The sequence below is a fragment of the Kitasatospora sp. NPDC059673 genome, from assembly GCF_042734215.1.
Lineage (GTDB): Bacteria > Actinomycetota > Actinomycetes > Streptomycetales > Streptomycetaceae > Kitasatospora.
The window spans coordinates 132995-189482 of sequence record NZ_JBHWEN010000008.1; the positions used below are offsets into that span (position 1 = coordinate 132995).

General features: G+C 72.1%; 53 protein-coding genes and 1 tRNA gene (2 of these 54 cut by a window edge). 15 read left to right on the forward strand and 39 right to left on the reverse strand.

Going from position 1 to position 56488, the window contains the following annotated elements; genetic code table 11:
* Positions 1-52, forward strand: the 3' end of a protein-coding gene (locus tag ACFV18_RS12415) for an ABC transporter permease (RefSeq protein ID WP_380482184.1). The gene continues 716 nt to the left of window position 1, outside the view; only the last 52 of its 768 coding nucleotides appear in the window; its start codon lies beyond the left edge, outside the window; it ends in the stop codon at positions 50-52.
* 27 nt (positions 53-79) lie between these two features.
* On the opposite strand, the gene ACFV18_RS12420 is transcribed toward ACFV18_RS12415, so the two are convergent.
* Positions 80-394 (reverse strand): ATP/GTP-binding protein, encoded by a 315-nt coding sequence (locus ACFV18_RS12420; RefSeq protein WP_380482186.1) that lies wholly within the window; start codon positions 392-394, stop codon positions 80-82.
* Between the two features lie 391 nt (positions 395-785).
* On the opposite strand from ACFV18_RS12420, the gene ACFV18_RS12425 reads away from it, so the two are divergent.
* Positions 786-1910, forward strand: coding sequence for an LLM class flavin-dependent oxidoreductase (locus ACFV18_RS12425; RefSeq protein WP_380482344.1), 1125 nt, complete (start codon positions 786-788; stop codon positions 1908-1910).
* A 130-nt stretch (positions 1911-2040) separates the two neighbouring features.
* Here ACFV18_RS12425 and ACFV18_RS12430 read toward each other — a convergent pair whose 3' ends face one another.
* Positions 2041-2433: an SCO5389 family protein gene (locus ACFV18_RS12430; RefSeq protein WP_380482187.1), complete on the reverse strand. Its 393-nt coding sequence runs from the start codon at positions 2431-2433 to the stop codon at positions 2041-2043.
* Between the two features lie 537 nt (positions 2434-2970).
* Between ACFV18_RS12430 and nucS the strand changes: the two genes are divergently transcribed.
* The 3 genes from nucS to ACFV18_RS12445 all read left to right on the forward strand — a co-directional run bounded on the left by nucS (position 2971) and on the right by ACFV18_RS12445 (position 5548).
* Positions 2971-3630, forward strand: coding sequence for an endonuclease NucS (gene nucS, locus ACFV18_RS12435; protein WP_380482189.1), 660 nt, complete (start codon positions 2971-2973; stop codon positions 3628-3630).
* 66 nt (positions 3631-3696) lie between these two features.
* A complete protein-coding gene (locus ACFV18_RS12440) occupies positions 3697-4344 on the forward strand; it encodes a hypothetical protein (RefSeq protein WP_380482190.1) in 648 nt (215 codons plus the stop codon).
* Between the two features lie 13 nt (positions 4345-4357).
* Positions 4358-5548, forward strand: coding sequence for a nucleotidyl transferase AbiEii/AbiGii toxin family protein (locus ACFV18_RS12445; protein WP_380482192.1), 1191 nt, complete (start codon positions 4358-4360; stop codon positions 5546-5548).
* Here the strand turns inward: ACFV18_RS12445 and ACFV18_RS12450 are convergent.
* The 4 genes from ACFV18_RS12450 to ACFV18_RS12465 form a co-directional block, all read right to left on the reverse strand.
* A complete protein-coding gene (locus ACFV18_RS12450) occupies positions 5545-7773 on the reverse strand; it encodes an ATP-binding protein (protein ID WP_380482194.1) in 2229 nt (742 codons plus the stop codon). The two genes, ACFV18_RS12445 and ACFV18_RS12450, sit on opposite strands and share 4 nt — an antisense overlap.
* 141 nt (positions 7774-7914) lie before the next feature.
* The gene (locus ACFV18_RS12455; RefSeq protein ID WP_380482196.1) at positions 7915-8238 is read right to left on the reverse strand and encodes an STAS domain-containing protein; all 324 of its coding nucleotides are present in this window, start codon (positions 8236-8238) and stop codon (positions 7915-7917) included.
* Positions 8239-8775: 537 nt separating this feature from the next.
* Complete coding sequence (locus ACFV18_RS12460) at positions 8776-9429, reverse strand: response regulator (protein ID WP_380482198.1); 654 nt, start codon at positions 9427-9429, stop codon at positions 8776-8778.
* Positions 9426-10616, reverse strand: a complete 1191-nt coding sequence (locus ACFV18_RS12465; protein ID WP_380482200.1) for a sensor histidine kinase — start codon at positions 10614-10616, stop codon at positions 9426-9428. Before ACFV18_RS12465 ends, ACFV18_RS12460 begins: the two co-directional genes overlap by 4 nt.
* 123 nt (positions 10617-10739) lie before the next feature.
* On the opposite strand from ACFV18_RS12465, the gene ACFV18_RS12470 reads away from it, so the two are divergent.
* On the forward strand, positions 10740-11279 hold the full coding sequence (locus ACFV18_RS12470; RefSeq protein ID WP_380482202.1) for a hypothetical protein: 540 nt from the start codon (positions 10740-10742) through the stop codon (positions 11277-11279).
* 7 nt (positions 11280-11286) lie between these two features.
* Here the strand turns inward: ACFV18_RS12470 and ACFV18_RS12475 are convergent, their stop codons facing one another.
* The 26 genes from ACFV18_RS12475 to ACFV18_RS12600 all read right to left on the reverse strand — a co-directional run bounded on the left by ACFV18_RS12475 (position 11287) and on the right by ACFV18_RS12600 (position 39389).
* Positions 11287-11859: a cob(I)yrinic acid a,c-diamide adenosyltransferase gene (locus ACFV18_RS12475; protein ID WP_380482204.1), complete on the reverse strand. Its 573-nt coding sequence runs from the start codon at positions 11857-11859 to the stop codon at positions 11287-11289.
* Between the two features lie 90 nt (positions 11860-11949).
* Positions 11950-12450: a DUF2550 domain-containing protein gene (locus tag ACFV18_RS12480; RefSeq protein WP_035866161.1), complete on the reverse strand. Its 501-nt coding sequence runs from the start codon at positions 12448-12450 to the stop codon at positions 11950-11952.
* Between the two features lie 127 nt (positions 12451-12577).
* Complete coding sequence (locus ACFV18_RS12485; protein ID WP_380482206.1) at positions 12578-12961, reverse strand: F0F1 ATP synthase subunit epsilon; 384 nt, start codon at positions 12959-12961, stop codon at positions 12578-12580.
* A gap of 219 nt (positions 12962-13180) precedes the next feature.
* Positions 13181-14623 carry a F0F1 ATP synthase subunit beta gene (gene atpD / locus ACFV18_RS12490; RefSeq protein ID WP_380482208.1) on the reverse strand — a complete coding sequence of 481 codons (1443 nt, stop codon included), beginning with the start codon at positions 14621-14623 and terminating at the stop codon, positions 13181-13183.
* 2 nt (positions 14624-14625) lie between these two features.
* Positions 14626-15540, reverse strand: a complete 915-nt coding sequence (locus ACFV18_RS12495) for a F0F1 ATP synthase subunit gamma (protein ID WP_380482210.1) — start codon at positions 15538-15540, stop codon at positions 14626-14628.
* A 32-nt stretch (positions 15541-15572) separates the two neighbouring features.
* Positions 15573-17147, reverse strand: coding sequence for a F0F1 ATP synthase subunit alpha (gene atpA, locus ACFV18_RS12500; RefSeq protein ID WP_380482212.1), 1575 nt, complete (start codon positions 17145-17147; stop codon positions 15573-15575).
* 154 nt (positions 17148-17301) lie between these two features.
* Entirely contained in the window at positions 17302-18117 is an 816-nt protein-coding gene (locus tag ACFV18_RS12505; protein WP_380482213.1) for a F0F1 ATP synthase subunit delta, read from the reverse strand.
* Complete coding sequence (locus ACFV18_RS12510) at positions 18114-18671, reverse strand: F0F1 ATP synthase subunit B (protein ID WP_035866145.1); 558 nt, start codon at positions 18669-18671, stop codon at positions 18114-18116. The genes ACFV18_RS12505 and ACFV18_RS12510 overlap by 4 nt, the downstream gene beginning before the upstream one ends.
* A gap of 41 nt (positions 18672-18712) precedes the next feature.
* Positions 18713-18940, reverse strand: a complete 228-nt coding sequence (gene atpE, locus ACFV18_RS12515) for an ATP synthase F0 subunit C (protein ID WP_043916032.1) — start codon at positions 18938-18940, stop codon at positions 18713-18715.
* Positions 18941-19020: 80 nt separating this feature from the next.
* Complete coding sequence (gene atpB, locus ACFV18_RS12520) at positions 19021-19833, reverse strand: F0F1 ATP synthase subunit A (protein WP_369880280.1); 813 nt, start codon at positions 19831-19833, stop codon at positions 19021-19023.
* A 279-nt stretch (positions 19834-20112) separates the two neighbouring features.
* On the reverse strand, positions 20113-20535 hold the full coding sequence (locus ACFV18_RS12525; protein ID WP_380482216.1) for a hypothetical protein: 423 nt from the start codon (positions 20533-20535) through the stop codon (positions 20113-20115).
* Positions 20536-20814: 279 nt separating this feature from the next.
* Positions 20815-22239, reverse strand: a complete 1425-nt coding sequence (locus ACFV18_RS12530) for an undecaprenyl/decaprenyl-phosphate alpha-N-acetylglucosaminyl 1-phosphate transferase (protein WP_380482217.1) — start codon at positions 22237-22239, stop codon at positions 20815-20817.
* 150 nt (positions 22240-22389) lie between these two features.
* Positions 22390-23652, reverse strand: a complete 1263-nt coding sequence (gene glyA / locus ACFV18_RS12535; protein WP_380482219.1) for a serine hydroxymethyltransferase — start codon at positions 23650-23652, stop codon at positions 22390-22392.
* Between the two features lie 205 nt (positions 23653-23857).
* Positions 23858-24493 carry a protein-tyrosine-phosphatase gene (locus ACFV18_RS12540; RefSeq protein ID WP_380482345.1) on the reverse strand — a complete coding sequence of 212 codons (636 nt, stop codon included), beginning with the start codon at positions 24491-24493 and terminating at the stop codon, positions 23858-23860.
* A 32-nt stretch (positions 24494-24525) separates the two neighbouring features.
* Positions 24526-25173, reverse strand: coding sequence for an L-threonylcarbamoyladenylate synthase (locus ACFV18_RS12545; RefSeq protein ID WP_380482221.1), 648 nt, complete (start codon positions 25171-25173; stop codon positions 24526-24528).
* A 386-nt stretch (positions 25174-25559) separates the two neighbouring features.
* Positions 25560-26426: a peptide chain release factor N(5)-glutamine methyltransferase gene (prmC, locus tag ACFV18_RS12550; protein WP_380482223.1), complete on the reverse strand. Its 867-nt coding sequence runs from the start codon at positions 26424-26426 to the stop codon at positions 25560-25562.
* A 22-nt stretch (positions 26427-26448) separates the two neighbouring features.
* Positions 26449-27525 (reverse strand): peptide chain release factor 1, encoded by a 1077-nt coding sequence (gene prfA / locus ACFV18_RS12555; RefSeq protein WP_380482225.1) that lies wholly within the window; start codon positions 27523-27525, stop codon positions 26449-26451.
* Positions 27526-27647: 122 nt separating this feature from the next.
* Positions 27648-27872: a 50S ribosomal protein L31 gene (rpmE, locus tag ACFV18_RS12560; RefSeq protein WP_380482227.1), complete on the reverse strand. Its 225-nt coding sequence runs from the start codon at positions 27870-27872 to the stop codon at positions 27648-27650.
* 125 nt (positions 27873-27997) lie between these two features.
* Entirely contained in the window at positions 27998-29110 is a 1113-nt protein-coding gene (locus ACFV18_RS12565) for an LCP family protein (protein WP_380482229.1), read from the reverse strand.
* A gap of 143 nt (positions 29111-29253) precedes the next feature.
* On the reverse strand, positions 29254-31374 hold the full coding sequence (gene rho, locus ACFV18_RS12570; RefSeq protein ID WP_380482231.1) for a transcription termination factor Rho: 2121 nt from the start codon (positions 31372-31374) through the stop codon (positions 29254-29256).
* A gap of 506 nt (positions 31375-31880) precedes the next feature.
* Positions 31881-32798 carry a homoserine kinase gene (thrB, locus tag ACFV18_RS12575; protein WP_380482233.1) on the reverse strand — a complete coding sequence of 306 codons (918 nt, stop codon included), beginning with the start codon at positions 32796-32798 and terminating at the stop codon, positions 31881-31883.
* 282 nt (positions 32799-33080) lie between these two features.
* A complete protein-coding gene (thrC, locus tag ACFV18_RS12580; protein WP_380482235.1) occupies positions 33081-34178 on the reverse strand; it encodes a threonine synthase in 1098 nt (365 codons plus the stop codon).
* Positions 34179-34186: 8 nt separating this feature from the next.
* Positions 34187-35479: a homoserine dehydrogenase gene (locus ACFV18_RS12585; RefSeq protein WP_380482236.1), complete on the reverse strand. Its 1293-nt coding sequence runs from the start codon at positions 35477-35479 to the stop codon at positions 34187-34189.
* A 132-nt stretch (positions 35480-35611) separates the two neighbouring features.
* Complete coding sequence (gene lysA / locus ACFV18_RS12590) at positions 35612-37003, reverse strand: diaminopimelate decarboxylase (protein WP_380482238.1); 1392 nt, start codon at positions 37001-37003, stop codon at positions 35612-35614.
* A 97-nt stretch (positions 37004-37100) separates the two neighbouring features.
* Positions 37101-38756 (reverse strand): arginine--tRNA ligase, encoded by a 1656-nt coding sequence (argS, locus tag ACFV18_RS12595; protein WP_380482240.1) that lies wholly within the window; start codon positions 38754-38756, stop codon positions 37101-37103.
* A 117-nt stretch (positions 38757-38873) separates the two neighbouring features.
* Positions 38874-39389 carry a response regulator gene (locus tag ACFV18_RS12600; RefSeq protein WP_380482242.1) on the reverse strand — a complete coding sequence of 172 codons (516 nt, stop codon included), beginning with the start codon at positions 39387-39389 and terminating at the stop codon, positions 38874-38876.
* A 168-nt stretch (positions 39390-39557) separates the two neighbouring features.
* Between ACFV18_RS12600 and ACFV18_RS12605 the strand changes: the two genes are divergently transcribed.
* Positions 39558-39629: transfer RNA gene (locus ACFV18_RS12605), tRNA-Arg, on the forward strand.
* Between the two features lie 118 nt (positions 39630-39747).
* A complete protein-coding gene (locus ACFV18_RS12610; protein ID WP_380482244.1) occupies positions 39748-40086 on the forward strand; it encodes a hypothetical protein in 339 nt (112 codons plus the stop codon).
* A 7-nt stretch (positions 40087-40093) separates the two neighbouring features.
* Here the strand turns inward: ACFV18_RS12610 and ACFV18_RS12615 are convergent, their stop codons facing one another.
* The 5 genes from ACFV18_RS12615 to ACFV18_RS12635 form a co-directional block, all read right to left on the reverse strand.
* Complete coding sequence (locus ACFV18_RS12615) at positions 40094-40846, reverse strand: hypothetical protein (RefSeq protein ID WP_380482245.1); 753 nt, start codon at positions 40844-40846, stop codon at positions 40094-40096.
* Positions 40847-40925: 79 nt separating this feature from the next.
* Positions 40926-41900 (reverse strand): trypsin-like serine peptidase, encoded by a 975-nt coding sequence (locus tag ACFV18_RS12620; protein ID WP_380482246.1) that lies wholly within the window; start codon positions 41898-41900, stop codon positions 40926-40928.
* A gap of 208 nt (positions 41901-42108) precedes the next feature.
* On the reverse strand, positions 42109-43689 hold the full coding sequence (locus ACFV18_RS12625) for an MFS transporter (RefSeq protein ID WP_380482247.1): 1581 nt from the start codon (positions 43687-43689) through the stop codon (positions 42109-42111).
* A gap of 87 nt (positions 43690-43776) precedes the next feature.
* Positions 43777-45489, reverse strand: a complete 1713-nt coding sequence (locus tag ACFV18_RS12630; protein ID WP_380482249.1) for a DUF885 domain-containing protein — start codon at positions 45487-45489, stop codon at positions 43777-43779.
* A 56-nt stretch (positions 45490-45545) separates the two neighbouring features.
* Positions 45546-46196, reverse strand: a complete 651-nt coding sequence (locus ACFV18_RS12635) for a rhomboid-like protein (RefSeq protein ID WP_380482250.1) — start codon at positions 46194-46196, stop codon at positions 45546-45548.
* Between the two features lie 86 nt (positions 46197-46282).
* Here ACFV18_RS12635 and ACFV18_RS12640 point away from each other — a divergent pair, with 86 nt between their 5' ends.
* On the forward strand, positions 46283-47017 hold the full coding sequence (locus ACFV18_RS12640) for a TetR/AcrR family transcriptional regulator (RefSeq protein ID WP_380482252.1): 735 nt from the start codon (positions 46283-46285) through the stop codon (positions 47015-47017).
* Positions 47018-47304: 287 nt separating this feature from the next.
* Here the strand turns inward: ACFV18_RS12640 and ACFV18_RS12645 are convergent, their stop codons facing one another.
* Both ACFV18_RS12645 and ACFV18_RS12650 read right to left on the reverse strand, forming a co-directional pair.
* Entirely contained in the window at positions 47305-48411 is a 1107-nt protein-coding gene (locus ACFV18_RS12645; RefSeq protein WP_380482254.1) for a DUF6745 domain-containing protein, read from the reverse strand.
* A 37-nt stretch (positions 48412-48448) separates the two neighbouring features.
* Positions 48449-48775: a hypothetical protein gene (locus ACFV18_RS12650; RefSeq protein WP_380482255.1), complete on the reverse strand. Its 327-nt coding sequence runs from the start codon at positions 48773-48775 to the stop codon at positions 48449-48451.
* A 164-nt stretch (positions 48776-48939) separates the two neighbouring features.
* Between ACFV18_RS12650 and ACFV18_RS12655 the strand changes: the two genes are divergently transcribed.
* The 6 genes from ACFV18_RS12655 to ACFV18_RS12680 all read left to right on the forward strand — a co-directional run.
* Positions 48940-49893, forward strand: coding sequence for an STM4015 family protein (locus ACFV18_RS12655; protein WP_380482257.1), 954 nt, complete (start codon positions 48940-48942; stop codon positions 49891-49893).
* 11 nt (positions 49894-49904) lie between these two features.
* Positions 49905-51119: an STM4014 family protein gene (locus ACFV18_RS12660; RefSeq protein ID WP_380482259.1), complete on the forward strand. Its 1215-nt coding sequence runs from the start codon at positions 49905-49907 to the stop codon at positions 51117-51119.
* 36 nt (positions 51120-51155) lie between these two features.
* Positions 51156-51977, forward strand: coding sequence for an STM4013/SEN3800 family hydrolase (locus ACFV18_RS12665; RefSeq protein ID WP_380482346.1), 822 nt, complete (start codon positions 51156-51158; stop codon positions 51975-51977).
* Positions 51974-53296 (forward strand): STM4012 family radical SAM protein, encoded by a 1323-nt coding sequence (locus tag ACFV18_RS12670; protein ID WP_380482261.1) that lies wholly within the window; start codon positions 51974-51976, stop codon positions 53294-53296. Before ACFV18_RS12665 ends, ACFV18_RS12670 begins: the two co-directional genes overlap by 4 nt.
* Positions 53293-54141: an STM4011 family radical SAM protein gene (locus tag ACFV18_RS12675; RefSeq protein WP_380482263.1), complete on the forward strand. Its 849-nt coding sequence runs from the start codon at positions 53293-53295 to the stop codon at positions 54139-54141. Before ACFV18_RS12670 ends, ACFV18_RS12675 begins: the two co-directional genes overlap by 4 nt.
* Before the next feature lie 498 nt (positions 54142-54639).
* Positions 54640-56488, forward strand: partial view of an FdhF/YdeP family oxidoreductase gene (locus ACFV18_RS12680; RefSeq protein ID WP_380482348.1) — the 5' portion only. The gene runs 443 nt beyond the window's last position; 1849 of the gene's 2292 nt are visible here — the first part of the coding sequence; the start codon lies at positions 54640-54642; the stop codon falls past the right edge of the window.

Here is a 56488-nt window from a genome sequence, read left to right on the forward strand (position 1 = left end):
GGCCGCCGCCCTGCTCGGCGGCTACCTGGTGCTGAAGCACCGCGACGCCTGACCCGCCGCCAGTACCTCGTCGGCCCCGTCAGTACCTCGGAGCGCCGCGGCCCCGCTGCAGGTTGGAGCCGCGGCGCTCCCGCGCTCCCCAGCACGCCCGGTGCCAGTGCCGCCGGTCGTCCACCCCGCTGCCGTGGTCCGGCCACGCCACCACGTGCCCGACCCCGGGCGGAATCTCCTGGTCGCACCCCGGACACCGGTAGTACCGCCCGGCCGTACCGGCCACGGTCTGCACGATCCAGTCCTCGCCCCGGTACGACTCCACCCGACGCAGCCCACCGCCCATCGGCGCGGCGCTCTCGCGGTCCTCGGACTTCTGGATCCGGTTGCGGCGCGGTGACACGTGACTACCCCTCGTTCCGGCGCGTTGTCCCTCAAGGGTACGGGTCGGCGCCACCCCAGGCGGCCGGGCTGTCCCAGCGGCCACAGGCATCACAGCGGCCCCTTCCGCGCCATTAGCACGGATCACCGTTCGGCCACAGCGATTCGACGGTAATCCACCCTTCTCTTGGGCAAATTGAGGTTTCGACGTGCCATTGGCACATGACATGGGTTACTCACGTGGTGACACGGCGGGGCCCGCGAACCCTGCGCGCACCGAGGAGGCACGCCCGATGACGAAAACCACCGCCCGCCCGCATGCCCGCTCCGCCGAGCGGCGAACGGCCGGCCGAGGGGTGGTGCCGGCTGTGCAGCCGGTGCCGGAGCAGGGGCCGGGGGCCGATACCGACGCGATCCGGGTCGGGGCCTTCCTGCTGTCCGCGCAGTTCCCGGGGCAGAGCCACGGCGAGGCGCTGGAGCGGACCGTCTCGGCGGCGCTGGCCGCCGAGCGGGTCGGTCTGGACGCGGTGTGGCTGGCCGAGCACCACTTCGTGCCGTACGGGGTCTGCCCGGACGCGGCGACGCTGGCCGGGATGCTGCTGGGCCGCACCCGGCGGATCGGGGTGGGCACCGCCGTCAGCGTGCTGAGCACCCGTCACCCGGTCGCGCTGGGCGAGCAGGCGGCACTGCTGCACCTGACCTCCGGTGGCCGGTTCACGCTGGGCGTGGGCCGCGGCGGGCCTTGGATCGACCTGGCGGTGTTCGGCGGCGGCCTGGAGGCGTACGAGCGGGGTTTTCCGGAGCGCCTGGACCTGCTGCTGCGCTGGCTGCGCGGGGCCCGGGTGGGCGGTTCGGGGCCGCAGTTCGACTTCCCGGAGGTGGCGGTGGTGCCACGGGCCGCCGAGCCGGCCCGGCGGACGGACCTGACGGGCTGGCTGGGCCTGGACGGGGCCGCCCCCGCGACCGCGGTGATCCCGAGGCAGCGCCAGGAGCCCGCGCAGCAGCCGCAGTCGGGCCCGCCGGTGGTGATGGCCTGCACCTCGCCGGCCGGGGTGCGGACGGCCGCCGAGCGGGGCCTGCCGATGCTGCTGGGCATGCACTCGGGCGACGAGGACAAGCGGGACATGCTGGCCGCCTACCGGACGGCCTGGCGGGCCGCCGGGCGCGGCGAGGAGGGCCTGTCCCGGGTGGAGCGGGAGCACGTCGCGGCGGGCGTGGTGCAGGTCGACGACCGGGCGGGCGCGGCCCGGGCCAGCCTGCTGCGTGCGATGCCGGACTTCTTCGCGTACGGGTTGGGCGCGCACCGCACGGTGGACGGCCGGGAACGGTCGATGCGTGACCCCCGGGCGTACACCGAGCTGCTGTGCGACCTGCACGCGGTGGGCACGCCCCGGCAGTGCGCGGACCGGCTGCGGGCGACGGCGGAGAACACCGGGATCCGGCGGTTCGCGCTGCTCGCCGAGGGTTCTGGGGACACCGCGGCGACGCTGCACAACCTGGACCGGATCGGCGACGAGGTGCTGCCGCAGCTGCGCTGAGCACCCGCCCGCCCGCAGGCGGACGGCCCGGCAGCGGCCGAGGCACGGCCCGCTGCCGCGCCGGGCACACGCCCGCGGGCCGCCCCGTCCGGTTGGGTCCGGGGCGACCCGCGCTCGGGCGTGTCGGGTCTCAGCAGTCGCGCAACTCGGGCGACTGGTTGAGCAGTTGGGCGCGGACCGAGGTGAAGCGGGCGTGCCGCTCCGCGGTGTCGGGGCCGGGGGCGAAGACCGCGACCCGGTGGCAGTTCTGGAAGGCCAGCTGGACGCCGAAGTGGCGCTGCAGTGCTCCGCGGATGGCATCGCTGGCCATCGCCCGGAGCAGCTGTCCGCGTTCCTTCTCGCTCGGCGGGGGGACCTCGTTGTCGGCGAAGTCGGTTCCATCGACCTTGAGTTGGGCGACCAGCGAGCTGATCATGTCCCAGGCGTAGGGCAGCGAGGTGCGGACACAGTCGACGAACTCCCGCTCGTCGACCTCGCCTCGTTCGGCCTTCTCCAACAGGGCCGGTGAGACGTCGAGCGACATGGGTTCTCCTCTCGCGGTCCGCCCCGGCGGATTCGACGGGGCGGTCGTTCCGGTGTGCTGAGGGTGCGTTGGACGGACGTGCGGTGAACCGCGCGCGATGTTCGATTCCGACGGCACGGCGGGCTGGGGGTGACGCCGCGTACGTCGAGGTCCTGGCCAGGGGGTTCAGACCAGCGTGTCAGTCCTTCCCGGGCCCGGCTGGAGAATCCGGGGATTGCCGCCCGAATCGCCGCGTCGAGGCCGAGATTGGCCGGAATCAGTTGTGCACCGACCCTGTACGCCGAGCTGGCACGGCTCACCGCGGGTGGCCGTGCGGTCACCATGTTTCGCCCCTCCCGGCCGCCCCACACCCGCTCTGCGGACACTCGCTTCAAACGGCCCCCGGGGCCCCCTCCGGACAGCCGCCTGTCTCGCGAATCGCGCCCCCTCGACCCACTGCACGCCGGCGCACCTCCCCCATCGCGCGCCCCCTCTCCGCACCCCCTCCGAAATCGAACAGGGACGGGGGCACTCCCGGCGGGCCGTAGGCTTGTCCCCATGCGTCTTGTAATCGCCAAGTGCACCGTGGACTACGCGGGCCGCCTCGCTGCACATCTGCCCTCCGCCGTGCGCCTGGTGATCGTGAAGGCCGACGGGAGCGTCAGCATCCACGCCGACGACCGGGCCTACAAGCCGCTGAACTGGATGTCCCCGCCGTGCTCCCTCAAGGAGGGCGAGGGTGTGTGGACGGTCACCAACAAGGCCGGCGAGAAGCTGATCATCACGCTGGAGGACGTCCACCACGACTCCAGCCACGAGCTCGGCGTCGACCCCGGCCTGGTGAAGGACGGCGTCGAGGCCCACCTGCAGGAGCTGCTCGCCGACCGGATGGAGGTCCTCGGCGCCGGCTGGCAGCTGATCCGCCGCGAGTACCCCACCGCGATCGGCCCCGTCGACATCCTCTGCCGCGACTCCGACGGCGCCACCGTCGCCGTCGAGATCAAGCGCCGCGGCGAGATCGACGGCGTCGAGCAGCTCACCCGCTACCTCGACCTGCTCAACCGCGACCCGCTGCTCGCCCCCGTCAAGGGCATCTTCGCCGCCCAGGAGATCAAGCCGCAGGCCCGCGTCCTCGCCACCGACCGCGGCATCGGCTGCGTCGTCCTCGACTACGACGAGCTGCGCGGCATCGACGACGACAAGCTCAAGCTGTTCTGACCCGGCGGCGGGGGCCCGGCCGACCCCGGTGCGCCACGGCCCGCGCCCGCCTGCCAGGATCCCCGCATGCCCGTGCGAAGCGCTGAACCGGTCGGCCGGTACGAGACCCATCTCACGCTGGCCCCGGCCGAGGCCGGGGCGCTGGCCGGGTGGGCGGACACGCACGGTCTGGAGTTCACCCACATCCTGCTGGCCCGCGGCCGGCACCCCTCACAGCCGATGCTGTCCTGGCAGAGCGAGGGCACCCTGGCCGCCCAGCACCATCGCGCCGCCGCCGAGACGGCCCGGCTGCGGGCCGCCGGGTTCACCCCGGTCCGGGTGAAGATCGAGGCCGACCCCTGGACCCCGGGCGTCCCCGGCACCGACGCGGAGGCCGAACTGGCCGACGCCGCCTGCTACTTCGAGCACCACGTGAAGGTCCGGCTGGCACCGGACGTCCCCCGCGACGCCCTGGTCCGGGCCGCCGGCGGCCACCACGCCCACGTCTCCTGGAACGCCCGCCGCACCGAACCCGGCGGCCACCGCCAGTACTTCGTCACCCAGCGCTGCCACCGCCTCGGCCTGACCACGGCCGGCTCCCGCCTCGACCGCCTGACCGCCGCGCTGACCGCGGCCGGTTTCCCGCCGCTGAAGGTCACCCGCGAGTATGTGGTCCACGACTCGGCGATCGGACTGGACTCCGGCTGGCTCGACGACGCCGCGACCACCCGCTGACCGAGGAGGCCCCATGCCCGACCACCACCCGCTGCCCGAGGACCGTCGCGACTGGCCGAGCACGCACCTCGCGATCGACGACCCGCGGGCCACCCAGCCCGCAGTCTTCGACCCCGCCCTGAAGCAGTTCGACAACGCCTACCGGGCGGGCGAGCCGCGCTTCACCGACCCCGCCCTCTGCGCCGCCTGGTACGCGGCCCGCCGCACCGCGATGGACACCGTCCTCGCCGCCGTCGCCGCCTCCGGCTGGGCCGGCCACCTGGTGCTGCGCGGCTCCGTGGTGCTGAAGGCCTGGTTCGGCGACGCGGCCCGCGAACCCGGCGACCTGGACTTCGTCGTCACCCCCGCCGACTGGATGCTCGACGACCCGCGCACCGCCGACCTGTTCGACAGCCTCACCCGCGCCGTCGCCGCCACCTCCGGCCCGATCCGCTTCCGGCCCGAACAGAGCGCCACCGAGGACATCTGGACGTACGAACGGGCCCCGGGCCGCCGCCTGATGCTCGTCTGGGAGGCCGACGGCCTGCCCGACGGCACCCTGCAGCTCGACTTCGTCTTCAACGAAGAGCTGCCCGTCCCCGCCGAGCCCCTGGAGGTCGCCCCCGGCGCGGTGCTGAACGTCGCCGGACGCGAACTCTCGCTCGCCTGGAAGCTCCTGTGGCTCGCCACCGACAGCTACCCGCAGGGCAAGGACGTGTACGACGCCGCCCTGCTGGCCGGCTCCACCCGCCTGCGCTACACGGTGCTGCGCGACATCTTCGCCGCCGCCGACATCCGCTTCGCCACGCGGCCGATCGGCCCGGACAGCGTTCCCGCCGAGACCGAGTGGCACCACTTCGCCGCCGAGTACCCGCACCTGGCGGGCGACGAGGCCGACCACCGCCGCCGGCTGGCCGCCGCCCTCGCCCCGACCTTCGCCGAAGTCCCGGACGCCGACCGCGCCGCCTGGTGGTGCGAAGCCTGGCTCGCACCACTGCGCCGCGTCCACACCGAGGAAGGCTTCGCCGCCGCCCAGACCTGGCTGACCGACCGCCGGACCCACTTCGTCCTGGCCCACCGCCTCAACACCGAGGCCCTCGGCCCCGCCACCCCCGACGACCTCACCGCCGCCATGCTCGCCTGCCCGGCCTGGTCCTCCTACGCGGACCTGATCGCGAGCGGCCACCTGACCCGGGAGGCCATCGAGTCCTGGCTGGATTCCTAGCCCGTCGGGCTGCCCGACGGGTCCGGGGAGGTCGAGGTCGTGGGGCTGGACGAGGAACTGGGAGGCGCGGAGCTGGACGCCGAGCTGGACGGCTTGGTGGTCTGCGGCGGCGAACTCGTCTGCGAGGACGAGGACTTGGTGGCACTCGTCGAGGTGCTCGGCTTCGCACTGGTCGGGCTGCCGCTCGGCCGGTGGCTGGTGGTCGGGCTGCCGCTGGCCGACTCCGACGGGCTGTCGGACGGCGTCGCACTGTCGCTCGCCGACGGCCGCGGGCTGCTGCTGGGCCGGGGGGTGGTGGTGGCGCCCGGCTCCGGAACGATGTCGTCCGCGGAGGTGCCGGGCTGCTTCCCGGCGGGGCTGTCCTCGCTGCTGACGGCGACCCCGATCGCGGTGCCGAGCACGCCGAGCGCCATCACGGCGGCGCCCGCCGCGAGGGCGGTCTTCCGGGTCCCGGCGGGGGCCCGCTTGCGCAGCCGGGCCGGCACCTGGGCGATCGCCCGGATGGTGCGCCGGCCACGGTCCGGCTGGGTGTCGCCGGCGCCGGGGGTGAGCGCCGCGGTCTCCTCCAGCCGGATCAGGTCGAGCATCCGCCGGCCGGCCGTCCCGCCGCGCTGGTCGCCGGCGGCGGCGCGCAGCGCGAGCGCGGCCTCCAGTTCGGCGACGGCCCGCTGCGAGTTGCCCACGCACAGCGAGTACACGCCCAACTCGTGCTGGAACCACGCCTGTTCGGCGGATCCGCCGAGCATCCGGGCGGCCTCCAGGCCGAGTTGCAGGGCCCGTTCCCAGGCGCCCCAGCGCAGCGACAGGGCGAGCACGGGCGCGGCGGCCCGGGCCAGCCGCAGCACCTGTTCGGGGCGGTCGGCGTTCCGTTCGGCCACCAGCACCGCGAGGATCACCTCGGCCTCGGCGGCGACCTGGCGGGTCGTCACCGAGGCGTGGCCGACCCACCAGGACAGGTGCTCGGCCGCGCCGTGCGCGACCCCGCCGGGGGCGAACGGGGCGGGCTCCCCGTGCGTGTCGGCCTCCAGTTCGGGCAGCAGCGCGGCGAGCACGCCCTCGGTGAGCCGGTGGTGGCCGCCCACCGACACCGCCAGGCCGTTGTCCACCAGCTCCTGCAGTGCGCTCTCGCCGAGACCGACGTCGATCAGCGCGGGCAGGTGCGGCGCGGTCGGGCACTCCCCGCCCAGCGCCAGCGCCAGCCGCAGCACCCGCCGGGCCGGTTCGCCCAGGCCCTGCACCAGCAGCCGGGCCGGCGCGGCGCTCTCCCCGACCGACGGCAGCGACACCCCGGCCCGCAGCTCGGCCTCCAACTCGGCCGGATCGTTGGGGAGTTCGTACTCCTGCGCGAAGCCGAAGACGCTCCGCCGGTCCTCCTGCGCGGCGACCAGCGCGTCCACCGCGACATCCCGCTGCCGCAGCAGGGCGGCCGCCCGGACGAATCGCAGCGGCAGGCCCTCGGACTCGAACCACAGGTCCACCGCCCAGGCCCGCTCGGCCTCGTCCAGCTGACGTCCCGCCAGCCGCGCCGCGAGCGTCAGACACGCCGGCCGGGACAGGCCCGCCACCAGGTGGTCCCGCAACCGCGAACCGGGCGGCGAGGGCGGCGCGTCCGGCGCGGTACTGACCAGGAACGCGCACTCGGGGGCCAGCGCGAGCAGCTCCTCCAGCTCCTCGCCGGACGGCTCCACGTCGTCGATCACCACCACCGCGGCGACCCCGGCCAGCAGTTCGGCCAACTGCTCCCGGTCGGGACGGAAGTCCGGCGCCTGATGGGTCGTCGCGAACAGGTCCTGCAACAGATCGGCGGACGTCCGGCGGTAGCCGCTCAGCCGCACCACGCCGTCCGGCGCCAGCTCTCCCGCCGCCTCGGCGACCGCCGCGAGCAACGCGGAACGGCCCGAACCGGCCTGCCCGACCAGCCGCACCGAACGGCCCTCCCGGAGCTGCCCGAGCACGGCCTCGATGTCGCCGTCACGGTCCAGCAGCGGCAGATCCCCCGGCCCGGCCCCCAGCGCGAGCGGCCCCACCGCCGCAGACGGCCCCAACTCCGGCCGCGCCTGCACCAACCCGCGGATCCGCCGCGGCTGCGGCAGCCACTCGTCCGGACAGCGCCGCGCCTCCGACCCCTCCGGCCCCCCGACCACCACCAGCCGCTCACCGCTGACCAGTTCCCCACCCCGCGGGCGTACCCCGTCCCCCCGGAATTCCCCGCTCGGCTGACCCACGTCACTGCTCCCCGCCACTCGGACACCTGACCGGAGACTTTCCCACATGACCGAACCGGGTCAACACACCGGGTTGTCACGGGCGCGAGCGGACGGGTGCGAAATCAGGGGCGCGTGGGGGTACCTCCCGCCCCCCGGCCGCTACCCCATCGCGGGCAGCGTCTCCTGCCCCGCCCCCTCCACCGCCAGAATCCGGTGCAGCCGGGTCGCCACCAGCAGCCGCTGAAGCTGCACGGGCACCTCCCGCAGCACGAGCCGCCGCCCGGCCCGCCCGGCGCGCCGGTGGGTGCCCATGATGACGCCGAGTCCGGTCGCGTCCCAGGATTCCAGCCGGCCGAGGTCGAGGACGAGATCGCCCTCACCGCCGTCCACCGCGGCGTGCAACCGCGCCTTGGCGTCGGCGGCGCTGCGCACGTCGAGCCGCCCTTCGATGGCCAGTCCGGTGTGGTCGCCGGTGATGCGCACGCTGTCCTCCTCCTCGGCCGTGTGCCGTTGTTCGTCCGCCGCGTTGCGCCTGCCGCCCGTCACCCCAGGGACCGACCGCGCCATGTTTCGGGCCGGTGGTGCACCGGCTCTTCCTGAATCTGACGGCCGACCAGTTCCGCAGGTTGCTGTCACCCGGCGGACTGTCCCTCAACTTCACCCGTCCGAGGGAATATACGCAGGTACGCCTGGTACTTACGCTCGATTGCCGCCCAAATCACCCGTCTGCGGGTGCTCCGTGAGCAAACTCACCCGGAGGGTACGGGGCGCCGCCAGCGAGCTGGTCGTACGGTCATCTGGTCCTCCCGGGGGCATGCCGAGGGCCGCCCGTGCCGGGCAGCACCGACCGCCCGGCGGGAGCCACATCGCTCTGCGCCGGACTCTAGTAGGAGCACGCGTTCCGTGGTGCGTTCCGGCAGTGTGATCTGCACCGGAACAGGTGTGATCTGCGCCCCTCCCCGCAGAACCCCTCCCCACAGGCCCCGCCGGCCGAACTCCGCCACACAGGCCCCACCCCCGTCACCGCTCCCCGGGAACGGGCACTCCCCACTCCTGCGCGAGGATCGCCGCCTGCACCCGGCTGCGCAGCCCCAGCTTCGCGAGGATCCGGCTGACGTGCGTCTTGGTGGTGGCCTCCACCGTCCCGAGCCGGTGCGCGATCTCCGCGTTGGACAGGCCCGCCCCGAGGCAGCCGAACACCTCCCGCTCCTTCGGCGTCAGCGCGTCCAGCGCACCGGTGTCCGGCACCGGGGCCGCCGGCCGGGCGAAGGAGGCGATCAGCCGCCGGGTGACGGACGGCGCCAGCATGCCGTCGCCACGGGCGACCGTGCGGATGCCCTCGACCAGGGTGTCCGCCTCCAGGTCCTTGAGCAGGAACCCGGCGGCGCCGGCCCGCAACGCGCCCCACACGTACTCGTCCAGGTCGAAGGTGGTGAGCACCAGCACCTGCGCCGCCCCGGCCTCCACCACCCGGCGGGTCGCGGCGACGCCGTCCAGCCGGGGCATCTGGACGTCCATCAGGACGACGTCGGGCCGCAGTTCCAGCGCCATCCGGACGGCCTGTTCGCCGTCGGCTGCCTCGCCGACCACCTGGAGGTCGTCCTCGGCCCGCAAGATCATCACCAGCGCGGCCCGGACGGCCGCCTGGTCCTCCGCCACCAGCACCCGGATCATTGCCGCTCCCCGCTCGCCGTCCGCGGCAGCACCGCCCGGACCCGCCACGTCCGCCCGTCCGGCCCGGCGTCGAACTCGCCGCCGAGCAGTTGCGCCCGCTCGCCCATGCCGACCAGCCCGGCCCTCGCCCCGGGCACCGCCCGGCCCTCGCCCTCCCGGTACGGGGACTCCACGGTGACCTCCAACTCCCGCTCCCCGTACCGGATGCACAGCCGGACGGGGCCGGGCGCGGCGTGCTTGACGGCGTTGGTCAGCGACTCCTGGACGATCCGGTACGCGGCCAGCTCGACCGGCGCGGGCAGCTCGCCCGCCTCGCCCTGCTGCTCCGCCTCGAACCGCAGCCCGGCCGACCGCCCGGCCGCCCCGGCCTGCTCCAGCAGCACGTCCACGGCCGCCAACCGCGGTGCGGCGTACGGCTCTTCGGGCGTGGCCTCGCGCAGCAGGCCGATCATCCGACGCATCTCGGCGAGGCCCTGCACGCTGTTCTCCCGGATCACCGCGAGCGCCTCCACCAAGGGCTCGTCCGCCGGGCGGGCCTGACGACGCGCCACCGCCTGCGCGCCGGTGGCGTGGATGGCGATCGCCGACAGATGGTTGGCGATCACGTCGTGCAGCTCGCGGGCCATCCGGGCCCGCTCGGCACCCACCGCGCCACGCCGGTCCAACTCGGCCAGCAGCGCGGTCTGTTCGGCCCGCAGCCGCTCCGCCTCGGCGACCTCCCGGTGTCGGCGCAGCAGACCGGCCGTCCACACCGGGGAGAGGAAGATCAGCCCGCAGAACACGGCGATCAGCAGCGCCTCGGAGAGCGTCAGGTACCGCCAGGCCAGGCCGGACAGCACCAGCGTGGTGGCGCCGCCGGTCAGCGACAGCACCCTGCTCATCCGGGGCGGACCGTACAGTACGGCCGCGTACAGCAGGTCGGTGTACAGCAGCGGCGTCGCCACCACCGAACCGAGGTACAGGCCGAGACCGAGCACCACCCCGCCGGCGCTGACCGTCAGCACGGTGCGCCGGCGCCGCAGCAGTGTCAGCCCGGCCATCGCCACCAGCGGCAGCACCGACACCCACGCCGACGGATCGGGCCGCCGGTCGTACGCGCCGACGGCGATCAGCAGCAGGCCGCCGAGCAGCCCCGCCATGGCGATGGCCGCGTCCTGCCCGCGTTCGGAGAGTCTCACCCGACCCATCCCAGCACTCCTTCCAACCTGCCGGAACGACCGCTCGGAGGACCCGCCGTCCGACGAACGGCTGACAGGCCACTCCCCTGCCCGGACGATGACCGCGCGCCCGCACGCGGGAAGGATCGAAGCATGGTTTCCCTGATCGTGGCCGGCGAGGCCGGCTTCTGGGTGGTGCTGGCGGCCGGACTGCTGGCCCGCTACGCGCTGCGCCTGCGCCGCACCGGCCTGGTACTGCTGGCGCTGCTGCCAGTGGTCGATCTGCTGATCCTCGGCGCCACCGTCGCCGACCTGCGCGGCGGCGCCACCGCCGACTGGACGCACGGCCTGGCCGCCGCCTACGTCGGTTTCTCGGTCGCCTACGGCCACCGCCTGGTCCGCTGGGCCGACGCCCACGCCGCCCACCGGCTGGCCGGCGGCCCGAAGCCGCCCGGCGCGCCCAAGTACGGCGCGCCGAGGGCCCGTTACGAGTGGAGCGGGTTCCTGCTGACGCTCCTGGCCTCGGCCGTCACGGTGGCGCTGGTCGCCGCCGTCCAGTGGCTGGTCGACGACGCCGCGCGCACCGCGGCGCTGGATTCCTGGTACCGGCGGATGGCCCTGGTGGTCGGCATCAACCTCGTCGTCGCCGCCAGCTACACGGTCTTCCCCAAGCGGCCCGGGCAGTCCGGGTGATCAGGCGTCAGCGGTTCTCGCCGGGCACCCACAGCACGTCGCCGCGCTCCTTGTTGGCGATGCGGGCCAGGATGAACAGCAGGTCGGACAGCCGGTTAAGGTACTTCGCGGTCAGCGGGTTGACGCTCTCCCCGTGCGTGTCGATCGCCGCCCAGGTGGCCCGCTCGGCCCGCCGCACCACGGTGCACGCCAGGTGCAGGTACGCGGCGCCGGGGGTGCCGCCGGGCAGGATGAAGCTGCGCAGCTTCTCCAGGTCCGCCAGGAACCGGTCACAGTCCCCCTCCAGCCGGTCGATGTAGGACTGCTCGACCCGCAGCGGCGGGTACTTGGGGTTCTCGACGATCGGCGTCGCCAGGTCCGCGCCCACGTCGAACAGGTCGTTCTGGATCCGGGTCAGCACCGTCACCAGCTCGCCGTCCAGCGCCCCGGCGGCCAGCGCCACGCCGATCGCGGCATTGGCCTCGTTGGTGTCGGCGTACGCGATCAGTCGCGGATCGGTCTTGGTGGTCCGGCTCATGTCGCCGAGCGCGGTCGTGCCGTCGTCCCCGGTCCGGGTGTAGATGCGCGTCAGGTTCACCATGCCCGCAGCCTAGCGCGCACGTCTCAGGAGGTGGACGCGAGCCGCGTCACGCCCGTCCTGACCGGAAATCAGGCCCCGACCAGGGCCGGATCAGGCGACGTTGACCCTCTGCCCGGGCGGCGCGGCCTCCAGCCAGGCCAGGAAGCCGGTCAGCGCGTCGTCGCTCATCGCGAGCTCCAGCGGCGCGCCCCGGTGCAGGCAGCGCAGCACCACCGAGCCGGAGAGCAGGGCGAGTTCCTCCTGCCCCTGCGGGTAGCGGCGGCCCAGCACCTCGATCTCGGTGCGCGGCAGGACCCGTCGCGGCCGGGGCGCGTAGGAGAACACCCGGAACCACTCGATGGAGTCGCCGCTGTACCGGCCGATACCAAAAACCCACCCCTTGCCATCGGTCTGTGGGACCGGGGCCGAGGTGGGCTGGCCGTTCTCGTCGAGATCCGGCTGCGTGGAGGCGTCGGCCGGCATTTTCAAGCGGTAGGAGCAGTCGAAGGTGCCGCCCACCCGCTGGATGAGGCGGCGGCGTACCGCGAAGCCGACCAGGCCCGCGATGGCGAGGACCACTACCGACGCGCACACCACAAGGGCGAGGACCACGCTCACCTACCTCCTCGCAACCTTCATCCCCGTTGACGGCCTTGCGCGGCCGCCCATTCCTACCAACTGATACGACAGTCCCGAGGACACGCTCCAAGCGTCCCCGGGACCGTCGCTGAGACCAGGCTCAGTGGTGCGCCTTCAGACCGCCGGCGGCGATCAGTCGGACCTCGGCGCGACGCTCGGCGTGCGAGTCGGCCTCGGCCTTGGCGTTCTCCAGCGCGCGCTCGGCGCGGGCGACGTCGATCTCGTCGGCCAGCTCGGCGATCTCGGCGAGGATCGACAGCTTGTTGTCGGCGAACGAGATGAAGCCACCGTGCACCGCGGCGACGATCGTGCCCTCGGAGACGGTGCGGATGGTGACCGGACCGGTCTCCAGCACGCTCAGCACCGGGGTGTGACCCGGCATGATGCCGGTGTCACCGGAGGCCGTACGGGCAACAACGATGGTGGCCGCACCGGACCACACCTTGCGGTCGGCTGCGACCAGCTCGACGTGCAGCTCAGCCAACGTGGGCTCCTTGGCTCTTGCCGGGGCTCGGCCACCCGGGCGAACGGGCGGCTGAGCTCTCGGCAGTTTCGGTAAGAATAACGGTCACGCACCCCCGGAATGAAACCAAGGGCTCGTAAATGACCGGGATCACAGCACTTCCAGCGTTGAGGGGTGGCCCCCGACGAGAGCCGGGAACCACCCCTCAACGGTTGGGTCTGCCGTGCGACCGGTCTGCGGTTACTTCTTCAGCAGCTCGGCGGCGTTGCGCTCGAGGTCGTCGATGCCACCGCACATGAAGAAGGCCTGCTCCGGGACGTGGTCGTACTTGCCGTCCGCGATGGCGTTGAAGGCCTCGATGGTCTCCGACAGCGGGACGGTCGAACCCTCGACACCGGTGAACTGCTTCGCCACGTAGGTGTTCTGCGAGAGGAAGCGCTCGATGCGGCGGGCACGCTGCACCGTGATCTTGTCTTCCTCGGACAGCTCGTCGATACCGAGGATCGCGATGATGTCCTGCAGGTCCTTGTACTTCTGCAGGATCCCCTTGATACGGATGGCCGTGTCGTAGTGGGTCTGCGCGATGTACCGCGGGTCGAGGATGCGGGACGTGGAGTCCAGCGGGTCGACGGCCGGGTAGATGCCCTTCTCCGAGATCGGGCGCGACAGAACGGTGGTCGCGTCCAGGTGGGCGAAGGTGGTGGCCGGCGCCGGGTCGGTCAGGTCGTCCGCGGGGACGTAGATCGCCTGCATCGAGGTGATCGAGTGACCGCGGGTCGAGGTGATGCGCTCCTGCAGGAGGCCCATCTCGTCGGCCAGGTTCGGCTGGTAACCCACCGCGGAGGGCATACGGCCGAGCAGGGTCGACACCTCGGAACCGGCCTGGGTGAACCGGAAGATGTTGTCGATGAAGAGGAGCACGTCCTGCTTCTCGACGTCGCGGAAGTACTCCGCCATGGTCAGCGCGGAGAGCGCGACGCGCAGACGGGTGCCCGGCGGCTCGTCCATCTGGCCGAAGACCAGCGCGGTCTTGTCCAGAACGCCCGAGTCGACCATCTCGTCGATGAGGTCGTTGCCCTCACGGGTGCGCTCACCGACACCGGCGAACACCGACACACCACCGAAGTTCTCGGCGACGCGGTAGATCATCTCCTGGATCAGAACGGTCTTGCCGACACCGGCACCACCGAACAGACCGATCTTGCCACCCTGGACGTACGGGGTGAGCAGGTCGATGACCTTGATGCCGGTCTCGAACATCTCGGTCTTCGACTCGAGCTCGGAGAAGTTCGGGGCCTTGCGGTGGATCGGCCACTTGACCTCGACGGAGGCCTCGAACTCGGCCTTGTCGACGTTCAGCACCTCACCGAGGGCGTTGAAGACCTTGCCCTTGGTGATCTGGCCGACCGGGACGGAGATCGCCGCACCGGTGTCGGTGACCTGCGAGCCGCGGACCAGGCCGTCGGTCGGCTGCATCGAGATGCCGCGGACCAGGCCGTCGCCGAGGTGCTGGGCAACCTCGAGGGTCAGGGTCTTCTTGCCGGTGCCGTCGGGGTTGTCCACCTCGACGTGCAGGGCATTGAACATGTCCGGAATCGCGTCGACGGGGAACTCCACGTCGACGACCGGGCCGATGACCCGCGCGACGCGGCCCGTCGCCGTGGTCTCAACAGTGGTGGTCATAGTCATTCGCTCCCCGCGCTAGCGTCGGCCAGCGCGTTCGCGCCGCCCACGATCTCGCTGATTTCCTGGGTGATCTCGGCCTGACGGGCCGAGTTGGCAAGCCGCGTCAGCGACTTGATGAGCTCGCCGGCATTGTCCGTCGCGCTCTTCATCGCACGCCGGCGGGCGGCGTGCTCGGAGGCGGCCGACTGCAGGAGAGCGTTGTAGATCCGGCTCTCGACGTACCGCGGCAGCAGGGCGTCAAGGACACCCTCGGCCGACGGCTCGAAGTCGTACAGCGGGAAGATCTGGTTCTTCGCCGGCGACTTGTCGCTGAGCTCGACCTCGTCGAGCTTCAGCGGCAGCAGTCGGGCGTCCACGGCGGTCTGCGTCAGCATCGACACGAACTCGGTCGACACCAGGTGCAGCTCGTCCACGCCACCGGTCTCCGCGGTGAAGGCCTCGATGAGGTCCGCCGCGACGGCCTTCGCGTCCCCGTAGGTCGGCTTGTCCGAGAAGCCCGTCCACGAGTTCGCGACCGCGAGGTTGCGGAACCCGTAGTACCCGACGCCCTTGCGGCCGACGATGTACGTGACCACTTCCTTGCCCTCTTCGCGGAGCTTGGCGGCGAGCGCCAGCGACTGCTTGATGGCGTTGGTCGAGTAGCCGCCCGCCAGACCGCGGTCCGCCGTGATCAGCAGCACGGCGGCGCGCGAGGCACTCGGGTTCTCGGTGGTCAGCGGGTGCTTCGCGTTGGACCGGGTGGCCACCGCGGTCACCGCACGGGTGAGCTCATCGGCGTACGGGGTGGAGGCGGCCACCGCGCGCTGCGCCTTGACGATGCGCGACGCGGAGATCATCTCCATCGCCTTGGTGATCTTCTTCGTCGCGGTGACGGAGCGGATGCGGCGCTTGTAGACCCGAAGCTGTGCTCCCATGGGTCGTTACGTCCTTTCCCTCGCTACCGGACTCAGGCCTGCTCGGAGAGCAGCTTGCCGTCCGCCGTGGTGTAACCCTGCTTGAACGAGGTGATCGCCGCGGTCAGCGCGTCGATGGTGCCGTCCTCGAGCTTCTGGGTCTCGGCGATGCCGGTCAGGATGCCCTTGTGCTCCAGACGCAGGTGGTCCAGGAACTCGCGCTCGAAGCGACGGATCTCCGCGACCGGAACGTCGTCCAGCTTGCCGGTGGTGCCGGCCCAGATCGAGACGACCTGGTCCTCGACCGCGAACGGCTGGTACTGGCCCTGCTTCAGCAGCTCGACCATGCGCGCACCGCGCTCCAGCTGGGCCTTGGAGGCCGCGTCCAGGTCGGAACCGAAGGCGGCGAACGCCTCCAGCTCACGGTACTGGGCCAGGTCCAGGCGCAGGCGGCCGGCGACCGACTTCATGGCCTTGATCTGGGCGGAGCCACCGACGCGGGAGACCGAGATACCGACGTTCACGGCCGGGCGGATGCCGGCGTTGAACAGGTCGGACTCCAGGAAGCACTGGCCGTCGGTGATGGAGATGACGTTGGTCGGGATGTACGCCGAGACGTCGTTGGCCTTGGTCTCGATGATCGGCAGACCGGTCATCGAGCCGCCGCCGAGGGCGTCGTTCAGCTTGGCGCAGCGCTCCAGCAGGCGGGAGTGCAGGTAGAAGACGTCACCCGGGTAGGCCTCGCGGCCCGGCGGGCGGCGCAGCAGCAGGGAGACGGAGCGGTAGGCCTCGGCCTGCTTCGACAGGTCGTCGAAGACGATCAGGACGTGCTTGCCGTCGTACATCCACTCCTGGCCGATGGCCGAACCGGTGTACGGGGCGAGGTACTTGAAGCCGGCCGGGTCGGAGGCGGGAGCAGCCACGATGGTGGTGTACTCCAGCGCGCCGGCCTCCTCCAGGGCGCCGCGGACGGACGCGATGGTGGAGCCCTTCTGGCCAACGGCGACGTAGATGCAGCGGACCTGCTTCTCCGGGTCGCCCGAACGCCAGTTGTCGCGCTGGTTGATGATGGTGTCAACGGCGACGGCGGTCTTGCCGGTCTGGCGGTCACCAATGATCAGCTGGCGCTGGCCGCGGCCGATCGGGGTCATCGCGTCGATGGCCTTGATGCCGGTCTGCAGCGGCTGCTTGACCGACTTACGGGCCATGACGCCGGGGGCCTGCAGTTCCAGGGCACGACGGCCGGTGGAGGCGATGTCGCCCAGGCCGTCGATCGGGTTGCCCAGCGGGTCCACGACACGGCCGAGGTAGCCGTCGCCGACCGGAACCGAGAGGACCTCGCCGGTGCGGCGCACGGTCTGGCCCTCTTCGATGCCACCGAACTCGCCGAGGATGACGACACCGATCTCGCGGGTGTCGAGGTTCAGCGCGAGGCCGAGCGTGCCGTCCTCGAACTTCAGCAGCTCGTTCGCCATGACCGAGGGCAGGCCCTCGACATGGGCGATGCCGTCCGCCGCGTCAGTGACCGTGCCGACCTCTTCCACAGAAGCGGCGTCCGGCTGGTACGACTGGACAAAGTCGGCCAGCGCGTCCCGGATCTCCTCCGGACGGATCGTAAGCTCCGCCATCAGGCTTCCCTGCTCTCCTAGTTTGCGATCCTCGGCCCGCCATTGAGGGCCGCAAGTGCTCGACTCTCGGCCGGGTCGGGTGAACCGGCCGTACGTTTTGCCGGCCCACCTGGTGTGGACCGACGCCCGACCGAGGGTCGGATAGTGCTGGTGCTCAGCCTTCGAGGCCCTGGCGAGCGCCTTCGAGGCGGCTCGCGACGGTGCCGTCGATGATCTCGTCGCCGATCTGCACCCGGACACCGCCCTGGACCTCGGGGTCCACGTCGATGTTCAGGTGCACCGGACGGCCGTGCAGGCCGGCCAGCGCAGCGGCAAGCCGCTCCTTCTGGCGGTCCGACAGCGGCACGGCGGTGGTGACCAGGGCCACCACGCGGCCCCGCCGGGAGGCGGCGAGCTTGGAGTAGGTCTCCAGGCCACCCTCCAGGCTACGGCCCCGGGGGACGGTGACCAGGCTGGTGACCAGGCGGACGGTGCCCGCGTTGGCCTTGCCGCCGAGGAGCTTGCGGATCAGCGCCGTCTTGGCGGCCTTGTCGGCCTTCGGCTCGGTCAGCGCGGCGCGCAGCTCGTGCGAGCCCGCCACCACCCGGCCGAACCGGAACAGCTCGTCCTCGACGTCGTCCAGCGCGCCCGCCTTGTCGGCGGCGATGACCTCGGCGTACGCGGTCAACTGCTCGACCGCGTCGACCAGGTCGCGCGAGCCGGACCAGCGCGAGCGGACCAGGCCGGAGACCAGGTCGACGGTCTCGCCGGAGACCTGACCGGCCAGCAGCGAGGTGACCAGCTGGGCCTTGTCCTGACCGGACCGCGAGGGGTCGGTCAGCACGCGGCGCAGCGAGACCTCACGGTCCAGCAGCACGGTGACGGCGGCGAGTTCCTCGGCGAGCTTGGCCGCGTCCACCGAAGTGTTGTCGGTCAGGCTCTCGAGGTTCTCGCGACCGGCGGCGAGGGCCTCGCGGCTCGCGCCGATCACTTGGCCGCACCCTGGGCAGCGGCGGCCTTGGACTCAAGCTCGTCCAGGAAGCGGTCGATGACACCGCTCTGGCGGGCGTGGTCCTCCAGGGACTCACCGACGATGCGGGAGGCCAGCTGGGAGGCCAGCGAGCCCACGTCCTGGCGCAGGGCGGCGGTCGCCTGCTTCTTGTCGGCGTCGATCTGCGCGTGGCCGGCGGCGACGATGGCCTCGCGCTGACGCTGGCCCTCCTCGCGCATCTCGGCGATCAGGACAGCGCCCTGCTCACGGGCGTGCTCGGTGATCCGAGCGGCCTCGTGACGCGCCTCGGCCAGCTCGGCGCGGTACTGCTCCAGCAGGGCCTGGGCCTCGGCCTGAGCGGTCTCCGCGCGCTTCATGCCGCCCTCGATGGCGTCGCGGCGCTCCTCCAGCACCTTCTCGATGCTGGGGAGGAGCTTCTTGCCGAGAAGGCCGAAGACGATGAAGAAGCAGAGCAGGCCGATGATGACCTCGGGCCACGCGGGGAGAAGAGGGTTCATCTTCTCTTCAGCCGCGAGGAGAACCTCGGGGGTCATATCAGAACCTTTCGTCGGAATTGACTACCGGTGCGCCTGGCTCACTGGCCGTAGACGAACGGCATGACGATGCCGATCAGGGCGAGGGCCTCGGTCAGGGCGAAGCCGATGAACATGTTGGAGCGGATCAGGCCGGCAGCCTCGGGCTGACGGGCCATCGCCTGCACGCCGTTACCGAAGATCAGACCGACGCCGATGCCGGGGCCGATCGCGGCGAGGCCGTAGCCGATGGAAGCGACGGAACCGGACACAGCAGCGAGAGCGGACATCTCAGCTAATCCTTTGCGGGGATGGGATACCGGTGGGTGTTGGCCACCGGGAGTTCAGGGCGCGGCCGGGGCCGCGGGGCTCAGTGCGCCTCTTCCAGGGCACCGGCGATGTAGCTGCTGGCGAGCATCACGAAGATGTACGCCTGCAGGAACTGCACCAGCAGCTCGAAACCGGTCAGACCAACGGCCACCACGAAGGACACCGAGCCGTACAGGGCGCCGATGCTGGGGCTCAGCAGGTACCACGAGGCCACCGAGAAGACGACGATCAGCAGGTGACCGGCGAACATGTTGGCGAAGGCTCGGACCGCGAGGGTGAAGGGGCGCACGAAGATGTTCGAGAAGAACTCGATCGGCACCAGGATGAACATGACCCAGCCCGGGATGCCCGACGGCCAGCAGAGGTTCTTCATACCGCCGACGAAGCCGTGCTTCTTGAAGGTCAGCGTCATGTAGGTGATCCACACGATCGCCGCGAGCCCGACCGGGAACGCGATGCGCGACATCACCGGGAACTGGGCGAACGGGATGATGGACATGATGTTCATGATCCACACGAAGAAGAACATCGAGACCAGCATCGGGACGTACTTCTCGCCCTTTTTGCCGATCGTCTCGAGCACGATGCTCCGCTTGACGAAGTCGTACCCGATCTCGCCGACCAGCTGGAGCTTGCCCGGAAGCAGCTTCGGCTTGGCGAACGCGGCCCAGAAGAAGCCGACCACCAGGAGGGCGCAGATGATCGACAGCAGCATCGGCTTGGTGAAGTCGACGCCACCGACCGTAAAGATCGGCTTGAAGTCGAACTCGTTCAGGCCGGGGGCCGGGAAGCCGCAGCCGGAGTTCAGGTGGCAACCGGCCTCGGAGGCGAGCTGGACGTCAGCACCCACCACAGACTCCTTCGTTCTGACGCATGGTTACGGCAACCTCGGTGTGTCGGCGTGGCCTGCGGCCACGATGCGGCACTGGAACTAGTTGGATTTCTCGCGGACCCCGGGCGGCGCACATCCACGCCGCGGGATCTTCGAAAGCTTCGTGGAGCTGGGGGGCGATCCGTCCGATTTCCGGAGGGACCTGGCCGCTTCCCGTACTCCGCCGTTGGGACGGACGATAGCAGCCCGTCAGGAGGGCATAAACACCGCCCCCCTCGCGAGAGGGACGGTGCACCCCGCTCACGGTTGACGCCCGGATTTCGACTTGCCGTCGGGTTCCACGTAGAAGGTCTTCGCCCGCAGCCAGCCGCGCACCTGGAACGCCGTCCAGATGATCGCGAGCCCGAGCAGGGAGAAACCGAAGACCTTGTGGTCGAAGAACGAGAGGTGCTTGGCGACCGCCAGCAGAATGCCGATCAGCAGGATCTGCGTGGTGTACACCAGCAGCGCGGCCGCCATCAGCATCTGCGGATTGTTCCGGGTCAGCCGGTCGAGAGCGACCTGGCCGAAGCCGAAGAAGCAGATCACCACCACCGTCGCCAGCAGGGCGCCGAGCAGGCCCTTCCCCTGGGCAACGGCGAAGGAGATCGCCATGGCGATCACTCCGGCGGCCGCAGTGGGGATTGCGGCGCCACGGAGGATCCGGGCGTCGTGGGACGGCATGTCGGCAGCTCCGGCGGCATGTCGGTGGCAAGGGGCAGAGGTACAAGGACGAGAACCACGCCGCGGACCGCCGGTGAGGGCGGAGCCTGTCGAGGGAGACCGACCAGGGACGGAAGTCCTCCATGTCAGGTCTTTCGGCGGGTTCTCGGTACTCGTGAACGGTATCACAAACTATTTGATGAGAGCTTTACCATGAACGTGTGGCACCTGTCACACCATCCGCCCACAGGTGCCGCCGAACGGGCGTCTCCGAACGGTCCAGCGGGAGTTGACGAAGCGTCAGGACTGCCGCTCCTCCCGCCGGCCGGACGCCGTCGCCCCCGTTCCGATCCGCCCCAGCAGGGCCTTGTCCTCGGCCGAAAGCTCGGCCATCGCGGGCGCCTCGGAAGCGTCCTCAACAGCCTCCCCGACGCCGGCCTTCGCAAGCTTCCCGGCCTTCCCGACCGTCTCAGCCTTCCCGACCGTCTCAGCCTTCCCGACCGTCTCAGCCTTCTCAGCCTTCTCAGCCGTCGCCGGAGCCTGCCCGGCGGCCCGCTCGCTGCTGCGGTAGCGGGGCGGCACGAACGGCTGGACGGCCTTCGGGGCGCGCGGCTTGAAGCGCGGCATCAGCAGCACCGCGAGGCCCACCAGGCACAGGCCGGCCATGGTGAGGACCACCGTGCGGCCGGTGTTGGTGATCGAGACCGCGACGGTGCCGAAGGCGATCAGCGCGGCCCAGAAGTACATGATCAGCACGGCTCGGCTGTGCGAGTGCCCGACCTCCAGCAGCCGGTGGTGCAGGTGCTGCTTGTCCGCCGCGAACGGCGACTTGCCCGCCCAGGTGCGGCGCACCACGGCCAGCAGCAGGTCCGCCAGCGGCAGCGCGATCACCGTCAGCGGCAGGATCAGCGGGATGTAGATCGGCACCAGGGCGTGCACCGCGATGGTCTGCGAGCCGGTCCGGGCCGAGATCAGGTCGGGGTCGACGCGGCCGGTGATGGAGATCGCGGCGACCGCCAGCATCAGGCCCAGCATCATCGAGCCGGAGTCACCCATGAAGATCCGCGCCGGGTGCAGGTTGTGCGGCAGGAAGCCCAGGCACATGCCGATCAGCACCGCGGTGAACAGTGCGGCGGGAGCGGCGTCGTTGATCCCGTAGCCCAGCCAGAGCCGGTACGAGTACAGGAAGAACGCGATCGCGGCGATGCACACCATGCCCGCCGCCAGGCCGTCCAGGCCGTCGATGAAGTTCACCGCGTTCACCATCACGACCACCAGCGTGACCGAGATGAGCATGCCCTGGGTGGGGGTGAAGGTGACGGTGCCGTAGCCGGGCACCGGGATGGAGATCACCGTGACGCCCTGCCAGACCATCACGCCGGCCGCGATCATCTGACCGCCGAGCTTCACCAGCGCGTCCACGCCCCACTTGTCGTCCAGGACGCCCAGCACGAACATGATCCCGGCCCCGGACAGCAGCGCCTTCACGTCCGCGCTCTGCACGAACAGCCGCCCCAGGTTGGTGAGTTGGGACGCCGCCAGCAGGCCGGCCAGCAGGCCGCCGAACATCGCGATGCCGCCGAGCCGCGGGGTCGGTTCGCGGTGCACGTCACGCGCCCGGACCGCGGGCATGGCGCCGGCGGCGATCGCGAACTTCCGCACGGGGCTCACCAGCAGGTAGGTCACTGCCGCGGAGACGAACAGGACCAGCAGATACTCACGCACCACTGGCCTCCAGGGTCACGGTCCGACGGACGAGTACGCAGGGTACTCCCGCGCAGGTTCGGGGTTCGAGGTGCGTCGCCACGGTGCACACCTTATTGACTCCGACGCCCAGCCCCCGCATCGCGGTTCGCCTCCACGGCCACCGGATGCTCAGCAGCGCCCGGCGAAGGCCCGCGCCAGCTCCCGGACCCGGCCCCGCACCGAGGCCGGCTCGGCCCCGGCCAGCACCCGTCCGAGCAGCTCACCGACCTCGCCGAGCTCGCTCTCGCCCATCCCCTGGGCGGCGCACGTCCCGGTGCCCAGCCGGATCCCGGAGGTCTCGGTGGGCGGCGCCGGGTCGTACGGGACGGCGCACCGCCCGAGCATCAACCCGGCTGCGGCGCACCGGCGTTCGGCCTCCACGCCGGTCAGGCCGAGGCCGCCGACCTCGGCGGTCACCAGGTGGGTGTCGGTGCCGCCGGTGAGCGGCGCGGCCCCGGCGGCGGCCAGTTCGGCGGCCAGCGCCCGTGCTCCCGCCACGGCCCGGCGGGCGTACCCGGCGAACTCGGGGGTGGCGGCCTGGGCCAGCGCCACCGCCTTGGCGGCCACCTCGTTCATCGCTGCCCCGCCCTGGCAGAACGGGAACACCGCCCGGTCGATCCGGTCCGCCAGTTCGTCGGTGCACAGCAGCAGGCCGCCGCGCGGGCCGCGCAGCAGCTTGTGGGTGGCCACCGCGGTGACGTCCGCGTACGGCACCGGGGAGGGTGCGAGGCCGGCCGCGACCAGGCCGGCGGACTGCCCGGCGGTGGCGATCAGGTAGGCGTCCACCTCGTCGGCGATCTCCCGGAAGGCCGCCCAGTCCAGGTGCCGGGGGTAGGAGATGCCGCCCGCGACGATCGCCTTGGGGCGGTGCTCGTGGGCCAGCCGGCGGACCTGGTCGAGGTCGATCAGGCCGTCCTCCTCGCGCACCCCGTAGCCGTGGAACTGGAACCAGCGGCCGGAGAAGTTGGCCCGCGAGCCGGCGCTCAGGTGGCCGCCGTGCTCCAGCGACATCGCCAGCACCGCGTCGCCCGGCCGCAGCAGCGCCGCGTAGGCCGCCAGCACGGCCGAAGTCGCGGACCGGGGTTGGACGTTGGCGTGCGGGGCGGCGAACAGCTGGCGGGCCCGGTCGATCGCCAGCAGCTCGACGGTGTCGGCGGGCGCGCAGCCGGTGTGGTGGCGGCGGCCGGGGTAGCCCTCGGCGTACTTGTCGATCAGCGGCCCGGTCAGCGCCGCCAGCACCGCGGGGGTGGCCAGGTTCTCCCCCGCCAGCAGTTGCAGGGATTCGGCCCGGCGCTCGTCCTCGGCGGACAGCAGGTCGGCGGTCAGCGGGTCCGCCGCGCGCAGGGCCTCGGCGGCCTGCCAGTGGGTCTGTCGGGCATCGGCGACCGTCATGGTGCGGCTCCCGGGTGGGGGGTCCCCCAGCCGAAGGCGAGGGGGCCGGTGCGGGCGGAGATTCCTCCAGCCTAGGTCGGCCCCGGTCGCCGGGCCCGCCCCCACGCGCGGGACTGGGCCTTTCGGCCGCGCCCGGCCACCTGCATCGCCTGCGCACGCAGGCTTCACAAATTCTCCACCGAAACTTTAGTGGAGGGCGCTCAACTCACCGGTCCACGCCGGTCAGTGCGGTCACCACCGGGTCCAGCGCGTCGAATATCTCCTCGCCGCAGTTGCGGAACATGCCGATCGGCGCTCCGTACGGATCCCTCAGCTCGTCCGATTCCGGCGAGGCGGCCAGCAGCCAGCCGCGCAGGGCGGCGGCCGAGCGGACCAGTGCGCGGGCGCGTTCGGTCAGCCGCGCGCCGTCCCTGGGGTCGGGCAGGGTCCGCGGATCGACCCTTTGCACCAACCGGGTGAACTCCTTCAGCGTGAAGGTGCGCAGACCCGCCGCGTGTCCCATCGAGATCACCTGCGCGCGGTGGTCCAGGGTCGCGGTCAGCACCAGGTCGGCGTCGATCACGTGTTCGTCGAGCAGCTCGCGCCCGGCGAAGTCCGCGCTGTCCGCGCCGTACTCACCGAGCACGGTGGCCGCGTGCGCCTCCATCGGGGCGCCCTCGTGGCCCCAGGTGCCGGCGCTCTCCACCACGATCCGGCGGCCCACCCGGGCGCCCAGCCGGGAGTCCAGCTCCAGCCGGGCCAGTCGCTCGGCGATCGGGGAGCGGCAGATGTTGCCGGTGCAGACGAACAGGATCCGGAAGGTGTCCAGCGGGAGCGGCCCGGACGCCGGGAACGGCGCCAGGGCACTCCCCGCTCCGTACAACGGGGCGGCGGTCAACTGCCGGCCTCGACGTCCGGAGCGACCTCCCTCAGCTGCTCGACGCTGATCGCGCCCGCCCGCAGCACCACCGGCACCTTGCCGGTGACGTCGACGATGGTGGAGGCCGTGGCGTAGTCGGCCGTCCCGCCGTCGAGGTAGATCGACACCGCGTCACCGAGTTGCGCCTCGGCCGCGTCGCAGGTGGACGGGGACGGGCCGCCGGTCCTGTTGGCGGAGGACACCGCGAGCGGGCCGGTGGCGTTCAGCAGTTCCAGCGCGACCGGGTGCAGCGGCATCCGGACCGCGACGGTGCCCCGGGTCTCGCCCAAGTCCCAGCGCAGCGACGGCTGGTGCCGGGCCACCAGGGTCAGGCCGCCCGGCCAGAACGCGTCCACCAGCTCCCAGGCCTGCTCGGAGAAGTCGGTGACCAGCCCGTGCAGCGTGGTCGGCGAGCCGACCAGCACCGGCGAGGGCATGTTCCGCCCGCGCCCCTTGGCCGCCAGCAGCGCGCCCACCGCCTCCGGCGAGAACGCGTCCGCGGCGATCCCGTACAGCGTGTCGGTCGGCACCACCACCAACTCCCCGCGGCGGATCGCGGTGGCGGCCTCACGCAGCCCGCTGGCGCGGTCCTGGGCGTCGGAGCAGTCGTATCGGCGGCTCATCGGAGCAATCCCCTTTCGGTGAAATCAGTGGTGGTCGCAGCGGAGCGCGACCGCTGCCGCGAGCGACAGCGCCCTCCGGACCGTCGAGCTGAGCCCGTGCGCAGCCCGCTCGGGCCGTCCAGCCGCGCCCGCGCCTTCACAACGCAGCCCGCTCGGGCCGTCGAGCCGCATCCGGTGCTCGCAACAGACCCCTCCGGGCCGTCGCACCGCGCCCGCGTCCTCACGACAGACCCCTCCGGGCCGTCGCACCGCGCCCGCGTCCTCACGACGAAGCCCTCCGGGCCGTCGTACCGCGCCCGTGTCCTCACGACGAAGCCCTCCGGGCCGTCGTACCGCGCCTGAGGTTCACAACGAAGCCCTTCGGGCCGTTGTGCTGTGCCCGATGTTCACAACGAAGCCCTTCGGGCCGTTGTGAAGCGGGGCCGGTTGTTCAGGTCCCGGTGGTCCGCCGCGTCCGTCCAACCGCCCTCCTCGCGGAAGATCCACGGGACCTGCCCGCCCTGGGTGTCCGCGTGTTCGATCACCACCGCGCCGCCGGGCCGCAGCAGCCGGGCGGCGACCCGCTCGATGCCGCGGATGGTGTCCAGGCCGTCCTCGCCGGAGAACAGCGACATCTGGGGGTCGTGGTCGCGGGCCTCGGGGGCGACGTACTCCCACTCGGTGAGCGGAATGTACGGCGGGTTGCTGATCACCAGGTCGAACCGGCCGTCCCAGGCCCGGTCGTCGGCGAACGCCTTGGTGGCGTCGCCCTGGTGCAGGTGGACCCGGGCCCGGTCGGGGCTGGCCTCGATGTTGCGTCGGGTGTAGGCGATCGCGCCCTCGTCGAGTTCGAACGCGTGCACCGTGGAGCGCGGCAGCTCCTGGGCGAGCGCCAGCGCGATCGCCCCGGAACCGGTGCACAGGTCGACCACCAGCGGCTCGGCGACGTCCATCGCGCGGACCGCCTCTATCGCCCACTCGACCACCGACTCGGTCTCCGGCCGGGGCACGAACACCCCGGGGCCGACCTCCAGTTCGAGGTAGCGGAAGAACGCCCGCCCGGTGATGTGCTGCAGCGGCTCGCGCTGCTCGCGCCGGGAGATCGCCTCCCAGTAGCGGGCGTCGAAGTCCCCGTCCGGCACGGTGTGCAGCTGGCTGCGCTTCACGCCGTGGATGTGCGCGGCCAGCTCCTCCGCGTCGAAGCGCGGCGAGGGCACGCCGGCCGCGGCCAGGCGCTGGGTGGCCTGGGCCACCTCGGCGAGCAGCAGGTTCATCCCACGGGCCCCTTAGCTAGGCTCAGTTCTCCTGCGCGGCGGCCAGCTTGGCCGCGGCGTCGGCGTCCACACAGGACTGGATCACCGCGTTCAGGTCGCCGTCCAGCACCTGGTCCAGGTTGTACGACTTGAAGCCGGTGCGGTGGTCGGAGATGCGGTTCTCCGGGAAGTTGTACGTCCGGATCCGTTCGGAGCGGTCGACCGTGCGGACCTGGCTGCGGCGGGCGTCGGACGCCTCCCGCTCGGCCTCCTCCTGCGCGGCGGCCAGCAGCCGCGAACGCAGGATGCGCATCGCCTGCTCCTTGTTCTGCAGCTGGCTCTTCTCGTTCTGGCAGGACGCGACGATACCGGTCGGCAGGTGGGTGATCCGGACCGCGGAGTCGGTGGTGTTGACCGACTGCCCACCCGGGCCGGAGGAGCGGTAGACGTCGATCCGCAGGTCGTTGGCGTGGATCTCCACCTCGACCTCCTCGGCCTCCGGGGTGACCAGCACGCCCGCGGCGGAGGTGTGGATGCGGCCCTGCGACTCGGTCGCGGGCACCCGCTGCACCCGGTGCACGCCGCCCTCGTACTTCAGCTGCGCCCAGACGCCCTGGCCGGGCTCCGCGTTCCCCTTGGTCTTCACGGCCACCGAGACGTCCTTGTAGCCGCCGAGGTCGGACTCGTTGGCGTCGATGATCTCGGTCTTCCAGCCGACCCGCTCCGCGTACCGCAGGTACATCCGCAGCAGGTCGCCGGCGAACAGCGCGGACTCCTCGCCGCCCTCGCCCGCCTTGACCTCCAGGATGACGTCCTTGTCGTCGCTCGGGTCGCGGGGCACCAGCAGCAGCCGCAACTCCTCGGTGAGCTCCGCCTGGTGGGCTTCGGACGCCTTCGCCTCGGCGATGAAGTCCGAGTCCTCGGCGGCGAGTTCGCGCGCGGCGACGATGTCCTCGCCGGCCTGCTTCCAGGCCAGGTAGGTCCGGGTGATCGGGGTCAGCTCGGCGTACCGCTTGGCCAGCTTGCGCGCGTTCGCCTGGTCGGCGTGCACGGACGGATCGGCCAGCCTCTTTTCGAGGTCGGCGTGCTCGACGAGGAGCTCTTCGACTGCCTCGAACATCGGGTGGTCCTACTTCCGTGAGTGCCGAACAGGGGGGTGGTGAGGGGAGAGACGCGAACGGCGCCGGCCCGAACGCCCCCGTGAAGTACACGAGGGCGCCCGAGACCGGCGCCGCGGAAGCGCTAGGCCTTGTTGCCGGAGAGCTTCTTGCCGAAGCGGGCCTCGAAGCGGGCCACGCGGCCACCGGTGTCCAGAATCTTCTGCTTGCCGGTGTAGAACGGGTGGCAGTTCGAGCAGACCTCGGCGCGGATCTCACCGCTGGTCTCGGTCGAGCGAGTGGTGAACTCGTTGCCACAGGTGCAGGTCACCTTGGTGACCACGTACTCCGGGTGAACGTTGGACTTCAACGGATTCTCCTAGCTGATCGGGAGGGCACCGGGTCGGCGGATGTGGATATCCGCACGTGAACCGGGACCGACGGACCAGTGTGCCAGCACTGCCCGCTTCTTCCCAAACCGGGAGGCGGCGCGAGCTATTCCGCGCCCCCGGGCACGGCCGCCGCGCCCGGGTGTATCGACGCCGTGGCGGACGGGGAGCTCTCCGCCGGGTTGCTCGGCTGCTCGGAGACCACCGGCTGCGGCACCGGCCGGTCGGCCCGCATCGCCGCCCACAGCTGCTGGGCGTCCGGTTCCTTCGGGAGCACCCGGTTCGGGTCGCTGGGGGCGTACCCCACGGGCAGCGTGACCATGGTGAGCTGGTCCGGGCCGATCTGCTTCAGGGTCTGCGCCAGGCCCACCAGGGAGCTCACCGAGGCCAGTTCGGAGTCGGTGGTGAGCGCCCGGGTCAGTTTGTCGCCGAGGCTCCACGCCGCCACCGGGTCGGCGGCCAGGCCCAGCGTGTCGATCCGGCCGAGCATGGCCCTCACCATCTCCTTCTGGAGCTCGATCCGCCCCAGGTCGCTGCCGTCGCCGACCCCGTGCCGGGTGCGGACGAACGCCAAGGCCTGCTGCCCGCCCAGGTGGTGGCTGCCGGCCGCCAGGTGCAGTCCGCTGTCCTGGTCGTCTATCGGCACGGTGGTGGTGACGTCCACGCCGCCGATCGCGTCGATCAGCGAGGCGAAGCCGGCGAAGTCCACCTCGACGAAGTGGTCCATCCGCATCCCGGTGAGCTGCTCGGTGGTCTTCACCGCGCAGACCGGGCCGCCGACCTCGAACGCCGAGTTGTACATCGCGCTGCGGACCGCCGGGACGGGCTTGCCGTCGAGGCCGGTGCAGGCGGGCCGGGCGACCAGGGTGTCGCGCGGTATGGAGACCACCGAGGCGGCGGTGTGCGACTGGTTGACGTGCACCACCATGGCGGTGTCCGAGCGGGCGGTGTCCCCGGTGTCGCCGCCGGCCAGGCTGCCGTTGGCGCCGGAGCGCGAGTCGGAGCCGAGCACCAGCAGGTTGAACGAGCCGTCGGTGGAGGCGGGCGGGCGGGCGCTGCCCAGTTGCCCGGAGATGTCGACGCTGCGCAGGTTCGAGTTCAGCTTCCAGTAGGCGAGCCCGCCGAGCCCCACGACCACCAGCACCACGGCGGCCAGCGCGAACAGCGTGATCCGCAGCCCGCGGCGACGCGCGGTGCGGCCCTTCCGGTGCTCGGCCATATCGCCTCATTTCGCCCGTAGTGCGACCTTTCGAGCATAAGTGACGCACCGGTAGGGCGAGCCGGTTCTGAACGCCGCGTGAGAAAAGCCCGAGACCCCGCACCGCGCGGAGCGGTACGGGGTCTCAACAGGGCCTGACCAGGTCAGTCGCCGGAACCCGGGGTGTTCTTGGCGATCTGCATCAGGAACTCGGCGTTCGTCTTGGTCTGCTTCATCTTGTCCAGCAGCAGCTCGATCGCCTGCTGCGAGTCAAGGGCGTGCAGCACCCGGCGGAGCTTCCAGACGATGGAGAGCTCCTCGTGGCCGAGCAGGATCTCCTCCTTGCGGGTGCCGGAGGCGTCCACGTCGACGGAGGGGAAGATGCGCTTGTCGGAGAGCTTCCGGTCGAGCTTGAGCTCCATGTTGCCGGTGCCCTTGAACTCCTCGAAGATCACCTCGTCCATCCGCGAGCCGGTCTCGACCAGTGCGGTGGCCAGGATGGTCAGCGAGCCGCCGTTCTCGATGTTGCGCGCGGCACCGAAGAACTTCTTCGGCGGGTACAGCGCGGTCGAGTCGACACCGCCGGACAGGATGCGGCCGGAGGCGGGCGCGGCCAGGTTGTAGGCGCGGCCCAGGCGGGTGATGGAGTCCAGCAGGATCACCACGTCGTGGCCCAGCTCCACCAGGCGCTTGGCGCGCTCGATGGCGAGCTCGGCGACGGTGGTGTGGTCCTCGGCCGGGCGGTCGAAGGTCGAGGAGATGACCTCGCCCTTCACCGACCGCTGCATGTCGGTGACCTCTTCCGGACGCTCGTCGACCAGGACGACCATCAGGTGGCACTCGGGGTTGTTGTGGGTGATCGCGTTGGCGATCGCCTGCATGATCATGGTCTTACCGGTCTTCGGCGGGGCCACGATCAGACCGCGCTGGCCCTTGCCGATCGGCGACACCAGGTCGATGATCCGGGTGGTCAGCACACCCGGGTCGGTCTCCAGGCGCAGCCGCTCCTGCGGGTACAGCGGGGTCAGCTTGCCGAACTCGGGGCGGCCGCGGCCGCTGTCCGGGTCCATGCCGTTGACGGAGTCCAGGCGCACCAGCGCGTTGAACTTCTCGCGGCGCTCGCCGTCCTTCGGTTGCCGGACGGCGCCGGTGATGGCGTCACCCTTGCGCAGGCCGTGCTTGCGGACCTGGGCCAGCGAGACGTAGACGTCGTTCTGGCCGGGCAGGTAGCCGGAGGTCCGGACGAACGCGTAGTTGTCGAGGATGTCCAGGATGCCCGCGACCGGGATCAGGACGTCGTCCTCGCTCAGCGGGACCTCGGGGCCGCCCGCGCCCTCGAAGCCGTCGCGGCGACGGCCCCGGCGGTCACGGTAGCGGCCGCGGCGGCCGCGGCGGCCGTCGCCGAACTCGTCGTCCTCGTAGCCGCCCTGCTGCTGGGCGCCGCCGCCCTGCTGCTGGCCCTGGCCCTGCTGCTGGGTCTGCTGGCGGGACTGGCCGCCGTCCTGCTGCTGGCCGCCGCCCTGCTGCCGGTCGGCGCGGTCGCGCTCGCGGCGGTTGCGGCGGTCCCGGCGGGACTCGCGGACCTCGTTGTCGCCCTCGGCCGTGGCGGCCTCGGTGCTGCGCTCGGTGCGCTCGCCGCCCTCGCGGCGGTCGCGGCGGTCCCGGCGCTCGCGGCGCTCGGAACGGCCCTCGCCCTCGGCGGCCTGGCGCTGGCCCTCGGCCTTGGCGTCGGCGGCCGGCTGAGCCTGCTCGGTGGTGGTGGCGGTGGCCTCGGCGGTCGGCGCACCGGCGGCCGCGGTGGCGCGGCGGCGCGGACGCTCGGTCCGGGTGGTGGCGGCCGCGGTGTCGGCGGCGGCCTGCACCGGGATCTCGATCTGCGCCTGCGGCTGCGGCTCGGTGGCGGCGGCGGTGCGGGCGCGGCGGGTTGCCCGCGGCGGGGCCGCTGATTCACCCTGCTCCTCGGCGGCGGCCGGAGCGGCCTCGGCGACGGGGGCAGCCGACTTGGCGGCCTTCTTGGCGGCCGGAGCGGCGGGGGCGGAGCCGCCCGCGAGCAGCGGGTCTCCGCCGCTCTTCTCCTTGATGGCCTCGATCAGCTGGCTCTTGCGCATCCGTCCGGTACCGCTGATCCCGAGGGTCGAGGCGAGCTTCTGGAGCTCGGCCAGGACCAGGCCGTCCAGGCCGGCGGCAGCGGTACGACGGCGTCGCGCCGGAGCCGCAGGGGCGGCGGCAGCGTCCGACGCCTCGGCATCCGGGCGCGCGCCCATCAGATCGGTGGTGTCGCTCACTAAGGGTCCTTCCCTGGAGCGGACGTCGGCCTGTCTGGCACGGCGACCGGTTGTGCTGTCCTGCCCAGCATCTCTATGTGCTGGTCAGGGGCTGGATTCCCGCGGAAGGCTGGTCCTTCCGGGGAGCTGCGAAGTGCGGTGCACTGTGGTGCGAAGGTGGCGCGGACGGCCGGTACCGACCTCGCTGCGCCTGTTGATGCCCGGGCCCCCGTCGCGCGGCGGCAGTTCGGGCCCCGCCCGGCCAGGCCTCAGTGCAGAGGCTGCGGGTGGGAGTCTGGTGCCGTCACGGCCTCGGGATGGGCCGCAGTCGCGCAGGCAGGCTGCGTACGCGGTGTGGCGGGCTCCCGGAGAATCGTGATCCCGAGCTTCCGGCCCCCGTGCGGACGGGGGAACGGGATCGGGATGCGTCGCACCGGGCCCCGGAGGGCATCTGGTGCAGCAATGAGGTTAACACTACCGACCCCCTGACACATTCCCCAGCCCTTTGTTTGTCAATCGTGTCCGTCTCACATGTCGAGCGGCAGAACGGTCGCACCGGTGCGGTCGAGCTCCAGCCGGTGCGCCGCGAACTGCGGCCCCGCGAAGTTCAACAGCTTCTCCGCGCCAGCCTCGTCGGTGAGCGCGAGCACCGTCGGTCCGGCGCCCGAGATGACGGCGGGTACGCCCTCGGCGCGCAGCGCGGCGACCAGGGCGGCGCTGTCGGGCATGGCGGAGGCCCGGTAGTCCTGGTGCAGGCGGTCCTCGGTGGCGGTGAGCAGCAGTTCGGGGCGGCGGGTGAGCGCCTCGACCAGCAGCGCGGCGCGGCCGGCGTTGACGGCGGCGTCGGCCAGCGGAACGGTCTTGGGGAGGAGACCGCGGGCCGTCTCGGTGAGCACCTCGGTGGAGGGCACGAACACGACCGGGACCACCCGGTCGGAGGGGTCGAGCGTGATGGTGCGGGCGGTGCCGTCCTCGGTCCAGGCGACGGTGAAGTTGCCGCGCAGACAGGCCGCGACGTTGTCGGGGTGGCCCTCCAGCTCGGAGGCGAGGGCGAGCAGCGCGTCGTCGCCGAGGGCGGAGGCGCCGCCGATGGTGACGGCGCGGGCGGCGACGATGCCGGCGCAGATCGCCGCGGACGAGGATCCCAGGCCGCGGCCGTGCGGTATGCGGTTGGCGCAGACCACTTCGAGGCCGCGGGGCTGCCCGCCGAGCCGGTCGAAGGCGGCGCGCAGCGAGCGGACCAGCAGGTGGCGCTCGTCGCGGGGCAGGGTGTCGGCGCCCTCGCCGGCGATGTCCACGCTCAGGCCGGAGTCGGCGACCCGGACCACCACGTCGTCGTAGAGCCCCAGGGCGAGGCCGAAAGCGTCGAAGCCGGGGCCGAGGTTGGCGCTGGTCGCGGGGACGCGGACCCGGACGGCGGCGGCGCGGAACGCGGGACCGGCCATGCGGTGGACACTCCTGAAAAGTGGGGGAGGCCCGGACGACGGGGCCTGCGGTGGTACGACGGCGGGAGGTCGAAGGGAGCGCGCAGCATGGCGCGGCCCGCCGGGGTCCAGCGTATCGAAGAGAGGTTCCAGAGCGGTACACCCTGCCCGGCCCGGATCTGCCGTGTTGCCACAAGAAGCGGAAAAGCGCCGGTCGGATGACCTGAAAGCGGTGCAGAAGCCGTTGAGCGGCAGGCCTGGTCGGGCCTGCCGCTCAACGGGGTTGACGCCGGATCAGTCGGGTCAGTCGAGCAGGCCGAGGCGGCGGGCGGCCGTCTCCGGGTCGATCGGGACGATCTGCGGCTGCGGCGCGCCGGCCACCGCCCAGTCCGGGTCCTTGAGGCCGTTGCCGGTGACGGTGCAGACGATCCGCTGGCCGGGGTCGACCAGTCCGGCCTCGGCCTTGGCGAGCAGGCCGGCCACCGAGGCGGCCGAGGCGGGCTCCACGAAGACGCCCTCCTGCGCGGCCAACAGGCGGTAGGCGGACAGGATCTGGCGGTCCGTCACCTTGTCGATCAGGCCGCCGGACTCGTCCCGGGCGGCCAGCGCGTAGTCCCAGGAGGCCGGGTTGCCGATCCGGATCGCGGTGGCGATGGTCTGCGGCTTGAGCACCGGGGCGCCGTCCACGATGGGCGCGGAGCCGGACGCCTGGAAGCCCCACATCCGGGGGGTGCTGGTGGCGAGGCCGTCGGCCGCGTATTCGCGGTAGCCCTTCCAGTAGGCGGTGATGTTGCCGGCGTTGCCGACCGGGAGGACGTGGATGTCGGGGGCGTCGCCGAGCATGTCGACGATCTCGAAGGCGGCGGTCTTCTGGCCCTCGATGCGCACCGGGTTGACCGAGTTGACCAGGGCGACCGGGTACTTCTCGGAGAGTTCGCGGGCGAGCGTGAGGCAGTCGTCGAAGTTGCCGTCCACCTGGAGGATCTTCGCGCCGTGCACCAGCGCCTGGCCCATCTTGCCGAGGGCGATCTTGCCCTGCGGGACGAGCACGGCGGACACCATGCCGGCCCGGACCGCGTATGCGGCGGCGGAGGCGGAGGTGTTGCCGGTGGAGGCGCAGATGACGGCCTGGGCGCCGTCCTCCTTGGCCTTGGAGATGGCCATGGTCATCCCGCGGTCCTTGAAGGAGCCGGTCGGGTTGGCGCCTTCGACCTTGAGGTAGACCTCGCAGCCGGTGCGCTCGGAGAGCACCTGGGCGGGGACGAGGGGCGTGCCGCCTTCGAGCAGGGTGACCACGGGGGTGGAGTCGGTGACCGGGAGGCGGTCGCGGTACTCCTCGATGAGGCCGCGCCACTGGTGGGTGTGGGTGCCTCGGGCAGCGTTTTCGGCAAGGGCGTTCATGGTTCTTCCTACTCCCCTTCGACCCGCATGATGCTGGCCACGTCGCGCACGCTGTCCAGTGCGCGGAGCTTGTCGACCGTCGCCGACAGGGCGGCGTCGGTGGCGCGGTGGGTGACCACGACGAGTGCGGCGTCGCCGTCGCGGCCCTGCTGGCGCACGGTGTCGATGGAGACGCCGTGCTCGGCGAAGACCGAGGCGACCTGGGCGAGCACGCCGGCCCGGTCGTCCACGTCGAGGCTGACGTGGTAGCGGGTGACCACCTCGTCCATCGGCTTGGCGGGCAGCTGGGTGTAGACGGAGTCGCCGGGGCCGGTGGTGCCGTTGACCTTGTTGCGGCAGACCGCGACCAGGTCGCCGAGGACCGCGGAGGCGGTCGGCGAACCGCCCGCGCCGGGGCCGTAGAACATCAGCCGGCCGGCCGCCTCGGCCTCGACGAACACCGCGTTGTAGGCCTCCCGGACGGAGGCCAGCGGGTGGCTGAGCGGGATCATCGCCGGGTGCACCCGGGCGGTGACCGAGCTGCCGTCGGCGGAGCGCTCGCAGATCGCCAGCAGCTTTACCACGCAGCCCATCTGCTTGGCGGAGGCGATGTCGGCGGCAGTGACCTCGGTGATGCCCTCGCGGTACACGTCCGCGGCGGTCACCTTGGTGTGGAAGGCGATCCCGGCCAGGATGGCGGCCTTCGCGGCGGCGTCGAAGCCCTCCACGTCGGCGGTCGGGTCGGCCTCGGCGTAGCCCAGCGCGGTGGCCTCCTCCAGCGCCTCGGAGTATCCGGCGCCGGTGGTGTCCATCTTGTCGAGGATGAAGTTGGTGGTGCCGTTGACGATGCCCAGCACCCGGTTCACCTTGTCGCCGGCCAGCGACTCGCGCAGCGGGCGCAGCAGCGGGATGGCGCCGGCCACGGCGGCCTCGTAGTAGAGGTCGACGCGGGCCGTGGCGGCCGCGGTGTGCAGTTCGGCGCCGTCCTTGGCGAGCAGCGCCTTGTTGGCGGAGACCACCGAGGCGCCGCCCGCGAAGGCTTTCAGGATCAGCGACTTGGACGGCTCGATGCCGCCCACCACCTCGATCACCACGTCGATGTCGCCGCGGCCGACCAGGGCCTCGGCATCGGTGGTGAGCAGGTGCTCGGGCACCCCGGGGCGGGGGCGCCCGGCCCGCCGTACCGCGATGCCCGCGAGCTCCACCGGGGCGCCGATGCGCGCGGCGAGGTCGTCGGCTGTCGTCGTCATGATGCGCGCCACCTCGGAGCCCACCACACCACAGCCCAGCAACGCCACCTTCAGCGGGCGCGTACGCATCATCCGACTCCGCTCTGCATTCTTCGGTCCCCGCCGGGGCGATTCGGTGTCCCCGGGGGCTTTCCTGTCCGTACCAGTCTCCGGGACTTTCCGCACGGATCTACGGCCGGTCCACGTTCTGAGACGAAAATTTCGTCAGCCGATATCGAGGCGCAGGAGATCCTCTTCCGTCTCGCGGCGGACGATCACCCGGGCCGAGCCGTCCGCGACGGCCAGCACGGGGGGCTTGAGGGCGTGGTTGTAGTTGCTCGCCATCGACCGGCAGTAGGCGCCGGTGGCGGGCACCGCGATCAGGTCGCCGGGGGCCAGGTCGGCGGGCAGGAAGGCGTCCTTGACCACGATGTCGCCGGACTCGCAGTGCTTGCCGACCACCCTGACCAGCATCGGTTCGGCCTCGCTGGTGCGGGAGACCAGCGCCACCGAGTACTCGGCGTCGTACAGCGCGGTGCGGATGTTGTCGGACATGCCGCCGTCCACGCTGACGTAGGTGCGCAGGCCCTCCAGCCGCTTGACGGTGCCGACCTCGTACAGCGTGAACGCGGTCGGGCCGACGATCGCCCGGCCGGGCTCCACCGAGATCCGAGGGGCCGTCAACTGTGCTGCGGCGCACTCGCGTCGGACGATCTCGCCGAGCGAGACGGCGATCTCGGCGGGCTCGCGCGGGTCGTCGTCGGGGGTGTACGCGATGCCGAGGCCGCCGCCGAGGTCGATCTCCGGCAGCTCGACGCCGTGCTCGTCGCGGACCTCGGCGAGCAGGCCGACCACCCGGCGGGCGGCCACCTCGAAACCGGCGAAGTCGAAGATCTGCGAGCCGATGTGCGAGTGGATGCCGCGCAGTTCCAGGGAGGGCTTGGCCAGCACCCGGCGGACCGCCTCGGCGGCCAGACCGCCGGACAGCGACAGGCCGAACTTCTGGTCCTCGTGCGCGGTGGCGATGAACTCGTGGGTGTGCGCCTCGACGCCGACGGTGATCCGGATCAGCACCGGCTGGCGGACGCCCCGCGCACCGGCGATCTCCGCCAGGCGGTCGATCTCCTGGAACGAGTCGACCACGATGTGCCCGACGCCGGCCTTCACGGCCTGCTCCAGTTCGTGCGCCGACTTGTTGTTGCCGTGCAACGCGATCCGCTCCCCCGGCATGCCGGCCGCCAGCGCCACGTGCAGCTCGCCCAGGGAGCACACGTCGACGTTGAGGCCCTCCTCGTGCAGCCAGCGCACCACGGCCTTGGACAGGAACGCCTTGCCCGCGTAGTACACGTCCGCGTCGTCGCCGAAGGCGTCCCGCCAAGCGCGGGCGCGGGCCCGGAAGTCGGCCTCGTCCAGCACGTACGCGGGGGTGCCGAACTCGGCGGCCAGGGTGCGGACATCGACGCCGCCGACGGTGGCTGCGCCGTCCGCGCCGCGGGTGACGGTGCGCGACCAGATCTTCGGGTCGAGGGCGTTCAGGTCGGCGGGCGGGGCCTGGTAGTGGCTCTCGGGCAGCACGTCGCCGTGCCGGGGACCTGCGGGGTGGGCGGAGCGAGACATGTGCGGTACTTCCTCGGCCTATGGCAAGGGGCGGCGGCCGGTCTCCGTCGACCGGTCCGCCGCCCCCGCTCGTGCTGCGCTTGGGGGTTGTGGTGCTTTACATCCGCTCGGGGGCGGATACGCCGAGCAGACCGAGGCCGTTGGCGAGCGTCGTTCGCGTGGCGTCGGCGAGCCAGAGGCGGGCGTGCGTGAGGTCGGTGACCTCCTCGTCGCCCTTCGGCAGGATCTGGCAGTTGTCGTAGAACCGGTGGTAGGCGCGGGCCAGCTGCTCCAGGTAGGTGGCCACGTGGTGCGGCTCGCGCAGTTCGCCGGCCTTGGCCAGCACCCGCGGGAACTCGCCGAGCTGACCGAGCAGGTTGTTCTCCCACTCGGTGTTCAGCAGCTCCGGTTTGAACTCCGCGCTGCGGGCGATGCCCTTCTCCACGGCGTTGCGCTGCACGGAGCACATCCGGGCGTGCGCGTACTGCACGTAGAAGACCGGGTTCTCGGCGGTCTGGCTGGTGACCACGTCGATGTCGATGGTGATGGTGGAGTCGGTGGACTGGCGCACCAGCATGTAGCGGGCGGCGTCCACGCCGATCCAGTCGATCACGTCGTCGATCGTGATGATGTTGCCCGCGCGCTTGGAGAGCCGGACCTCCTTGCCGTCGCGCAGCATCTTCACGAACTGACCGATCATCACCTCGATGTTGCGGTCCATGTCGTCGCCCGCGCAGGCCGCGATGGCCTTGAGGCGGTTGACGTAGCCGTGGTGGTCGGCGCCGAGCATGTAGACCGAGACCTCCGCGCCGCGGTCCCGCTTGCTCAGGTAGTAGGCGGCGTCGGCGGCGAAGTAGGTGGTCTCGCCGTCGGCCTTGATCAGGACGCGGTCCTTGTCGTCGCCGAAGTCGGTGGTGCGCAGCCAGATCGCGCCGTCCCGGTCGAAGACGTGGCCCTGCTCGCGCAGCCGCTCCATGGCCTGCTGGACGGCGCCGGAGTCGTGCAGCGTCTTCTCGGAGAACCAGGTGTCGAAGTGCACCCCGAACTCGGCCATGGAGCGCTGGATCTCGGCGACCATCAGCTTCAGGCCCTCGGTGCGGAAGGCCAGCAGCTGCTCGTCCTCGGGCAGCTCCAGGATGCCGGGCACGCCGTCGGTGACGGCCTTGGCGATGTCGTTGATGTACTCGCCGACGTAGCCGTCCTCCGGGACGGGCTGTCCGTTGGCGGCGGCCTTCAGCGACTTGGCGAACTTGGTGATCTGCACGCCGGCGTCGTTGAGGTAGTACTCGGTGGACACCTCGGCGCCGGAGGCCTTGAGGACGCGGGCCAGCGAGTCGCCGACGGCGGCCCAGCGGACGCCGCCGATGTGGATCGGGCCGGTCGGGTTCGCCGAGACGAACTCCAGGTTGATCTTCAGGCCCTTGAGCGCCTCGTTGCGGCCGTACGCCTCGCCCGCCTCGACGATGGTGCGCGCCAGCTCGCCCTGGGTGGCGGCGTCCAGCGTGATGTTCAGGAAGCCCGGGCCGGCGATGTCGACCTTCGCGACGCCGGTGATCTCTCGCAGGCGGGCGGCCAGCGTCTCGGCGACGGCTCGCGGCGGCTTGCCGGCCGGCTTCGCGAGCTGGAGGGCCACGTTGGTGGCGTAGTCGCCGTGGTCCCTGTTCTTGGGCCGCTCGACCGTCACGTGCGCGGGCACGTCGACGGTCAGCTCGCCTGCCTGGATGGCGGCGCTGACGGCGGCCTGGACTGCCTGGGAGAGTTCTGCGGGTGTCACGGGCCCAAGCCTAGGCGAGAGGGGGTGGTCGGCCGCCACTCGGTTTGCCGAGTGGGACGCGCGTCGCGCCGCCCGGTGTGCTTCGTCTCGTCGGACAGCGCCGCAGACCGGCACATCTCACGGGCGTGACTCGTCCGGCGGAACAAGTTCCTGCGCCTGTTCGCTCAGGGCGAAATTACGCGGGGTTTGGACGGGCGGATGAGGCGCGCTGCCGAAGTCGTACGCGAAACGGCGCCCGGCGCCCGCCGCAGCCGGACGATCCATCGCCCGCAGGCGGCGCACCAGCTCGATCAGGTCCGCCGGGTCGAACGGCTTCGCCAGGTAGCCGTCCACCCCCACCGACTCGCCGCGCTCCAGATCCGCCGGGGTGCAGGCGCTCACGATCGCGATCGGCAGGTGGGCGGTCTCCCAGGCGGCGCGCAGCCGGGCCGCCGTCCGCAGCCCGTCCAGCCGGGGCATCACCACGTCCAGCGTCACCACGTCCGGCGCGACCCGGCGGACCACCTCCAGGCACTCGGCACCGTCGGCGGCGGTCACCACCTCGAAGCCCTCCAGCTCCAGGTTGACCGTGATCAGCCGACGGATCGCCTCGCTGTCGTCCACCACGAGGACCCGCCCCGACGTCGCCGCCACCTCACCGAGGGTAGCCGCGCCCCGCCCCGCCCGTCCGGCCTTTGCGCTACTTGCCGGTCACCCCCTGACGGCCCGTCCGGATCCCGTTGCCGGAAACCCGTGCACGGAGCACGGAGTTTCCCTGGTAGTGTTTTCCCCGCAAGGCCGGGTGATCGCAGATCGCCCAGGGCCCCCGTAGCTCAGGGGATAGAGCACCGCCCTCCGGAGGCGGGTGCGTAGGTTCGAATCCTACCGGGGGCACTTCGCGGCAAGTGCGTGAACGAGGCTCAGGTCCAAGTGACTTGGGCCTTTTTCGTTTGCCCTTCACGCTGCCCCGACCGGTACGCTCCCCCGACACCTGAACGAGGGGGGCACCACCATGACCAACACGGTTCCGAACCTGTCCGACGACCGGCTGGCCTGGCTGGCCGTCCGGGACCAGCTGAACAAGAAGGCCCGCCGGCCCGGGGCGTTCGGCTGGTTCACCGCACTGTTCGGCCTGCTGAGCCTGCGGGCCGGTGCGCGGGCGGCCGGGATGGCCGGGGACATGCGGCGCGAGGCGGCCTCGGGGAAGCTGCACGAGTACGCCTTCGCCGTGGACACCGCCGCAGAGACCCTCACCGCCACCGAGCGCGCGCACCTGCGGGCCACCGGCGAGGTTCCCGCCCACTTCCTGGCCGAGGTCGAACGCCTGGTGGCCGAGCGCAAGAAGCGCTGACCTGCCGTCAACTCGGCTTCCGCTTGCGGTGGTCGCCGCGCAGCACCAGGGCCGGGGTGGCGGGGTCGTAGGCGCCGCAGGCGGTGGTGGACCAGGGGGACCACTGGCGGGGGACGGCGAAGTACGGGACCAGGACGGGGCCCGTGCGGCCGGGGGCGGCCTTGGCGGGGAGCAGCGCGGGCAGCACGTCGGGGGTCTGGCCGGCCAGGATCGCGGTGCGGCAGGAACGGCAGGCGGGGCGCCGGTCCGCGGCGGCCTCGCGGGCTGTGAGGTGGGCCCGTTGGCGGGTCTTGCGGCTCTTCGGCTCTTCGGCGGCGCTCGCGGCCGGGCCGTGCAGCGGGTTGTAGTAGCAGCGGACGGCGAGCGGGCCGGGCCGCTGTCCGGCGTGCAGCAGGTGGGCGGCGGCGAGCCTTTCGACGGCCTGCTCGGCGAGCACCACGGCGGCGGCCAGGTCGGGCAGGTCGGTGTCGCGGTGGTCGGCGCGGTCGAGCAGCCGGCCGGCCGCCTCGTACGCCTCCAGCGCCCACTGGTAGGCCCGGCGGGCGGCGGACTCCTCGGTGGGGAGCTGGAGTTCGGCGGCCTGGAAGACCGCGCCGGCGGTGGTGACCCGCTCGGCGGCGAGTTCGCGCAGCCGGTCCCGGAGGGCTTCCCACTCCCCCAGCACCAGGGCGTTGTGCTCGCGGATCTCCCGGCGGCTCGGGTGCTGTGGGGATGCCGGGGCGGGCCCCGCGGCCTTCAGGAACCACCAGCGGCGGAACACCGCGCCTCCCCCTCGTGTGCGTCGTCGCACCATTGTGGGTCACCCGGGGGGTGAAGCGGCAGGGGGTTTCCGGGGCCGGTCAGCTCGCCCGGGTGACCAGGTCGGCGACGGTGTGGTCGAAGTAGGCGCTGTAGGACGTGTCGTTGGTGTCGCCGCCCTGCTGGTAGCCGCCGATGACGCCTATCACCTGGCCGGTGGCGGCGTCGATGAACGGGCCGCCGCTGGTGCCGTTGGGGAAGGACGGGCCGTCGATGCGCCGCTGGAAGGTGTCCTCGCGGCTGGTGACGTTGGTGCACAGTATCGGCTTCTCGGCGCCGTCCGGGTAGCCGTACAGCCGGGTCTGGACGGTCCAGGCGGCGTTGATGCCGAGCGGGTTGCCCCCGACCACGTCCTCGATCCGGCGGCCGTCGCTGGGGGCGACGGTAAGGACGGCGAAGTCCTCGTCGGGGTCGTTGTCGTTCTGCCAGCCGTCCGCGGTGTACACCTTGGTGACCTGCCAACTCCCGAACGGGGCCTGGCCGTCGTGGTAGCCGGGGACGAAGGTGATGCTGCTGACGCCGGCCAGGCAGTGCGCGGCGGTGAGGATCAGGTCGCGCCCGGGGCTGTCGATGACGCTGGCGGTGCAGAAGTGGTTGCCCGGCCCGATGTCGCCGGTGAACAGCGCGCCGACCCGGACCGATTCGGTGTTGACCGCGGCGGTGGCGGTGACGCCGAGCTTCACGTCCGGTGGCGCGAAGGGCGGGATCTGCCGGGTGAGACCGGCGGTGGGATCGGCGGACCCGGCGGCGTCGGGCGTGCCGGGCGACTCTCCCGCAGCGGTCTCCGCGCTCGCACTCGGGCTCGCCTCGGCGGCGGTGCTCGTCACGGGGGCGGGCACGGGGGCCGAGGCGGCCATCGCGACGCTGTCGGCGCTGGTCCGCTGCCGCGGGTCGCGCACGTGGACGGAGAACAGCCCTGCGACGGCTATCACGCCGACCACGCCGACGGCGAGGAACGAGCTGAGGACGACCGGCCGCAGCGAGCGGCGCTTGCGCTGCTTGGAGTGCCGTCCCATGGTGCCCCGTTCCTGCCGACCGGAGGATCGTAGCGGTGTCCGCGTCCTTCCCGACGCGGACACCGCTGACCCGAGCTGTCTCAAATATGCGTCGCCGAGCTGGAAATGCCGTGATTCCTGGCTGGGAGACTCGTGAGATTTCCGGTGGCGGACAGCAGGGTCTCATGTCCGGGGCCGGGTACGGGGACGGCGGCACCGGGCGCTCCGGTCAGGCCACCGCTCTGGCCTCGGTCTGGGCGGTCCGGCCCTCGGCCTCGCCCGGGGCGGGCCGGTGGGTGATCATCAGGAACGCGACCACCGCGGCGAACAGCAGGATGCCCATCGCGACGACCGTGGCGACCGCGTAGCCGTGCACCGCGCCCTGGGCCTGGACCAGTGGGTCGGTCGGGTTGCGGGTGGCGAGGTAGCTGGCGGTGACGCTGGCGGCGATGGTGTTGAGCAGCGCGGTGCCGATCGAACCGCCGACCTGCTGGGCGCTGTTGATGATGGCGGAGGCGGCGCCGGTCTCCTGCGGGGCGACGCCGAGGGTGGACAGGTTGATGGCCGGCATGAAGACCAGGCCGAGGCCGATGCCGAGCAGCAGTTCGGCGGGCAGCACCAGGCCGAGGTACGAGCTGTCCACCCGCAGTTGGGTGAGCCAGGCCATGCCGCCCGCGCCGATCAGCAGTCCGGGGACGATCAGGGCGCGGGTGGGGATGCGGGTCATCAGCCGGGAGCCGATGCCGGCCGAGCTGAGGATGATCGCGCCGGTCATCGGCAGGAAGGAGACGCCGGCCCGGATCGGCGAGTACCCCTTGACCACCTGCATGTAGTAGGTCAGGAACAGGAACAGCCCGTACATGGCGATCACCGCGAGGCCGACCGAGAGCGCGCTGCCGGCCCGGTTGCGCTCGCGGACCAGGTGCATCGGCAGCAGCGCGTGCGGAGTGCGCCGCTCGACCAGGGCGAACACGGCGAGCAGGGCGACACCGGTGCACAGCGCGGTGAGCACCAGCCAGTCGCCCCAGCCGCGATCGACGGCCTCGGAGGTGCCGTAGACGATCAACAGCAGTCCGCCGCAGCCGAGCACCGCGCCGGGCAGGTCGAGCCGGACCCGGTGCGAGCGGTCGATGTGGTCGCGGCGCAGCAGGTAGTAGGCGCCGAGCGCGGTGGCCGCGGCGATCGGGCCGTTGACGTACAGGCACCAGCGCCAGCTGAGGTATTCGGTGAGCAGACCGCCGGTGATCAGGCCGATCGCCGCGCCGCCGCCGGCCAGGGCGCCGAAGACGCCGAACGCGGTGGCCCGTTCGCGCGGGTCGCGGAAGGTGATCGACAGCAGCGACAGCGCGGACGGGGCGAGCAGCGCGCCGAAACTGCCCTGCAGGGCGCGGGCGGCGAACAGCATGCCGCCGCTGGTGGCGAAGCCGCCGAGGCAGGACGCCGCGGCGAAGCCGAGCAGGCCGACGATGAAGGTGCGCTTGCGTCCGAAGAGGTCGCCGATCCGGCCGCCGAGCAGCAGCAGACCGCCGAAGGCCAGTGTGTAGGCGGTGATCACCCACTGCCGGTTGGCGTTGGAGATGCCCAGGTCGTGCTGGGCGGACGGGAGGGCGATGTTCACGATCGTCGCGTCCAGGACGATCATCAGCTGGGCGATGGCGATGACCGCCAGGGCCCACCAGCGGCGCGGATCGGCCGGCTGGGTTTCGGGGGCGTGCTGGGAGGTCACCGGTGGACCGCCTTCCGCCGAGTCGGGAATGGGCCTGGATGGCGCGCACGGCGCTCTCTCCAGCCAAACGCCCGATCCGGTCATCGGCAAGGCAGTATGTACGGCTTTGTCGCGATTTGGGACGGTGGACCCGGGTGCCCGGCCGCTCGGCCACCCGGGACACTCCTGCGACTACAGCGCGCTCAGCTCCGTCACCAGGTCGTCCAGGCCCAGCGAGCCCTGCGACAGCGCCGCCATGTGCCACGCCTTCAGGTCGAACTCCTCGCCGCGCGCCTCGGCCGCCGCCCGGGCCGCACTCCGGCCGCTCAGCCAGGCCCGCTCGCCGAGCTTGTAGCCGATCGCCTGGCCCGGCAGGCCCAGGTAGCGGACCAGCTCGCTGTCCAGGAACTCGGCGGACAGGCCGCAGTACGCGCCGAAGAACTCCCGGGCGCGCTCCGGCAGCATCGGCTCGCCCGCGGCGAACGGCGAGTCGGCCGGGAACTCCAGCTCGGCGTGCATGCCGATGTCCACGATCACCCGCAGCGCACGCATCATCTGCGCGTTCAGGTAGCCCAGGCGGTGACCCGGGTCGGTGAGGTAACCCAGCTCGTCCATCAGGCGCTCGGCGTACAGCGCCCAGCCCTCCATGTTGGCGCTGACGCCGCCCAGGGTGACCTGGTAGGTGGAAAGCTGGTCCGCCACGTACGTCCACTGCGCGAGCTGCAGGTGGTGGCCGGGGACGCCCTCGTGGTACCAGGTGGAGACCAGGTCCCACTCCGGGAACGCGTCCCGGCCCAGGGTGGGCAGCCAGGTCCGGCCGGGGCGGGAGAAGTCCAGCGACGGCTGGGTGTAGTACGGGGCGGCGGCGCTGCCGGGCGGGGCGATCCGCGACTCCACCTTCAGCAGCGGATCGGCCAGGTCGAAGTGCACGCCCTGCAGGTCGTTGATCGCCCGGTCCATCAGGCCCTGCAGGTACTCCTGCACCTCCTGCTCGCCGCGGATCGCCGGGCCGTCGGTCTCCAGCCACTTCATCGCCTGCATCGGGCTCGCCCCCGGCAGCACCTTCTCCGCCTCGACCCGCATCTGCGCGTCCAGCTCGTGGAACTGCTCCCACGCCCACCGGTACGCCTCGTCCAGGTCCAGGTCGGCGCCCGTCCAGAACCGCACCCAGCGGGTGTAGCGCTCGCGGCCGATCGCGTCGGGGGTGCCCTGGGCGGCCGGACCGTACACCTCGCGCATCCAGTCGCGCAGCTCGGCGAGGGCAGCGGTCGCCTCGACCGCGGTGGCGGTCAGCTGCTCCCGCAGGTGCTCCGGCGCGGGAGCGACCAGGTCGCCGAACCAGCCGCCGGGACGCTCGGACTCGATCCACTCGCCGAACTGGCCGACCACGGTGTCGACCTGGCGCGGCGCCGACAGCAGGCCGCGGCGCACGCCCTCCTCCAGGGTCTGCCGGTACTGGGCGACCGCCTCCGGGAAGCGGGCCAGCCGGCGGCCCAGCCGCAGCCAGTCCTCGTCGGTGTCGGTGGGCAGCAGGGTGAAGATCTCGCGGGTGTTGTGCACCGGCGAGCCCAGGTTGCGGACCGACCGGAACTCCTCGCCCGCGTCGTGCACCGCGAGTTCCGCGGTCAGCCGCTCGCGCAGCAGCCGGGCGCAGCGGCGCTCCGCCTCGTCCTCGATCGGGCCGGCCGCCTCCAGCGCGTCCAGCTCGGCGAGGGTGCGGCGGGCCAGGTCGTCGAGGGCGGCGGTACCCGCCGGGGACAGGTCCGTGAGCCGGTCGTCCTCCGGGTTGAGCCCGAGATAGACCGCGGTCAGCGGGTCGAGCTCGGCAAGGGCGTGGACATAGGAATCGGCGATGCGGCGCGGGGTGGAGCCGCCGGCATGACGGTCGTTCAGTTCATGAGCCATCCGGCCATCCTGTCGCAGCGACGGGCGAATTCAAGCCCCAACCGGAAGGGACCGCGTCAACTGCGTACCGGCCACCGGCGCCGCACCGCCTGCGACGGGTCCCAGACCGGCCGGCCCCGGGTGATCGGACGGAACGCCAGCCCGATCAGCACCGCGCAGAAGTGCCCCAGGTCGGTGAAGGTGTGCGAGACCAGCAGCGGCACCAGGTAGAACACCACCAGCCCGTAGCCGTACACCCGCCGCCACACGCCCGCCAGACCCCACGTCAGCACGCCCTCCACCCCGGCCAGCGCGTACGACACACCGACGTCCACGGTGTTCGCCATGTTCATCGGCAACACGTGATGGTGGACGCCCCAGGCCACCACCCCCTGGCTGATGTACGTCGCCAGGACGTGCGCGCTCAGCGCCACCGTCAGCCAGCGCCCGGTGCCCAGCCAGCGCTCGGCGGGGACGTGGAAGATGTGGAACATCACGAAGTAGAACCAGAAGTTCGCCTGCTCCGTCCAGATCAGGCTGGCAAGCAGGACGTGCACCGGATGCGAGGTCAGCTGGTCGATGTTGGTGGACCGGCTCTGCAGGAAGTAGTGCAGGGCGGCCGGGTCCATCCGGGCCACCACGAAACTGGTGACCGCGAGCAGCAGCAGCCACACGTACGTCCCCGGAGACCTGCCGATCCACCGCCCGACCGCCCGAACCCACCGCACCGGCCGCTCCTCATCATGATCCGCCGAATTCTGCTCACAGTCTGCGGTCGGCGGCAACGGCCCGCCCGGCGATTACGCTGGCACCCATGGCAGCGACCCCGTCCCCCACCCAGGCGGAGCGCCCCCGGCGCGCCACCTACCGCCGACTGCCCGTCCAGCAGCGGCGCGAACAGCTGATCGCCGTCGCCCTCGAACTGTTCGCCGCCCGACCGCCCGAGGACGTCTCGCTGGACGACGTCGCCGAGGCCGCCGGCGCGTCCCGCCCCCTCGTCTACCGCTACTTCGCCGGCGGCAAGCAGCAACTCTACGAGGCCGCACTGCGCAGCGCCGCCACCGAACTCACCCGCCGCTTCACGGTCTCCGCGACCCCCGGCACCCCCACCCAGCAGCTCGCCGCCGTCCTGCACCAGTACTTCGCGTTCGTCGACGAGCACGCCGCGGGCTACGCCGCGCTGCTGCGCGGCGGCTCGGTGGTCGAGACCGCCCGCACCTCGGCCATCGTCGACGAGGTCCGCCGCGCGGCGATCCGGCGCACCCTGCGCCACCTGGCAGTACGGGAGGCCGGCCCGCGACTCACCCTGCTGGTGCGCTCCTGGATCTCCGTGGTCGAAGCCTCCGCGCTCAGCCGACTCGACGAGGGCCGCCAGATCCCGCTCGACTCCCTCTGCGACTGGCTGGTCGACCAGTTCGTGGTGATGGCCGCCGCGACGGCCGTCCGCGACCAGCAGACGGCCGAAGTCCTGCACCACTGGCTCCAGTTGGAGACGGAGGACAGCCCGGCGGGGGTGCTCATGGCTCGCCTTCGGGACATAGGCATGTAAGAGGGCGCGAAACGCAGGCGGGCGCGGGGAAACGGCAGCGGGTGCACAGACAGGGGCGCGTGGGGGTACCTCCCGGCCCGCTAGGGCTGGGGGAGAACTGCGCGAAGCGGAAGGCACCCAACCGCAAGATCGCGACGCAGGACAATGACCTGCACTTGATCGCGACCTTGCGGACGTGGTGTGCGCTTGTCGCGCAGTTCCCCGCGCCCCTGTCTTCGCGCCCACCTGCGTTCGCACCCACCTGTCTTCGCGCCCGCCAGGTTTCGCGCCCACCTGCGTTCGCGCCGTCAGGTCTCCCGCTGGGGGCGGTACTCCGCCTCCTCGACCCCGAACGTCCAGGCCACGCCCGCCCTCGCGGTGCGGACGGAGGGCGGGACGCGCAGGTAGTAGGTGCGGAAGGTGCCGTCCGGTTCGGGCGTGGAGTTGACCACCTCGACCATCACCACCGGTTCGTCGTCCGGGAGTTGGATCCGCCAGAGGATGCCCGTCTCGTCGCGGTGCAGCGGCTCCGCGCCGCTCTCCGCGAGGTAGCGGTCGTAGCCGAAGTGCTCCAGCATGACGCGGCGGAGCTCGGCGTTCTCCTCGGTGCGGATCCGCTCCACGGTGAGGCCGGTCAGCTGTTCCAGGAAGTCCGCGGGGACGGGCATGCCGCGCCACGCGTACAGCGCGAAGCCGTCGGCGTAGGCGAGGGCGGGACCGTCGGCGCGGTCGAGGCGGCCGGCCTCGTCGCGGTGCAGGGCGACGGGGCGTTCGCTGAGCAGCACGGTGTTCTCGTACGGCCACCACCAACCGGCCTGTCGGGCGACCCCGGCCAGCGCCGCGAGGGCCTCGTCGCCGGTGCCGGCGGTGTCGAAGGCGGCGAACCAGGCGGCGTCGTGCTGGCCGGCGACGGCGTCGAGCAGGGCGAGGCGGGCCTTGGCGCGGGCTTCGCCGGCCACCCGGCGGAGTTCCTTGTTCTCGGGCTTGCGGGATTCCTCCCAGCCGAGCGGTTCGGGCTCGGGGGCGAAGTGGTCGAGCAGCGCGGCGCGGACGCGTTCGGCGGGCAGTGCGGTGGTGGCGGCGAGTTCGGCGCCGGTCGCACCCCAGATCTCGGCCCAGCCGGCGGGGCCGTGCGCGGCGAACGCGGCGTCGCGGGCGCGTTCCCAGGCGGCGGTGCGCACCTGCTCGCGCAGGTTCGCGCCGAACTCCTCGCGGTGGTCGAGCAGTTCGGTGACGGCGGCGAGCGGCGAGGGGTACCAGCGGAACTCGGCGGGCTCGGCCAGCCCGGCGGCCCGGTAGGCGGCCCGGACGGCCTGTTCGGCGGTGGCCCGGTCGGCCGGTCCGGTGGCGGCGGCGACCGCCCGCCAGTGCGCCACCGAGGCGTCGGCCGGACGGCCGGTCAGCTGCGTGCTCATCAGTTCTGTCCTCACTCTCTTGCGGGGTGTGCCGGTGTCAGTCCGCGACGATCCGGACCGCGCCGGGCGCGTACTCGCGCTGCCGGACCACCCGGAACCAGCCGGTGGGCAGCGCGATCGCCGCGTGCTCCTCGTGCACGACCTTGCCGCCCTCCGGCAGGTGCAGCCAGGCGCGGCCGAACGGGCCGGACTCGCGCAGCAGTTCGCCCGGGCCGACCACCGCGTGGGCGTGGCCGGTGACTTCGCCGAGGGCCAGCACCAGCCGGCCGCGGCCGTCCCGCGGCTGGCGCGGCAGGTGGGCCACCGCGGCCGGGACCGCGCTCTGTTCGACCGGCACGATCAGTACGTCACCCTGGCGGTACACGAAGGTCCTCCCGCGGTCGGGTCCGGCCGGGCGCCGGACGTCCCGACCGGAAAACTAGGCGGTCCCACCGACAACACCACGCCAGCAAACTCCCCGTGCGGGTGAACGTCGGGGGCGGCTGGTAGACAGGGTCAGGCCCCACGACGAGCAGCGAGGAGCGGCGCATGACCATCAATCAGCACATCGAGGAGTTCCACGGCCTCCCGGTCACCGACTTCCGGACCGCCGAGGCGGAGGGGAATAAGCTGCCGGCAGCCGCGGCGACCGCCTGGCGGATCGGGCTGGACTACGAGGAGGAGCGCGAGTTCGGCGAGGTCTGGGCGGCGTTCCTGAAGACCGTCGCGCTGGAGGAGGTCACCGCGCTGGTGATCGGCCCGTGGTTCTCCGAGGAGCCGGAGTCGCTGTCCGAGACGCTGCCGGTGGTGCTCGCGTCCGCCGACCGCTTCCCCGCGCTGCGGGCGCTGTTCATCGGCGACATCATCATGGAGGAGTGCGAGATCTCCTGGATCCAGATGTGCGACATCACGCCGGTCCTCGAAGCGTTCCCGCAGTTGGAGGAGCTGGTGGTGCGCGGCTCCGACGGCGACTACGACGGCAAGGACCCGCTCTCCCTGAAGCCGGTGAAGCACCAGAAGCTGAAGGCGCTGCGCTTCGAGGCCGGCGGCCTGCCGGGCTCGGTGGTCCGCTCGGTCGCCGCCTGCGACTTCCCGGCGCTGGAGAAGCTGGAACTGTGGCTCGGCGTCGACAACTACGGCGGCGACTGGACGATGGAGGATCTCGGCCCGTTCCTGTCCGGCGCCAACCTGCCGTCGCTGACGTACCTGGGCCTGCAGAACGCCGAGCAGCAGGACCGGATCGCCGCCCTGGTCGCGCAGGCCCCGGTGGTGCCCCGGCTGACCGGGCTGGCGCTGTCCATGGGCGCGCTCACCGACGAGGGCGCGGCGGCGCTGCTGGAGGGCCAGCCGCTCAGCCACCTGAAGAAGCTCGATCTGCACCACCACTACCTCACCGAGGGCATGCAGAAGCGCCTGCGGGACGCCCTGCCCGGCGTCGAGATCGACCTCTCCGACGCCGAGGACCCGAACGACAACTGGCGCTACGTCGCCATCTCCGAGTAGGAGAGCGCGAGTTGACGTCGCCACAGCTGGTCGTCCTGGGCTGCCCGGGGCACCGGAGGGTCACCCTGTTCGCCGCCGCGGCCCGCGCCGCCGGCCTGCCGGAGCCCGCCGTGCTGAGCTGGTCCTCGGTGCTGCGCGGACGGTACGAGCTGCCGCCCGACGCGGTGGTCCGGGTCGATTCGCCCGGCGAGGACCCGGAGGCCGACCGGCTGCTGCGCGGCGCCGCACTGGGCGACGGCTACGCCGCCACCCGGGTCGAGGGCGGTCCGGCCTGGTACGCGGGCGTCACCGCCGCGCTGCGTGAGCTGGCCGCCCGGCCCGGGGTGCGGATGCTCGGTGATCCGGAGGAGATCGCCGTGATGTTCGACAAGCGCCGCGCGCATGCCGTGCTGGCCGCCGCCGGGGTGCCGGTTCCGCCCGCGCTGCCCGGCGAACTCCCGTCCTCCTTCGAGGAGTTGCGGGAGCGGATGGCGTCCGCCGGGATGCGCCGGGTGTTCCTCAAGCCGGTGCACGGCTCGTCCGCCTCGGGGGTGGTGGCGCTGGAGTTCGGCCCGCGCGGGCAGGTCCAGGCCACCACCTCGGTGGAGGTCGCCCCGGACGGACTGCACAACTCGCTGACTGTCCGGCGCTACCGCGACGCGGCCGAGGTCGCCGCACTGGTCGACCGGCTCGCCCCGGAGGGCCTGCACGTCGAGCAGTGGGTACCCAAGTCCGGGCAGCGCGGTCTCGCTGCGGACCTGCGGGTGCTGGTGGTCGGCGGCCGAGCCACCCATGTGGTGGTCCGCACCAGCCGGCACCCCATGACCAACCTCCATCTCGGCGGCGCACGAGGCGAGTTGGCGTCCGTCCGGGCCGCCGCCGGCGGCACCTGGCCCACCCTGCTCGCCACCGCGGAGGCCGCCGCGGGCTGCTTCCCGCACGCCCCGATGGTCGGCGTCGACCTGCTCCCGCGCGCCCGCTGGCGCCGTACCCTGGTCGGCGAGGTCAACGCCTTCGGCGACCTCCTCCCCAAGCTCCCGGGCCTGGCGGACGGCCCGGCCCCGGGACTCGACACCTACGCGGCACAGTTGGCTTCGCCGAAGTATTCGGAAGCTCTCCGCCGGAGCTCCGCGACAGCCCCTCTCCCGAGCCCCGCGTCCCCTCCGGGGCGGAACCCATGCGAAGCGGAAGAGCAGCCCCGGCCGAATCCGCCGCTCACACGGCCGGTTGACGCCCCGGCCGCGTAACCCGAAGGAACCCCGTTGCACCACGACATACCCGACATGAACCACATCGTCGGCACCCACGACCTCCTCCTCGTCACCCTCGACACCCTCCGCTTCGACGTCGCCGAGGAGCTTCTCGCCGCCGGCCGCCTCCCCAACCTCGCCCGGGTGATCCCGAACGGCCGGTGGGAGCGCCGCCACTCCCCCGGCAGCTTCACCTACGCCGCCCACCAGGCGATCCTGGCCGGCTTCCTGCCCACGCCCGCCTCGCCGAACGGCCCGCACCCGCGGCTGTTCGCGGCGCGTTTCGCCGGATCCGAGTCGACCGAGTCCCGCACCTGGGTGTTCGACGCGCCCGACCTGCCGACGGCCCTCGCCGCGACCGGGTACCGCACGGTCTGCATCGGTGGCGTCGGGTTCTTCAACAAGCAGGGCCCGCTGGGCTCCGTTCTCCCGGGGCTGTTCCAGGAGAGCCACTGGGCACCGGGGTTGGGCGTCCCGTCCCCGACCTCCTTCGAGTCGCAGGTGGCGGTGGCCGAGCGGATCACCGCCGAACAGCCGGCCGACCAGCCGCTGTTCCTGTTCGTCAACGTCTCCGCGCTGCACCAGCCGAACTGGTTCCACCTCCCGGGCGCGACCCGCGAGGACGGCGACTCCCGGGCCAGCCACGCCGCCGCGCTGGAGTACGTGGACGCGCACCTGGGGCGGCTGTTCGCGGCGATGTCCGCCCGCCGTCCGTGTTTCGCGATCGTCTGCTCGGACCACGGCACGGCGTACGGCGAGGACGGCTACACCGGTCACCGGATCGGCCACGAAGTGGTCTGGACGGTGCCGTACGCGCACTTCACCCTCCCGGCCATGCCCCAGGAACAGCCATGACAGCGACCCTCCAGTCCCCGTACCAGTCGTACGTGTACGCCTACCCGCACAAGACGGCCTATCGCCCGCTGCCCGACCGCCCGCCGCTGGCGGAGCTGTGGCGGGGTGAGAAGCAGGACGCCCTCTCGCTGTACCTGCACATCCCGTTCTGCGAGGTGCGCTGCGGCTTCTGCAACCTGTTCACCCGGATCGGCAGCCCGGAGGGCCTGACCACGGCCTACCTGGACGCGCTGGAGCGGCAGGCCGTCCAGGTCCGGGAGGCACTCGCGGACACCGCCGGATTCGCTCTCGCGGCGTTCGGCGGCGGCACGCCCACCTACCTGACGGCGGCCGAGCTGGAGCGCCTCTGCGACATCGCCGAGCACCGGATGGGCGCGGACCTGCGGGCCGTCCCGCTCTCCGTCGAGGCCTCCCCCGACACCGCCACCGCGGACCGCCTCAAGGTGCTGGCCGAGCGCGGCACCACCCGGCTGAGCCTGGGCGTGCAGTCGTTCCTGGACGAGGAGGCCAGGTCGGCGGTCCGGCCGCAGAAGCGGGCGGCGGTGGAGGCGGCGCTCGGCCGGGTCCGGGACGCCGGCTTCCCGGTGCTGAACATCGACCTGATCTACGGCATCGACGGCCAGACGCCCGCCAGCTGGATCACGTCCCTGGACGCGGCGCTGCGCTGGCAGCCCGAGGAGCTGTACCTGTACCCGCTGTACGTCCGTCCGCTGACCGGCCTCGGCCGCCACACGGACACCACGCCCTCCCGCGAGTGGGACGCTCAGCGCCTGGCGCTGTACCGGGCCGGCCGCGACCACCTGCTGGCGCACGGCTACCAGCAGGTGTCGATGCGGATGTTCCGCCGGGCCGGCGCGGCGAGCGCGAGCGCCGGCGAGTACGCCTGCCAGACCGACGGCATGGTGGGCCTGGGCTGCGGGGCGCGTTCGTACACCTCGAAGCTGCACTACTCCTTCGACTACGCGGTGGACGCCCGCGAGGTGCGCCGGATCATCGGCGACTACGTGGCCGCACCGGACTTCACCCGCGCCGAACTGGGCTGGGCGATGACCGACGAGGAGACCCGCCGCCGCCACCTGGTGCAGTCGCTGCTGCAGGGCGAGGGCGTCGACCTGGCGGCCTACCGGGAGCGCTTCGGCAGCACCCCCGGGCAGGACTTCCCGTCCGAGCTGGCCGAGTTCGCCGCCAACGGCTGGCTGGCCGGCACCGAGCACCGGCTGCTGCTCACCCCGGAGGGCCTGGCCTGGTCGGACGCGATCGGCCCGCGGCTGTTCTCCGCCGGGGTGCGCGCGCGGATGGCGGAGTACTCGCCGAGATGAGCGCGCTGACGATCCTCTACCGGGGCCCGCTGTCCTCCTGCGACTACGACTGCCCGTACTGCCCGTTCGCCAAGCGGCGGGACACCCCGGAGCTGCTGCGCACCGACCGGGCCGCGCTGGAGCGGTTCACCGCCTGGGCGGCGGCGTACCGGCACGGCGGCCTGTCCGTCCTGTTCACGCCGTGGGGCGAGGGCCTGGTGCGGTCCTGGTACCGGCGGGCGATGGTGGAGCTGAGCCGGCTGCCGCACCTGGAGCGGGTGGCGATCCAGACCAACGCGAGCTGCCGCACCGGCTGGCTGGCCGAGGCGGACCTGTCGAAGCTGGCGCTCTGGGTGACGTACCACCCGGGCCAGGTGACGGAGCAGCGCTTCCTCGCCAAGTGCGCCGAACTGACGGCGCTGGGCGTGCGGTTCAGCGTCGGCGTGGTCGGCCAACCGGAGCACCTGGCGGCGGCCCGCCGGCTGCGCGCGGCCCTGCCGCCGTCCGTCTATCTGTGGGTGAACGCGGCCGACGGGCTCACCTACACCGACGCGGAGGCGGCCGAGTGGACGGAGCTGGACCCGCTGTTCGGCTACAGCCGCCGCCCGCACCGCAGCGCGGGCCTGCCGTGCCGCACCGGAGAGAGCGTGGTGTCGGTGGACGGGGACGGCACGGTGCGCCGCTGCCACTTCGTCCGGCCACCGCTGGGCAACCTGTACGACGACTCCTACCGGGCTCAACTGCGGCCCCGGGCCTGCCCGTTGGGCGAGTGCGACTGTCACATCGGCTATGTGCACCTGGAGCCGCTGCCGCTGTACGACGTGTTCGCGGGCGGAGTGCTGGAGCGCATCCCGCACGGCTGGTGAGGCCCACGGCACCTGACAAGTGAACGGTGCTCAGCGGACCTCGGCGAGGAAGGCGCGGGTGCACTCGTGCTGAGGGGCGTCCACGGCACCGCCCTGGCCGATGCCTTCCTGCCCCGGCACGCCCTCGACCGCACCGCCGACCCGCTGCTGCGCCGGCTGCTGCACGAGGCCAGGATCGGCGAGGAACACCTCACCGACCCCGACGGCCACAGCTACCGCTCCGGCCTGATCCGCACCGACCCGGACGCCCGGCTGCTCGATCCCGCCCTCGGCGGCCACCCGCACCCGCGCCGCACCACCCTCGGTGCCCCCCACCACCACCCGCGCCCCCGCCGCCTTCGCCCGCCCCCGCACGGACGCCCCGGCCTTCCGTCAGAACGACGCGGTCGCCCGGCGGCTGCTGGCGGAGCTGCAGAAAGACGCCTGACCACCACCCCACGACACCCGCCGCCGTACCGGATACGCTCCAAGCACCCCGAGCCCTCCGGAGAGTCCGCCATGGCCAAGCAGCCCCCGCACCGCGACCCCGCCCAGGACGCGCCGCACGTCGGGCCCCCGGCCCACGCCGCCGCCGGGCTGCCCGCCATCGGGCACACCCTGCGGATGGCCGCCGACCAGATGTCGCCGGGCCGGGTGCTGTCCACCCTGCGCAAGGTCAACCAGCAGGGCGGCTTCGACTGCCCGGGCTGCGCCTGGCCCGATCCGGACAAGCCGCACCTGGCGGAGTTCTGCGAGAACGGCGCGAAGGCGGTCACCGAGGAGGCCACCGAGCGCCGGATCACCCCCGCGTTCTTCGCCGCCCACCCGGTCGCCGAACTCGCCGAGCGCTCCGGCTACTGGCTCGGCCAGCAGGGCCGGCTCACCACCCCGATGCTGCTCGACGAGGGCGCCACCCACTACGCGCCGATCGGCTGGGACGAGGCGTTCGCGCTGATCGCCGCCGAACTCACCGCGCTGGACTCCCCGAACGAGGCCGCGTTCTACACCTCCGGGCGGACGTCCAACGAGGCGGCCTTCGCCTACCAGCTGTTCGCCCGCCGGCTGGGCACCAACAACCTGCCCGACTGCTCCAACATGTGCCACGAGTCCTCGGGTTCGGCGCTCACCGAGACCCTCGGGGTCGGCAAGGGCAGCGTCTCGCTCAAGGATCTGTACCAGGCCGACCTGATCATCGTCGCGGGCCAGAACCCGGGCACCAACCACCCCCGGATGCTCTCCGCGCTGGAGCGTGCCAAGCGGGCCGGCGCGAAGATCGTCAGCGTCAACCCCCTGCCCGAGGCCGGCCTGGAGCGGTTCAAGAACCCGCAGACCCCGCGCGGCCTGGTCGGCGGCGGCACCAAGCTCACCGACCTGTTCCTGCAGATCCGCCTCGGCGGCGACCTGGCGCTGTTCCGGGCGCTGAACCACCTGCTGCTCACCACTCCCGGCGCGGTGGACGAGGCCTTCGTCGCCGAACACTGCGCCGGGTATCAGGAGTTCGCCGCCGAGGCCGCCGAACTCGACCGCCCGGCCACGCTGGCCGCCACCGGCCTGCCCTGGGAGCAGATCGAGGAACTGCACCGGCTGGTGCTCTCCTCGCAGAAGATCATCGTCTGCTGGGCGATGGGCCTGACCCAGCACAAGCACTCGGTGCCGACCATCCGCGAGGTGGTCAACTTCCTGCTGCTGCGCGGCAACGTCGGCCGCCCCGGCGCCGGCGTCTGCCCGGTGCGCGGGCACAGCAACGTGCAGGGCGACCGCACCATGGGCATCTTCGAACGCCCCAGCACCGCGTTCCTGGACGCCCTGGGCAAGGAGTTCGCGTTCGAGCCGCCGCGCGAGCACGGCCACGACACCGTCGACACCATACGGGCGATGCGCGACGGCCGGATACGCGTCTTCTTCGCGATGGGCGGCAACTTCGTCTCCGCCAGCCCCGACACCGACGCCACCGAGGCCGCGATGCGCCGCTGCCGGCTGACCGTGCACGTCTCCACCAAGCTGAACCGCTCGCACGTCATCACCGGCGCCCGGGCGCTGATCCTGCCCACCCTGGGCCGCTCCGACCGGGACGTCAGCACGCTCGGCCCGCAGTTCGTCAGCGTCGAGGACTCCATGGGCATGGTGCACTCCTCGCGCGGCGGCCTGCGCCCGCCCGCGCCCGACCTGCTCTCCGAGGTGGCGATCGTCAGCCGGCTGGCCCGCGCCGCGCTCGGCCCGCAGGACCCCACGCCGTGGGAGGAGTTCGCCCGCGACTACGACCTGATCCGGGACCGGATCGCCCGCGTCGTCCCCGGCTTCGACGACTTCAACACCAGGGTCCGCCGCCCCGGCGGCTTCGCCCTGCCGCACGCCCCGCGCGACAGCC

What these genes read in the sequence shown, in the direction of transcription:
- ACFV18_RS12465 (WP_380482200.1), bottom strand. Translation starts at nt 10,616, where the DNA reads ATGGGTCGGGTGAGACTCTCCGAACGCGGGCAGGACGCGGCCATCGCC.
- glyA (WP_380482219.1), bottom strand. Translation starts at nt 23,652, where the DNA reads ATGACGGTCGCCGATGCCCGACAGACCCACTGGCAGGCCGCCGAGGCC.
- ACFV18_RS12565 (WP_380482229.1), bottom strand. Translation starts at nt 29,110, where the DNA reads ATGGCCGAGCACCGGAAGGGCCGCACCGCGCGTCGCCGCGGGCTGCGG.
- ACFV18_RS12460 (WP_380482198.1), bottom strand. Translation starts at nt 9,429, where the DNA reads ATGATCCGGGTGCTGGTGGCGGAGGACCAGGCGGCCGTCCGGGCCGCG.
- prmC (WP_380482223.1), bottom strand. Translation starts at nt 26,426, where the DNA reads ATGAACCTGCTGCTCGCCGAGGTGGCCCAGGCCACCCAGCGCCTGGCC.
- ACFV18_RS12665 (WP_380482346.1), top strand. Translation starts at nt 51,156, where the DNA reads ATGAACCACATCGTCGGCACCCACGACCTCCTCCTCGTCACCCTCGAC.
- ACFV18_RS12525 (WP_380482216.1), bottom strand. Translation starts at nt 20,535, where the DNA reads ATGCCGTCCCACGACGCCCGGATCCTCCGTGGCGCCGCAATCCCCACT.
- atpA (WP_380482212.1), bottom strand. Translation starts at nt 17,147, where the DNA reads ATGGCGGAGCTTACGATCCGTCCGGAGGAGATCCGGGACGCGCTGGCC.
- ACFV18_RS12640 (WP_380482252.1), top strand. Translation starts at nt 46,283, where the DNA reads ATGGCAGCGACCCCGTCCCCCACCCAGGCGGAGCGCCCCCGGCGCGCC.
- lysA (WP_380482238.1), bottom strand. Translation starts at nt 37,003, where the DNA reads ATGTCTCGCTCCGCCCACCCCGCAGGTCCCCGGCACGGCGACGTGCTG.
- ACFV18_RS12445 (WP_380482192.1), top strand. Translation starts at nt 4,358, where the DNA reads ATGCCCGACCACCACCCGCTGCCCGAGGACCGTCGCGACTGGCCGAGC.
- atpE (WP_043916032.1), bottom strand. Translation starts at nt 18,940, where the DNA reads ATGTCCGCTCTCGCTGCTGTGTCCGGTTCCGTCGCTTCCATCGGCTAC.
- thrB (WP_380482233.1), bottom strand. Translation starts at nt 32,798, where the DNA reads ATGGCCGGTCCCGCGTTCCGCGCCGCCGCCGTCCGGGTCCGCGTCCCC.
- atpD (WP_380482208.1), bottom strand. Translation starts at nt 14,623, where the DNA reads ATGACCACCACTGTTGAGACCACGGCGACGGGCCGCGTCGCGCGGGTC.
- ACFV18_RS12625 (WP_380482247.1), bottom strand. Translation starts at nt 43,689, where the DNA reads ATGACCGGATCGGGCGTTTGGCTGGAGAGAGCGCCGTGCGCGCCATCC.
- ACFV18_RS12495 (WP_380482210.1), bottom strand. Translation starts at nt 15,540, where the DNA reads ATGGGAGCACAGCTTCGGGTCTACAAGCGCCGCATCCGCTCCGTCACC.
- ACFV18_RS12645 (WP_380482254.1), bottom strand. Translation starts at nt 48,411, where the DNA reads ATGAGCACGCAGCTGACCGGCCGTCCGGCCGACGCCTCGGTGGCGCAC.
- ACFV18_RS12610 (WP_380482244.1), top strand. Translation starts at nt 39,748, where the DNA reads ATGACCAACACGGTTCCGAACCTGTCCGACGACCGGCTGGCCTGGCTG.
- ACFV18_RS12475 (WP_380482204.1), bottom strand. Translation starts at nt 11,859, where the DNA reads ATGGTGAACCTGACGCGCATCTACACCCGGACCGGGGACGACGGCACG.
- ACFV18_RS12545 (WP_380482221.1), bottom strand. Translation starts at nt 25,173, where the DNA reads ATGAGCCGCCGATACGACTGCTCCGACGCCCAGGACCGCGCCAGCGGG.
- ACFV18_RS12430 (WP_380482187.1), bottom strand. Translation starts at nt 2,433, where the DNA reads ATGTCGCTCGACGTCTCACCGGCCCTGTTGGAGAAGGCCGAACGAGGC.
- ACFV18_RS12585 (WP_380482236.1), bottom strand. Translation starts at nt 35,479, where the DNA reads ATGATGCGTACGCGCCCGCTGAAGGTGGCGTTGCTGGGCTGTGGTGTG.
- prfA (WP_380482225.1), bottom strand. Translation starts at nt 27,525, where the DNA reads ATGTTCGAGGCAGTCGAAGAGCTCCTCGTCGAGCACGCCGACCTCGAA.
- ACFV18_RS12670 (WP_380482261.1), top strand. Translation starts at nt 51,974, where the DNA reads ATGACAGCGACCCTCCAGTCCCCGTACCAGTCGTACGTGTACGCCTAC.
- ACFV18_RS12675 (WP_380482263.1), top strand. Translation starts at nt 53,293, where the DNA reads ATGAGCGCGCTGACGATCCTCTACCGGGGCCCGCTGTCCTCCTGCGAC.
- ACFV18_RS12620 (WP_380482246.1), bottom strand. Translation starts at nt 41,900, where the DNA reads ATGGGACGGCACTCCAAGCAGCGCAAGCGCCGCTCGCTGCGGCCGGTC.
- ACFV18_RS12655 (WP_380482257.1), top strand. Translation starts at nt 48,940, where the DNA reads ATGACCATCAATCAGCACATCGAGGAGTTCCACGGCCTCCCGGTCACC.
- thrC (WP_380482235.1), bottom strand. Translation starts at nt 34,178, where the DNA reads ATGAACGCCCTTGCCGAAAACGCTGCCCGAGGCACCCACACCCACCAG.
- ACFV18_RS12440 (WP_380482190.1), top strand. Translation starts at nt 3,697, where the DNA reads ATGCCCGTGCGAAGCGCTGAACCGGTCGGCCGGTACGAGACCCATCTC.
- nucS (WP_380482189.1), top strand. Translation starts at nt 2,971, where the DNA reads ATGCGTCTTGTAATCGCCAAGTGCACCGTGGACTACGCGGGCCGCCTC.
- ACFV18_RS12510 (WP_035866145.1), bottom strand. Translation starts at nt 18,671, where the DNA reads ATGACCCCCGAGGTTCTCCTCGCGGCTGAAGAGAAGATGAACCCTCTT.
- ACFV18_RS12630 (WP_380482249.1), bottom strand. Translation starts at nt 45,489, where the DNA reads ATGGCTCATGAACTGAACGACCGTCATGCCGGCGGCTCCACCCCGCGC.
- ACFV18_RS12470 (WP_380482202.1), top strand. Translation starts at nt 10,740, where the DNA reads ATGGTTTCCCTGATCGTGGCCGGCGAGGCCGGCTTCTGGGTGGTGCTG.